The sequence below is a fragment of the Methylomonas rapida genome (genome assembly GCF_024360925.2).
Lineage (GTDB): Bacteria > Pseudomonadota > Gammaproteobacteria > Methylococcales > Methylomonadaceae > Methylomonas > Methylomonas rapida.
The window spans coordinates 3567613-3625283 of sequence record NZ_CP113517.1; the positions used below are offsets into that span (position 1 = coordinate 3567613).

Annotated in this window: 60 protein-coding genes and 1 tRNA gene (2 of these 61 only partly in view); 22 read left to right on the forward strand and 39 right to left on the reverse strand. The window is 53.4% G+C overall.

Going from position 1 to position 57671, the window contains the following annotated elements:
• From NM686_RS16755 to mltB, 6 genes are all read left to right on the forward strand, one after another.
• Positions 1–945: the 3' portion of a rod shape-determining protein gene (locus NM686_RS16755; RefSeq protein ID WP_255188995.1), read on the forward strand. 99 nt of this gene lie to the left of the window's left edge; only the last 945 of its 1044 coding nucleotides appear in the window; its start codon lies off the left edge, out of view; its stop codon occupies positions 943–945.
• 363 nt (positions 946–1308) lie between these two features.
• Positions 1309–2202, forward strand: a complete 894-nt coding sequence (mreC, locus tag NM686_RS16760; protein WP_255190441.1) for a rod shape-determining protein MreC — start codon at positions 1309–1311, stop codon at positions 2200–2202.
• Positions 2189–2680 carry a rod shape-determining protein MreD gene (gene mreD / locus NM686_RS16765; protein WP_255188996.1) on the forward strand — a complete coding sequence of 164 codons (492 nt, stop codon included), beginning with the start codon at positions 2189–2191 and terminating at the stop codon, positions 2678–2680. Before mreC ends, mreD begins: the two co-directional genes overlap by 14 nt.
• 2 nt (positions 2681–2682) lie before the next feature.
• Complete coding sequence (gene mrdA, locus NM686_RS16770) at positions 2683–4539, forward strand: penicillin-binding protein 2 (RefSeq protein WP_255188997.1); 1857 nt, start codon at positions 2683–2685, stop codon at positions 4537–4539.
• Positions 4529–5659, forward strand: a complete 1131-nt coding sequence (gene rodA, locus NM686_RS16775; RefSeq protein WP_255188998.1) for a rod shape-determining protein RodA — start codon at positions 4529–4531, stop codon at positions 5657–5659. The genes mrdA and rodA overlap by 11 nt, the downstream gene beginning before the upstream one ends.
• A 42-nt stretch (positions 5660–5701) precedes the next feature.
• Positions 5702–6679: a lytic murein transglycosylase B gene (mltB, locus tag NM686_RS16780; RefSeq protein WP_269021869.1), complete on the forward strand. Its 978-nt coding sequence runs from the start codon at positions 5702–5704 to the stop codon at positions 6677–6679.
• On the opposite strand, the gene thpR is transcribed toward mltB, so the two are convergent.
• From thpR to NM686_RS16850, 14 genes are all read right to left on the reverse strand, one after another.
• Positions 6637–7206 (reverse strand): RNA 2',3'-cyclic phosphodiesterase, encoded by a 570-nt coding sequence (gene thpR, locus NM686_RS16785; protein ID WP_255189000.1) that lies wholly within the window; start codon positions 7204–7206, stop codon positions 6637–6639. The genes mltB and thpR overlap by 43 nt on opposite strands.
• Positions 7207–7213: 7 nt before the next feature.
• Entirely contained in the window at positions 7214–7849 is a 636-nt protein-coding gene (locus NM686_RS16790; RefSeq protein WP_255189001.1) for a thioredoxin domain-containing protein, read from the reverse strand.
• A 31-nt stretch (positions 7850–7880) separates the two neighbouring features.
• Positions 7881–8798 carry a flagellar hook-associated protein FlgL gene (gene flgL / locus NM686_RS16795; protein WP_255189002.1) on the reverse strand — a complete coding sequence of 306 codons (918 nt, stop codon included), beginning with the start codon at positions 8796–8798 and terminating at the stop codon, positions 7881–7883.
• A gap of 11 nt (positions 8799–8809) precedes the next feature.
• Positions 8810–10456 carry a flagellar hook-associated protein FlgK gene (gene flgK, locus NM686_RS16800; RefSeq protein ID WP_255189003.1) on the reverse strand — a complete coding sequence of 549 codons (1647 nt, stop codon included), beginning with the start codon at positions 10454–10456 and terminating at the stop codon, positions 8810–8812.
• Positions 10457–10464: 8 nt separating this feature from the next.
• Positions 10465–11487 (reverse strand): flagellar assembly peptidoglycan hydrolase FlgJ, encoded by a 1023-nt coding sequence (gene flgJ / locus NM686_RS16805; RefSeq protein ID WP_255189004.1) that lies wholly within the window; start codon positions 11485–11487, stop codon positions 10465–10467.
• A gap of 45 nt (positions 11488–11532) precedes the next feature.
• Entirely contained in the window at positions 11533–12618 is a 1086-nt protein-coding gene (locus NM686_RS16810) for a flagellar basal body P-ring protein FlgI (protein WP_255189005.1), read from the reverse strand.
• Between the two features lie 49 nt (positions 12619–12667).
• Positions 12668–13348 (reverse strand): flagellar basal body L-ring protein FlgH, encoded by a 681-nt coding sequence (locus tag NM686_RS16815; protein WP_255189006.1) that lies wholly within the window; start codon positions 13346–13348, stop codon positions 12668–12670.
• A 15-nt stretch (positions 13349–13363) separates the two neighbouring features.
• Positions 13364–14152: a flagellar basal-body rod protein FlgG gene (flgG, locus tag NM686_RS16820; RefSeq protein ID WP_255189007.1), complete on the reverse strand. Its 789-nt coding sequence runs from the start codon at positions 14150–14152 to the stop codon at positions 13364–13366.
• Between the two features lie 50 nt (positions 14153–14202).
• Entirely contained in the window at positions 14203–14952 is a 750-nt protein-coding gene (flgF, locus tag NM686_RS16825) for a flagellar basal-body rod protein FlgF (RefSeq protein WP_255189008.1), read from the reverse strand.
• 16 nt (positions 14953–14968) lie between these two features.
• Complete coding sequence (gene flgE / locus NM686_RS16830) at positions 14969–16225, reverse strand: flagellar hook protein FlgE (protein ID WP_255189009.1); 1257 nt, start codon at positions 16223–16225, stop codon at positions 14969–14971.
• Positions 16226–16238: 13 nt separating this feature from the next.
• A complete protein-coding gene (locus NM686_RS16835) occupies positions 16239–16916 on the reverse strand; it encodes a flagellar hook assembly protein FlgD (protein ID WP_255189010.1) in 678 nt (225 codons plus the stop codon).
• A gap of 9 nt (positions 16917–16925) precedes the next feature.
• Positions 16926–17342, reverse strand: a complete 417-nt coding sequence (gene flgC / locus NM686_RS16840) for a flagellar basal body rod protein FlgC (RefSeq protein WP_255189011.1) — start codon at positions 17340–17342, stop codon at positions 16926–16928.
• Between the two features lie 2 nt (positions 17343–17344).
• A complete protein-coding gene (gene flgB / locus NM686_RS16845) occupies positions 17345–17737 on the reverse strand; it encodes a flagellar basal body rod protein FlgB (RefSeq protein WP_255189012.1) in 393 nt (130 codons plus the stop codon).
• A 727-nt stretch (positions 17738–18464) separates the two neighbouring features.
• Positions 18465–19394: a chemotaxis protein CheV gene (locus NM686_RS16850; RefSeq protein ID WP_255189013.1), complete on the reverse strand. Its 930-nt coding sequence runs from the start codon at positions 19392–19394 to the stop codon at positions 18465–18467.
• Positions 19395–19513: 119 nt separating this feature from the next.
• Between NM686_RS16850 and flgA the strand changes: the two genes are divergently transcribed.
• From flgA to NM686_RS16880, 6 genes are all read left to right on the forward strand, one after another.
• Entirely contained in the window at positions 19514–20203 is a 690-nt protein-coding gene (flgA, locus tag NM686_RS16855) for a flagellar basal body P-ring formation chaperone FlgA (protein WP_255189014.1), read from the forward strand.
• Positions 20204–20271: 68 nt separating this feature from the next.
• Complete coding sequence (flgM, locus tag NM686_RS16860) at positions 20272–20562, forward strand: flagellar biosynthesis anti-sigma factor FlgM (protein WP_255189015.1); 291 nt, start codon at positions 20272–20274, stop codon at positions 20560–20562.
• 4 nt (positions 20563–20566) lie between these two features.
• Positions 20567–21061, forward strand: a complete 495-nt coding sequence (locus NM686_RS16865; protein WP_255189016.1) for a flagella synthesis protein FlgN — start codon at positions 20567–20569, stop codon at positions 21059–21061.
• A gap of 12 nt (positions 21062–21073) precedes the next feature.
• Entirely contained in the window at positions 21074–21880 is an 807-nt protein-coding gene (locus NM686_RS16870; RefSeq protein WP_255189017.1) for a flagellar brake protein, read from the forward strand.
• A 32-nt stretch (positions 21881–21912) separates the two neighbouring features.
• Positions 21913–21989: transfer RNA gene (locus NM686_RS16875), tRNA-Arg, on the forward strand.
• A 460-nt stretch (positions 21990–22449) separates the two neighbouring features.
• On the forward strand, positions 22450–23556 hold the full coding sequence (locus NM686_RS16880; protein WP_255189018.1) for an ISAs1 family transposase: 1107 nt from the start codon (positions 22450–22452) through the stop codon (positions 23554–23556).
• Between the two features lie 55 nt (positions 23557–23611).
• On the opposite strand, the gene NM686_RS16885 is transcribed toward NM686_RS16880, so the two are convergent.
• From NM686_RS16885 to NM686_RS16940, 12 genes are all read right to left on the reverse strand, one after another.
• Positions 23612–23911, reverse strand: a complete 300-nt coding sequence (locus tag NM686_RS16885) for a hypothetical protein (protein WP_255189019.1) — start codon at positions 23909–23911, stop codon at positions 23612–23614.
• Complete coding sequence (locus NM686_RS16890) at positions 23908–24495, reverse strand: hypothetical protein (RefSeq protein WP_255189020.1); 588 nt, start codon at positions 24493–24495, stop codon at positions 23908–23910. The genes NM686_RS16885 and NM686_RS16890 overlap by 4 nt, the downstream gene beginning before the upstream one ends.
• 864 nt (positions 24496–25359) lie before the next feature.
• Positions 25360–25698, reverse strand: a complete 339-nt coding sequence (locus NM686_RS16895; RefSeq protein WP_255189021.1) for a hypothetical protein — start codon at positions 25696–25698, stop codon at positions 25360–25362.
• A gap of 123 nt (positions 25699–25821) precedes the next feature.
• A complete protein-coding gene (locus tag NM686_RS16900) occupies positions 25822–26160 on the reverse strand; it encodes a hypothetical protein (RefSeq protein WP_255189021.1) in 339 nt (112 codons plus the stop codon).
• A 107-nt stretch (positions 26161–26267) separates the two neighbouring features.
• Entirely contained in the window at positions 26268–26648 is a 381-nt protein-coding gene (locus tag NM686_RS16905; RefSeq protein WP_255189022.1) for an HNH endonuclease signature motif containing protein, read from the reverse strand.
• On the reverse strand, positions 26632–28830 hold the full coding sequence (locus NM686_RS16910; RefSeq protein WP_255189023.1) for a DUF3987 domain-containing protein: 2199 nt from the start codon (positions 28828–28830) through the stop codon (positions 26632–26634). Before NM686_RS16910 ends, NM686_RS16905 begins: the two co-directional genes overlap by 17 nt.
• Positions 28827–29567: a CHC2 zinc finger domain-containing protein gene (locus tag NM686_RS16915; RefSeq protein WP_269021870.1), complete on the reverse strand. Its 741-nt coding sequence runs from the start codon at positions 29565–29567 to the stop codon at positions 28827–28829. The genes NM686_RS16910 and NM686_RS16915 overlap by 4 nt, the downstream gene beginning before the upstream one ends.
• 100 nt (positions 29568–29667) lie before the next feature.
• On the reverse strand, positions 29668–30393 hold the full coding sequence (locus NM686_RS16920) for a hypothetical protein (protein WP_255189025.1): 726 nt from the start codon (positions 30391–30393) through the stop codon (positions 29668–29670).
• Between the two features lie 28 nt (positions 30394–30421).
• Complete coding sequence (locus NM686_RS16925; protein WP_255189026.1) at positions 30422–30688, reverse strand: type II toxin-antitoxin system RelE family toxin; 267 nt, start codon at positions 30686–30688, stop codon at positions 30422–30424.
• Entirely contained in the window at positions 30672–30896 is a 225-nt protein-coding gene (locus NM686_RS16930) for a DUF6290 family protein (RefSeq protein WP_255189027.1), read from the reverse strand. Before NM686_RS16930 ends, NM686_RS16925 begins: the two co-directional genes overlap by 17 nt.
• 40 nt (positions 30897–30936) lie before the next feature.
• Entirely contained in the window at positions 30937–32061 is a 1125-nt protein-coding gene (locus NM686_RS16935; RefSeq protein ID WP_255189028.1) for a site-specific integrase, read from the reverse strand.
• 461 nt (positions 32062–32522) lie between these two features.
• The gene (locus NM686_RS16940; RefSeq protein WP_255189029.1) at positions 32523–32738 is read right to left on the reverse strand and encodes a hypothetical protein; all 216 of its coding nucleotides are present in this window, start codon (positions 32736–32738) and stop codon (positions 32523–32525) included.
• 940 nt (positions 32739–33678) lie between these two features.
• On the opposite strand from NM686_RS16940, the gene NM686_RS16945 reads away from it, so the two are divergent.
• Both NM686_RS16945 and NM686_RS16950 read left to right on the forward strand, forming a co-directional pair.
• Positions 33679–34125, forward strand: coding sequence for a putative lipoprotein (locus tag NM686_RS16945; protein ID WP_255189030.1), 447 nt, complete (start codon positions 33679–33681; stop codon positions 34123–34125).
• Positions 34126–34139: 14 nt separating this feature from the next.
• Positions 34140–36074, forward strand: a complete 1935-nt coding sequence (locus NM686_RS16950) for a hypothetical protein (protein ID WP_255189031.1) — start codon at positions 34140–34142, stop codon at positions 36072–36074.
• 141 nt (positions 36075–36215) lie between these two features.
• Here the strand turns inward: NM686_RS16950 and NM686_RS16955 are convergent, their stop codons facing one another.
• The 10 genes from NM686_RS16955 to cutA form a co-directional block, all read right to left on the reverse strand.
• A complete protein-coding gene (locus tag NM686_RS16955) occupies positions 36216–36752 on the reverse strand; it encodes a hypothetical protein (RefSeq protein ID WP_255189032.1) in 537 nt (178 codons plus the stop codon).
• 195 nt (positions 36753–36947) lie between these two features.
• Positions 36948–38144 carry a class I SAM-dependent rRNA methyltransferase gene (locus NM686_RS16960; protein ID WP_255189034.1) on the reverse strand — a complete coding sequence of 399 codons (1197 nt, stop codon included), beginning with the start codon at positions 38142–38144 and terminating at the stop codon, positions 36948–36950.
• Between the two features lie 4 nt (positions 38145–38148).
• On the reverse strand, positions 38149–38787 hold the full coding sequence (locus NM686_RS16965) for a zinc-ribbon and DUF3426 domain-containing protein (protein ID WP_255189035.1): 639 nt from the start codon (positions 38785–38787) through the stop codon (positions 38149–38151).
• Positions 38788–38789: 2 nt separating this feature from the next.
• Positions 38790–39674: a 50S ribosomal protein L11 methyltransferase gene (gene prmA, locus NM686_RS16970; RefSeq protein ID WP_255189036.1), complete on the reverse strand. Its 885-nt coding sequence runs from the start codon at positions 39672–39674 to the stop codon at positions 38790–38792.
• A gap of 64 nt (positions 39675–39738) precedes the next feature.
• Entirely contained in the window at positions 39739–41082 is a 1344-nt protein-coding gene (gene accC, locus NM686_RS16975) for an acetyl-CoA carboxylase biotin carboxylase subunit (protein ID WP_255189037.1), read from the reverse strand.
• Between the two features lie 17 nt (positions 41083–41099).
• Positions 41100–41543 carry an acetyl-CoA carboxylase biotin carboxyl carrier protein gene (gene accB, locus NM686_RS16980; RefSeq protein ID WP_255189038.1) on the reverse strand — a complete coding sequence of 148 codons (444 nt, stop codon included), beginning with the start codon at positions 41541–41543 and terminating at the stop codon, positions 41100–41102.
• Positions 41533–41994, reverse strand: a complete 462-nt coding sequence (aroQ, locus tag NM686_RS16985) for a type II 3-dehydroquinate dehydratase (protein ID WP_255189039.1) — start codon at positions 41992–41994, stop codon at positions 41533–41535. Before aroQ ends, accB begins: the two co-directional genes overlap by 11 nt.
• Before the next feature lie 99 nt (positions 41995–42093).
• Positions 42094–42621, reverse strand: a complete 528-nt coding sequence (locus tag NM686_RS16990; protein ID WP_255189040.1) for a TlpA family protein disulfide reductase — start codon at positions 42619–42621, stop codon at positions 42094–42096.
• Positions 42618–44846: a protein-disulfide reductase DsbD gene (gene dsbD, locus NM686_RS16995; RefSeq protein ID WP_269021871.1), complete on the reverse strand. Its 2229-nt coding sequence runs from the start codon at positions 44844–44846 to the stop codon at positions 42618–42620. The genes NM686_RS16990 and dsbD overlap by 4 nt, the downstream gene beginning before the upstream one ends.
• Positions 44828–45145, reverse strand: coding sequence for a divalent-cation tolerance protein CutA (gene cutA / locus NM686_RS17000; protein ID WP_255189042.1), 318 nt, complete (start codon positions 45143–45145; stop codon positions 44828–44830). Before cutA ends, dsbD begins: the two co-directional genes overlap by 19 nt.
• 318 nt (positions 45146–45463) lie before the next feature.
• Between cutA and NM686_RS17005 the strand changes: the two genes are divergently transcribed.
• Entirely contained in the window at positions 45464–45925 is a 462-nt protein-coding gene (locus NM686_RS17005; RefSeq protein ID WP_255189043.1) for an FxsA family protein, read from the forward strand.
• A 39-nt stretch (positions 45926–45964) separates the two neighbouring features.
• Here the strand turns inward: NM686_RS17005 and NM686_RS17010 are convergent, their stop codons facing one another.
• Positions 45965–46240 carry a YgaP family membrane protein gene (locus tag NM686_RS17010; RefSeq protein ID WP_255189044.1) on the reverse strand — a complete coding sequence of 92 codons (276 nt, stop codon included), beginning with the start codon at positions 46238–46240 and terminating at the stop codon, positions 45965–45967.
• Between the two features lie 98 nt (positions 46241–46338).
• On the opposite strand from NM686_RS17010, the gene uvrD reads away from it, so the two are divergent.
• Positions 46339–48507: a DNA helicase II gene (gene uvrD, locus NM686_RS17015; RefSeq protein WP_255189045.1), complete on the forward strand. Its 2169-nt coding sequence runs from the start codon at positions 46339–46341 to the stop codon at positions 48505–48507.
• Between the two features lie 399 nt (positions 48508–48906).
• Here the strand turns inward: uvrD and pyk are convergent, their stop codons facing one another.
• Together pyk and gap are read right to left on the reverse strand one after the other, a co-directional pair.
• Positions 48907–50343 carry a pyruvate kinase gene (pyk, locus tag NM686_RS17020; protein WP_255189047.1) on the reverse strand — a complete coding sequence of 479 codons (1437 nt, stop codon included), beginning with the start codon at positions 50341–50343 and terminating at the stop codon, positions 48907–48909.
• A 9-nt stretch (positions 50344–50352) separates the two neighbouring features.
• A complete protein-coding gene (gene gap / locus NM686_RS17025) occupies positions 50353–51366 on the reverse strand; it encodes a type I glyceraldehyde-3-phosphate dehydrogenase (RefSeq protein WP_255189048.1) in 1014 nt (337 codons plus the stop codon).
• Between the two features lie 194 nt (positions 51367–51560).
• Between gap and def the strand changes: the two genes are divergently transcribed.
• The 6 genes in view from def to NM686_RS17055 are tightly spaced (at most 8 nt apart) and all read left to right on the forward strand, a layout consistent with a single transcriptional unit that may run on beyond the window.
• Entirely contained in the window at positions 51561–52067 is a 507-nt protein-coding gene (gene def / locus NM686_RS17030; protein ID WP_255189049.1) for a peptide deformylase, read from the forward strand.
• 8 nt (positions 52068–52075) lie between these two features.
• Positions 52076–53002, forward strand: coding sequence for a methionyl-tRNA formyltransferase (fmt, locus tag NM686_RS17035; RefSeq protein WP_255189050.1), 927 nt, complete (start codon positions 52076–52078; stop codon positions 53000–53002).
• Entirely contained in the window at positions 52999–54288 is a 1290-nt protein-coding gene (gene rsmB / locus NM686_RS17040; protein WP_255189051.1) for a 16S rRNA (cytosine(967)-C(5))-methyltransferase RsmB, read from the forward strand. Before fmt ends, rsmB begins: the two co-directional genes overlap by 4 nt.
• On the forward strand, positions 54263–54826 hold the full coding sequence (locus NM686_RS17045) for a DUF4390 domain-containing protein (RefSeq protein WP_255189052.1): 564 nt from the start codon (positions 54263–54265) through the stop codon (positions 54824–54826). Before rsmB ends, NM686_RS17045 begins: the two co-directional genes overlap by 26 nt.
• Positions 54808–56964 carry a sensor histidine kinase gene (locus NM686_RS17050; protein ID WP_255189053.1) on the forward strand — a complete coding sequence of 719 codons (2157 nt, stop codon included), beginning with the start codon at positions 54808–54810 and terminating at the stop codon, positions 56962–56964. The genes NM686_RS17045 and NM686_RS17050 overlap by 19 nt, the downstream gene beginning before the upstream one ends.
• Positions 56961–57671, forward strand: partial view of a sigma-54-dependent transcriptional regulator gene (locus tag NM686_RS17055; RefSeq protein ID WP_255189054.1) — the 5' portion only. 651 nt of this gene lie beyond the right edge of the window; only the first 711 of its 1362 coding nucleotides appear in the window; it begins with the start codon at positions 56961–56963; the stop codon falls past the right edge of the window. The genes NM686_RS17050 and NM686_RS17055 overlap by 4 nt, the downstream gene beginning before the upstream one ends.

Consider the following 57671-nt stretch of genomic DNA (forward strand, 5'->3'; position numbering starts at 1 on the left):
AACGAACCCTCCGTCGTCGCCATCAAGGAAGACAAAATTCGCGGCCAGAAAACCATCGCGGCCATCGGCGCGGACGCCAAAAGCATGCTGGGCCGCACGCCAGGCAACATCACTGCGATTCGCCCCCTGAAGGACGGCGTGATCGCCGATTTCGCCGTCACCGAACGCATGCTGCGGTTTTTTATCAAAAAAGTCCATGAAAACAAACTATTGCGCCCCAGTCCGCGCATTCTGATCTGCGTGCCCTGCGGCTCCACCCAGGTTGAACGTCGGGCGATTCGCGAATCCGCCGCCATGGCCGGCGCACGCGAAGTCTATTTGATCGAAGAACCCATGTCCGCTGCGGTCGGTGCCGGCCTGCCGGTCGATACGGCACATGGCTCGATGGTACTGGACATCGGCGGCGGCACATCAGAAGTGGCGGTGATTTCGTTGAACGGCATCGTCTATTCGGCGTCGGTCAGAATCGGCGGCGACCGTTTCGACGAATCCATCATCAGCTATGTGCGCCGCAATTACGGCACGCTGATCGGCGAAGCCACGGCCGAAAAAATCAAGCACGAAATCGGCGCCGCCTACCCCGGCAGCGAAGTGCGTGAAATGCAAGTGACCGGCCGCAACCTAGCCGAAGGTGTGCCGCGCAGTTTCTCGCTGAATAGCAACGAAATCCTGGAAGCCCTGCAGGAACCTTTGTCCGGCATCGTCAGCGCGGTCAAAGTCGCGCTGGAACAAACCCCGCCTGAATTGGGCGCGGACGTCGCCAGCCGCGGTATCGTATTGACGGGCGGCGGCGCATTGCTGAAAGACATCGACCGCTTGATCGCGGAAGAAACCGGTCTGCCGGTGTTCATCGCCGACGATCCATTGACCTGCGTGGCCAGAGGCGGCGGCATGGTATTGGAAATGCTGGACAAAAGAGGCGCCTCCGCGTTTTCTCTCGAATAAACCTTATAGGCTTTACTCTGAAAGCCAGTGTAGGAGCGACGAGGGCGTCGCTCCAAAAACTTTCATTTGCAGAGGTGATGTCGAGTATCTACATGGACATATTCACGGCATCCTGCCTGGCAAGCAACCGCCCCCTGAGATGCTGCTTTTATGGGTCAGGGCGAAGCAAAGGCTTCATGAGGGTTACGATCTAAAAGACTAAATCAGCCTTATCTCGAAGACAAACCAATGATTTGGATTGTCTTTTCCGCATGATTTTCCAAAATTGACCGCAGCATCTGCCGTATTCCTTGCTATGGTAATATTGCGCTTCTTTTTTCAAGACGCCACCAACGTCGATTCAATCTGATTAGAGGTTTTGCCATAAAACTTTTATTTGCCCAAGGTCCTTCGCTGAATACGCGTCTGTTGGTAGCGGTAATGGTTGCGATCGCTTTGTTGGTCACGGATTTCCGCACGCAGCAGCTAAACCCATTGCGCTCGCTGCTGTCCATGCTTACGTATCCGCTGCAAGTCATCGCCAGCATGCCGGTCGACACGGTCAAATCGATGTCCGAGACGGTAGTTTCTTATGTCGAGCTACAAAAAGAAAACCGGCGCCTGAAGGAAACCCAACTCATCAACGATGCCAGGCTGCTGAAACTGGCCGCCCTGGAAAAAGAAAATATTCGTTTGCGCATGTTGCTGGAAAACTCGTTTCAACTCGGCGAACAAGTTTTGATTGCCGAATTGTTATCGGTAAAACTGATGCCCTACGAACACACCGTGGTGGTGAACAAAGGCACGCGCTTTGGCGTGCATCCCGAGCAACCCGTGCTCGACGCCAACGGCGTCGTCGGACAAGTAGTGCGCGCCCTGCCCTCCAGCGCGGAAGTCATGCTGATCACCGATCCCGATCACGCCATTCCAGTGGAGGTCAATCGCAACGGTTTACGCACGATCGCTTTTGGCACAGGCCAGCCCAACCGGCTACAACTGCCTTTTTTAGCCAAAAACGCCGACATTGTGCCGGGCGACTTATTGGTCACATCTGGCCTGGGCGGCGTTTTTCCGGCCGGCTATCCGGTCGCGGTCGTCGATAAATTCGAGACCCGCCCGGACAAATCGTTTGCCAACATTTATGCCACACCCAAAGCCCAACTGGAAACCAGCCGGGAGTTTTTGATCGTTTGGAGCGACTCCACCCCGGTGGTGTTGGACGGTAAAAAGCCAGAGGCCGAATCCGAAACCAATCAAGACGCTAATGTCCAGCCATAGCCCATTTGCTCTCCCGTACTTCCTGTTCACCATGGCCGCTGCGATGGCCTTGAGAGTCATGTCGATATTTCCCGATATAGACTTATTCAATCCGGACTGGGTCGGGCTAGTATTGATTTACTGGTGTATCGCTTTGCCGCAACGTTTTGGCGTATTCACCGCGTTTTGGGTTGGTTTGCTGACCGACGTACTGACCGGCCACTTGCTGGGCCAATACGCACTGATTTATGCGTTGATTAGCTATCTGAGCATACGCGAACACAAACGCTTACGCCAATTCCCGCTGGTACAGCAATGTTTGTTCGTAATGTTTTGCCTGATGTGCTCCCAAAGCCTGCTATTTGGCATGGAGAGCATGCAAGCTGCCAATCGCCTGCCGTTGTCGTTCTGGTACCCCGTGCTTTCCGGTACATTTGCCTGGCCCTTCGTCTTTTGGGCTTTACGCACGATTCGGGTTCTAGCACGCATTAGCGAATAGACATGGATAGAAAATTCGCCATCAAAGACCCTCTGGCGGAAAACCGCGTATTTCTGAGCCGCATCGTAGCGGCTTTCATGCTGATCCTCTTGATGATCGCGGGCCTGATCATCAGATTGGTCTATTTGCAGATTGTTGGTCACGAACATTACGCCACCCTGTCCAAGGACAACCGGGTCAAGATTTCGCCATTGCCCCCCACCCGCGGCATCATCTACGACCGTCAGGGCCGCATGCTGGCGGAAAACGTGCCGACCTACAGCCTGGAACTCATCCCGGAGCAGATCAAGAACCTGGACGAAACCCTGGCCAAACTGCAAACGCTGCTGAACATTCCCGCCGAAAAGATCGAGCAGTTTCACAAGCAGCGCAAACGCAACAAATCGTTTACCACCACACCCTTATTGCAAAATCTGTCCGACGAGGAAGTCGCCAAATTCGCCGTTGTCCGCCCTTATTTTCCGGGGGTCGATGTCTATGCGCGCCTGGTGCGCCATTATCCCTACGGCGAACTGGCGGCTCACGTCGTGGGCTACGTCGGCCGCATCAACGAACAGGAACTCAAAACCCTGCCGACCGCCGAATACAGCGGCACCGACATCATCGGCAAAAACGGCATCGAAAAAGCCTACGAATCGCATCTGCTCGGCACTGCGGGTTATGAAGAAATCGAAACCAATGCCCAGGCACGCGCGGTCAACACGCTAGCCACCGTCGAATCCATTGCCGGCTCCAACATCTATCTGACCCTGGACATCGATTTACAGAAGATCGCTTACGATGCCTTAAGCGAATATAACGGCGCGGCGGTGGCCATAGACATCAAAACCGGCGGCGTGCTGGCATTCGCCAGCCGGCCAGGATTCGATCCCAACCCGTTCGTGACCGGGATTTCCAGCAAGGATTACAAAGCCCTGCAGGACTCGCCAGATCAACCGCTTTATAACCGGGCATTGCGCGGTTTATATCCGCCCGGCTCGACGGTCAAGCCCTTTTACGCCCTGGCCGGGCTGGAATACGGCGTCATCGATTTCGGCCATCGTCTGTATTGCCCCGGCTACTACCGCCTGCCCAACGTGGATCATAAATACCGCGACTGGAAAAAGTGGGGACACGGCATGGTCGACATGAACGAAGCCATTACCCAATCCTGCGACGTGTATTTTTATGATCTAGCGCTGGCTCTGGGCATAGACCGCATGTCGGACTTCATGCGTCAGTTCGGTTTCGGCGAAAAAACCGGCATCGATTTGGTCGGCGAAATCAGCGGCCTGATGCCGTCAAAAGACTGGAAAAAACGCCACCGCAACCGTCCCTGGTATCCTGGCGAAACCCTGATTACCGGCATTGGTCAGGGTTATATGCAAGTCACGCCGCTGCAACTGGCCCATGCCACCGCCACGCTGGCCAATTATGGCAAAGTGGTTACGCCACATCTGGTACAGGAAATCATCACGCCGGATTACGCGACACCGCCTGAACTGGCGCCCGAAACCAGAATTCCGCTGACCAAGAAATATGTGGACAACATCATCTACGCCATGACCAACGTGGTACACGGCAATCGCGGCACGGCTGGCCGCCTGGCCAAAGCCATCAATTATCAGATCGCCGGCAAGACCGGCACCGCGCAGGTCTTTACCGTCAAACAGGAAGAAAAATACAACGAAGACGCCATCGACTTCAAAATGCGCGACCATGCCTTGTTCATTGCCTTTGCCCCCGTCCACGATCCCAAAATTGCTGTCGCCGTGGTCGCCGAACATGGCGGTCATGGCGGCTCGGTGGCCGCGCCCATCGCCGGGGAAATCATCGATGCTTATCTGAATCCGAAAAAGGCTGCCACCCATGAAAAATGAAATGCGCATCGAGCAATTTCAGTCGCCGTCATTACTGGGCAATCTGCTGCGCAAGTTGCATATCGATATTCCGTTGTTTTTGACACTGCTTTTGATTTGTTCGCTGAGTTTCGTGATTTTGTATAGTGCCGGCGGCCAAAACATGGCCTTGTTGATGCGCCATGCCAGCCGCACGGGCTTGGCCATGCTGTTGATGATCGTTCTGGCGCACGTCAATCCGCGGCGGTTTCAAACTTTTTCCGTGGCTTTTTTCGTGGCTTGCGTGATGCTGTTACTGGCGGTTGCCGTCATGGGCCAAATCAGCATGGGCGCGCAACGCTGGCTGGATCTCGGATTTTTTCGCTTTCAACCGTCGGAATTCACCAAAATTGCCGCCCCGATGATGGTGGCGTGGTATTTATCCGAACATTCGCTGCCACCCAAGCCGAAGCAAGTGTTGGCGGCCGGCATATTATTGGCCATACCGGTATTATTGATCGCCAAACAACCGGATCTAGGCACCTCGTTGCTGGTTGCCAGCTCTGGCGCGGCCGTGCTGTTCTTTGCCGGCTTGTCCTGGTGGCTAATCCTGGGCATCATCTCGATTCTCGCGGCATTGACACCGGTGTTATGGCATTTCATGCGCGAATATCAACGCAACCGCGTGCTGACTTTCATCAATCCCGAAGCCGATCCGATGGGAACGGGCTACCACATCATTCAATCCAAGATTGCGATCGGTTCCGGCGGCATCAACGGCAAAGGCTGGCTGGGCAGCACGCAAGCCAAGCTGGACTTTTTACCAGAAAGCTCTACCGACTTCATTTTTGCGGTGTTCGCGGAAGAATTCGGCCTGTTCGGCTGCGTCGGCCTGTTGTTCCTGTACTTGCTGGTCATCAGCCGCTGTTTCTATATCGCCGTGCAAGCGCAAGATACCTATTGCCGCCTATTGGCCGGCAGCCTGGCCTTCACGTTTTTTGTCTATGTGTTCGTCAATATCGGCATGGTCATCGGAATTTTGCCGGTGGTTGGGGTGCCGTTGCCGCTGATCAGCTACGGCGGCACCTCGATGGTGACACTGATGGCGGGTTTTGGCATATTGATGTCGATACATACGCATCGGAAGCTGTTACCGGTTTGATCGACAAAAATTATCGTCTTTTATAAACTTTGAATTCTGCTTATGTCATTTCGCCTTTTACTCCTATTCATTTTGTCGTTATTTGTGCCAGCCGCATCGGCCGCGATTACCGAAACCGATTCGTTCAAGCGCTTCGTCGCCCAGATGGTCAAGCAACATCATTTCAACGAAACCGAACTACGCCATTTATTTCAAGCGGTCAACATCCAGCAGCCGATTCTGGATGCGATGGCCAAACCGGCGGAAGCCAAACCCTGGTATCAATACCGCGAGATATTCATGACCGAATCGCGCATAGCCGGCGGCGTGCAATTCTGGCGCGATAATGAAGCGGCCTTGAGAGCAGTCGAACAACAATACGGCGTGCCGGCCGAAATCGTCATTGCCATCATCGGCGTCGAAACCAAATACGGCGCCTTTACCGGCAAATACCGGGTCATCGATGCCTTGGCGACCCTGGGCTTTGCTTACCCATCCCGTAGCGAATTCTTCTTGAAAGAATTGGAAAACTTCCTGTTATTGAGCCGTGAAGAACATATCGACCCATTACAGCCTATGGGTTCCTATGCCGGCGCGATGGGGCTGTCTCAATTCATGCCCAGCAGCTACCGGGCCTATGCGAAAGACTTCGATCTGGACCATAAACGCGACATTTGGCAAAACAGCAGCGATGCGATCGCCAGCGTGGCAAATTACTTCGTAGCCAATGGCTGGCAACGCGGCGGCGCCATCGCTTTTCGGGTCAACGCTCGCAGCGATGCATACCGCAGCGCGTTGAGCAAAGGCGTCAAGCCCGATATGTCGATAGGACAATTGCGTAAACTTGGCATTACCACACCGTCACAACTTACCGATAGCGAAAATGCAAAATTACTGAGCTATCCCTTGCTAGATGGCGAAGAGCTTTGGCTGGGCTTGCATAATTTCTATGTCATCACCCGCTATAACCATAGTCCGCTTTATGCCATGGCGGTATTTCAATTGAGCCAGGCGATACGCGACAAAAAACTGCACGACTGATTGGCGTCAATCGTAATGGCTGGAGCGCTCTGCCAGCGCTTCAGCACCCTATATTCCACGCCAGCCGGCGTAGAACAGGATTCCACCAGACAAAATCCGTCGATTTGCCAGCCTATGGGTTCAAATGCAATTTCAGGTAGGAATTTGGCTTTACGCAACAAGGTCACATGTGGCGTGTAAGGCCGCCGGTCGACCTCGATTTCGTGTTGAATGGCAGCGGCGTTGAGTTGTTCGACCAAACTCGATACCGCCGTATCGAATTGCTCCGCGCACAAACAAACCACGGCGGGCTTTTTCCAATACTGGAGTCGGTCAAACATCAGACGCATCGGCTCGACGACTATATTGTCGGCAGCCTGCATCATGGCAGCTTGCTGTGCTTCGTCCAGGTTCCCCAAAAAAACCAGCGTGGCATGCACATTCATGGCTGAGACAGGCCTGCCATACCCTCTCAGACTGCGAACGATTTTTTGAAATCGCTGCCGGGTATCGTCATCCGGCCAAAGGGCAAAGAATAGCCGCTTCATGACCTCGTCACTCGGCAAGCAATTGCCTGATCAGGCTTTCCAATTCGGAAAATTCTCCAAACCGGCACGCGCGCAAAATACCCTGCTTATCGACCAGGATATGCGATGGCGTACCTTGCAACGCAAAACGCTCGAAGGTTTCGGCACGGTACTCCAAAGTTTGCAAATAATCCCTGATACGCAACCTGATCTGTTGGTAATCGGCCGACTGCCTGGAAATATCCGGCAATTTTTGTCGAATGAAATCGTCCACGGTTTGCTCGGTGACGGGTTCCTCTACTTTCAGCAAGCAGTCCATGGCTACCGGAAACGGGATGCGATACGGCCATAGTCCATTCCGCAATTGTCCATACTCCTGTAACGCCCGCCGTGTCTCGCCAACCACCTCGCATTTTTCCAACAGCAGTCGTAGATTAACCAAGTTGTTTTTATCAAAATCCTCGAAGGCGGTGGCAACGCCCAACACTGCCAGTCCTTGCTCGGCGTAACGCTGATGTAAATCGATGGCCTGCGGCAGAGAATACAAGAAACAACCTGGGCAATTGACTTGAAACACCTCGACCAGCACCACCTTTCCCCGCAATTGATCAAAGTTGGTAGCTTCTCCCTGCACCCATTGGGACACCGCTAGTGGTACGGTCATTTGACTCAATTGAGCTTTGATCATTTTTTAACTACATGTAATTAAACAACGATAGATTTTGCACTTTGACATAGGCTTGCTGGGCCGCCTGAAGTGCAATCTCTTGTAAATTGAATTTACTCAAGGCTTCGGCATAGTCCAGATCACCAATTTCAGATGCCGTGCTTTTGTTATCCAAGATGTAGTCGGCATTCCGGTTTTCCTGCACATCCAGCGCATTCATTCGGGCACCGACAGAAGCCCTAACAGTGGAAAAACGCTCTAAAGCCTTGCTTATATCGCCCAAGGAAGCTGGGTCTGGAGTATTGTTTTTCAGCCCGGCAGACAAGGTTTCGATGGCCTGGAACACATTCTCAATACTACCGAGAGTTAACGGGTCAGGGAGTATATTGCCAAAAACCTCGTTACCCGGATCACCATCGGCAACTTGCCGGTCAGGACCAATTTCTATTTTGCGCTGATTGGTATCGCCTTGATAGGTATAAACAGGAGGCACAGAATCATCGTGGGTAAAAGCCTTTTGATCCGTCTTGTAACCGGAAAAAATATACTCTCCGTTGGCATTTTTTGTATTGGCAATCCCCAATAACTGATCCTTTAATAGATCGATTTCCTCGGCAATTTGCTTTCTATTTTCTGGAGAAATAGAACCATTCAAGCCTCGTAGCGCCAAGTCTTGAATGCTTTGCAAAGCATCAGTGGCATTACTCAAACTAGATTCTTCCAAACCCAACCGCTGCCTCGCCGCACCGATATTCACTTGATATTGTTCACTTTCCTTAATATTTTGTTCCAGATCGATCAATGAGGTTGCTGCCACCGGATTTTCGGAGGGTGTCAGATATTTTTTATTGGATGACAATTTTAGCTGGGTTTCACTAAGCTTGGCCTGCTGATCCAGCATCGCGTTCACGGCTAGCTGATGACTCCATGAAGTAGAAATACGCATGACAACCTCCCCTAACGAACGGCACCGATCAGACTATCGAACAACGTATTGGCCACCGATATGGCCTGTGCCGCTGCCTGATAAGACTGTTGAAACTTGATTAAATTCGCGGCTTCTTCATCCAGATTGACGCCAGAAACCGATTCCCAGGAAGAGGTGGCCTGTTTCAACAACGTATCCTGTGCCGAACGACTCACTTGGGCGTTGCGCGTCTGCGTGCCCACTTTGGAAACTATTTGCCCATACGCATCGGAAAAAGTCGCCGTGCCGTTGAACATCAGACTGGCATTTTCCAGTTGCGCCAAGGCCAAGGCATTGCGGTTGTCGCCCGGCAAACCGGACACCGGCGGGCCATCAACACGACCTTGTGCCGCCGCTATTTGTTTAGGATCGGTAATGGCCAGTTTGATATTCTTGGCTGCATCATAAGCAGGCCTGATTAAAAAACTATCACCCACTGTTAGAGTTCCGCTCAAAGCCAGGTTGAATCCATCAGCGGGCGCCGTGACATTCGTATTATCACTCAACCGAGTCAACGTATAAGCCGGTGGAGGCCCTACTGCCGAAATGGTAAGCTGATAATCACTGGCTTTGAGGCCTGAGGCGGATGTCGCAAATGTAGCGGTCAAAGTGGCGGTTGGATCGGCTACCTTGGCCACCACCGGAATTTCCGGCGAGCCCAAATCAAAAAAACGCGCACCTGCCGACCCCTCCAGATCATATCCCGCCTGGTGAACGCGATTGAATTCCACAGCCATCCCTGTCGCCAACAAACCCAGTTGCTGCTGCGCAGGATCCAGTACCTCATCCCTGAAGCGCAGGCTTCCATACAAACTTCCACCGGACAGCTGATTGGATATGTTTTGTCCATTCATGAATATTTCTTTATGCGTCGGATCGCTATCCGAGCTTTGGACAGACAATACCGCGGCATAATCGCTCAACACCAAAGGTTGTCCCTTGCCGATGAACACGCTGATGGAACCATCCTTTTGATTGACCACGGATACGTCGACCAGTTTGGCCATGTCGTTCAACAACATGTCCCGTTGATCCAATAACTGATTGGGCAATTGCCCCCCTTTAGCCCGGCCAATGTCGGCGACAATTTTGTTATTCAGTTCGGCAATCTCCTTGGCATACGAATTGAGATCGCTGACCATGCCACCCAAGCCCACATTGACCTGATCCCTGATTTGCTCGAAACGGCCGTTCATGGTGCTGAAAGTTTGCGCCAGCGACTCTGCTTCCGACAGCATCACTTGCCGCGCGGGAATGGACGAGGGATCGTCGGCGACTTCGTGCACGGCATCGAAAAACGCTTTCATGGAAGGCGCCAAGCTGGTGCTATCGGCCGCAATGATGCTGTCGATTTGCGCTGCCAGGCTGTGATAGGTATCGACCTCGCCGAAGGCCGAGTTGCTGGAACGCACCTGCCCGGTAATGAATTGATCGTAACTCCGGGCGATATTGGCTACCGACACGCCGGTTCCGACGAAGTTACCGCCCAGGAACTGCTCGGGCCGGGTAGACAATTCAGCCCGCTGCCGGCTGTAGCCTTCCGTATTGACATTACTGATATTGTTGCTGGTCGTTTCCAGCGAGCGCTGAAAAGCCGCCAATCCAGATAATGCGGTATTCAAAAGACCGATTGACATAGCGCCTCCTAACCTGCGTCAGCGGGTACTTGACCGGCGATTTGATTGTTGTAAATGCTCATGATCTTTTCCGCATATCTAGGGTCGGTGGCATAACCCGCTTTTTGTAGTTCGCGTACATATTGCGCGGCGTTATCCGCTTTCTTCAAGGCTTCGCCATAACGAGGATTCGATTTGATGAAATTGACATAATCGTCAAAACTTTCTTTGTACGAATCATAAGATCTAAACCCGGCCATTTCCCTTTTCGCCACACCACCATCATATTCCAGCGTCGATACTCGCGTTTGCTTGCCTTGCCAACTTTTATCGGCCTTGATATTAAAAAGATTAAAACTACTTTCGCCTTGGGCATTTTTGATCACCGATTGTCCCCAGCCGGTTTCCAGGGCGGCCTGAGCCAGTAATACATTGACATCGACCCCCAGTTCCCTGGCTGCTTCTTGCGCGTGCGGCATCAACTGGCTCATGAAAATCTGTTTGTTGACAGCCCTTCCGCTTGCGCGCGAGCTTTGCTCCATGGCCTGCCATTTGGCCTCGAGCGCTTGCTGACTTTGTTCCATACGCTCCAAGGCGGCTTGCAAACTGGTCAAGCCAGACTCTTCCAGCGACTGTTCGGAATTTACCGCACTCATAGTCTTGTTCATTGGACGCGGGGCGGCTTGGCCATGCACGCCGAAAGCCCGATTCAGGTAATCACTGGCCTGCATTTTCTCGTCCTCGTCATTCTTCGGCTTGGGCGTCAATTGTTTGGCTATCAAATCGGCCAAGCCAACACCCGGTTTACCGGCCAACTCCACGGCCATTTGCTGGTCGTACATGTCCCGATAAAACTCGCTTTGCTTGCTATCCAGTATGCCTTCGCTCAATTTGGCCTGCCTCATGCTTTTCAAGACCATGGTCAAAAACACGGATTCGAATTGCTTGGCGACTTCCTTGATCGCCTCCGGCGATTGTTCGCGCGCACCTTGTTTCAGTTTGGCCAGACCATTGAAGTCTGTATAAACGGATACAGTATCGGTGTTTAACATGATAACCCCCCCCCTCTAAATCGGGAACGCACGGCGAATCAGTTACTAAATCACGATCAACTCGGCACGCAAGGCGCCTGCTGATTTCAAGGCTTCCAAAATCGCGACCAAATCACTTGGCGCGGCTCCAACACTATTGACGGCCTGCACGATTTCATCCAATGACACGCCTGGGTTGAATACGAACATGTGGTTGTTCTCTTCCTGAACCGAAATTTCAGACTTAGGCGTCACCACGGTCTCGCCTTGCGACAGGGCGCCCGGCTGACTGACTTGCGGGTTTTCCGAAATCGTCACGGTCAGACTGCCATGCGACACCGCCGAAGGTTGCACCCTGACCTTGCTGTTGATGATGACAGTGCCGGTCCTGGAGTTGACGATGACCTTAGCCGGGGCATCATCCGGCGCTATCTCGATATTCTCGACCATTGCGGTAAACTCGACCTTCTGAGCCGGATTGACCGGAGATCTCACGCTCACGGAAGTAGCATCGATAGCCCTGGCAGTATCCGCACCCAGCATTTTATTGATTGCCCCAACCATCCGATTGGCTGTCGTAAAATCTGGGGTGTTCAAATTGAACACCAAATCGCCGCCTTGCTCGAAACCAGTCGGCACGCTTCGCTCCACTGTAGCGCCATTCGGTATCCTCCCCACCAAGGGATTGTTGACGGTGATTTTTGAGCCATCCTGGCCGGATGCGCTCAAACCGCCCACCACCAGATTACCTTGCGCCACCGCATAGACATTGCCATCCGCGCCGCGCAACGGGCTCATTACCAACGAGCCACCACGCAAACTTTTGGCATCCCCCATCGAAGAAACCGTCACATCGATGGTTTGCCCTGGTTTGGCAAAGGGCGGCAATTCTGCATGTACACTAACCAAGGCTACGTTTTTGGATTTTGGATCGATGCCGGGCGGCAACGTCATGCCGAGTTTACCTACCATATTGCGCAAGGCTTGCCCGGTGAATCGGGTTTTATCGCCGGATTTATCCAAACCCGTGACCAAACCGTAGCCCACGAGTTGGTTGCTGCGCACACCGGCAACCGCGGCAATATCCTTGATCCGCTCGGCCTGCACGACATTCGCTATTAGCATCATGGCCAGCAAGATTATTGTTTTCATCGTCTTTCTCCGCTATCGGTGATCGTCAGAGACCAAGCCTGCTTACACGTTAAAAAGGAAACCAAGGGCTAGACAAGATTCGAGAGATCCAGCCTGGTTTCGACGCATCGGCCAACGCGCCATCGCCGGTATACATAATGGTGGCATCGGCCACCTTGGAAGACGGGATGGTATTGGCTACATTGATATCGATCGGGCGAACGATACCGGACAGTCGGATGTATTCATTGCCATCGTTCATGGCTACTCTTTTTTCGCCACGGACCCGCATATTGCCATTCGGCAGCAGTTCCACCACCGTTACACTGATGTCGCCCGTCAAATTACTGATTTGACGCGCATCACCCTTGCCTTCCGTGGCACGATCAACCGAATACTGCAGCGAAGAGGACAGATCGCTGCCCAATATATCCGACGTGGGTATGCCAAAAACCGCGGGGGCGCTACCCGAAATCTGCACGTCCGAGTTCTTGTCCGTCTTTGAGTTGGCCTGTTTTCTGGCGACGGTGTTTTCGTCGAAGGTCACCGTCAAAATATCGCCGACGCGGCGGGCGGCATGATCCTCGAACAGACGCATGTCGTACCCGCTTTGATAGATGGCGCCGTTGTTCTGCAGCGGCGGACGCAGATCGGCCGGTTGCACCGGGGCAAAATCCGGGTCGCGCGCCGGCAAAGTATTGCAGCCCAGTAGGAACGAACTGAAAAAACCGATTAAAACCAAGGCTTTCATGATGAATGTCCTAGATCAGAGTTGTTGGGTGACGAACGACAACATCTCATCCGTCGTCGATATGGCTTTGGAATTCATTTCATAGGCACGCTGAGTTTCGATCATGTTGACAAGTTCCTCCACCACATTGACGTTGGAAGTTTCCAACGAGCCTTGCAACACGATGCCCAGTTCTTCTTCGCCCGGCGTACCGACGATGGGGGGGCCGCTGGCTACGGACTCGCGGAACAAGTTTTCGCCCATGGGATCAAGCCCGGCGGGATTGATGAAATCGGCCAACTGAATCTGGCCCACATTGGTGGCCTCGGGACTGCCGGGCTGCACCACGTTAACGGTGCCGTCGCGACCGATACTGATACTGATGGCGTCTTGCGGAATGGTGATATTGGGTTCTAACGTCAAGCCGCCGGCGGTAACGATTTGCCCGGTCGAATCCAGCTTCAAGGAGCCATCGCGGGTGTAATTGATGTCGCCATTGGGCATCAGGATCTGGATATAACCGCGACCGCTGATCGCGATGTCCAGCGAATTTTCGGTTTGCTGAATGTTCCCCTGAGTATGCAGCTTTTCGGTCGCCACGGTTCTGACACCGGTACCGAGCTGCAAACCGGTAGGCAATTCGGTGTTTTGCGTGGTTTGCGAGCCGACCTGACGTATGTTTTGATAAATCAGGTCTTCGAATAAGGGACGGCCTTTTTTGAAGCCCGTGGTGTTGACGTTGGCCAAGTTGTTGGCAATCACCGCCATCCGGGTTTGCTGGGCATCGAGGCCGGTCTTGGCTACCCATAATGCACGTTCTGTCATGACAACCTCCTGAGTGACATTTTTTTGTCTTATCAGGAGTAAAGCAGTATTTATGCCATTTGCATCAGTTTGGCGGTAACACCTGCGTTGTCATCGACGTTTTTCATGACCTTGGTTTGCAATTCAAAGTTACGCGCCAACTCGATCATCTCGACCATGGCCGACATTGCATTGACGTTGCTGCCTTCCAGCATCCCCTGCATGACATTGACATTGGCATCGGCGGGTGGCGGCGCGGCTCCCGCCTGCTTGAGATGCATCAAGCCGTCATTGCCTTTTTCCAGATTGCCGTTACCCGGATTTACCAGCTTGATGCGGTCGAGCACGACCAACGTAGTCGCGTTGGAGCCTTGCGGGATGATGCTAATGGTCCCGTCCCGTCCGATCTCCACTTTTTGCGCCGGCGGTATCGCAATTGGCTGTCCCGCTTCGCCCAAAAACCTGAGACCCGCCCCATTCTCCAATAAGCCTTCCGGCGTAATGCGCAAATCGCCGGCTCGGGTATAAGCTTCACCACCGTCCTTGCCCTGCACGGCGAACCAGCCATCGCCATTGATGGCGATATCCAATTCTCTGCCGGTGGTTTGCAAACCGCCCGTGGACATATCCGTTCCCGGCCTTTCGGTCATCGCATAGACACGGGAAGGATAGCCAGGACCGAAGGCCGGCATCGCCCGGAATTGTTCGAAATCCGACTTGAATCCGGTGGTTTGCGTATTCGCCAGATTATTGGCATTCGCGCTTTGCGCCAGCAGGGTTTGCTTGGCGCCGTTCATCGCGATGTATAGGCTACGGTCCATGCCGGCTCCCCTTCATTTAGATGTTGAGTATCGCTTGCATGATGGTATTTTCGGTGGTGATGGTCTGCGCATTGGCCTGGTAATGCTGCTGCGCCACGATTAGATTGACCAGCTGCGCGGCCAAATCCACATTTGAACTTTCCAGCGCGCCAGACTGAATGCCGCCAAAATTATTCGACCCCGCCTCGCCGCGTATCGGTTCACCGGAGTCGGCGCCTTGCGCCCAAGCGGTATCACCCAACTTGGTCAAGCCATTCACATTAGGAAACCGAGTCAATGCAACCTTCCCAACGGTTTGTGATCCACCGTTGCTGAAACGGGCGAATATCACCCCTTCATCGTCAATATCGACACCGGTTAATTGCCCCGCGGGTAATCCATTTTGGGTCAATTCGTTGACGCTAAATTTCTGCTGAACCTGAGTTGAACCAGTATAATCCATGGAGTCGATAGTCACGGAGGCGGCGCCATTCGTCACAGGATAAGGATTCAGGGCGAATTTCCCGTCGGTCGGCACAGTCAGTTGACCACTGGAATTAAACTCCAAGGTTCCGGAATGAACTAGTGTTTTGACGTTCGCCGGAGCTCCTGGTTCGCTCATGTAGTGATAAACGTTCCAGGTGTTTGCCGTAGCACTCTTCGCATAATAAGCCGTCAGAATATGCGGCGAGCCTAATGAGTCGTAAACCGTCACCGACGTCTGACTGTTGTAGGTTTCGGGATCCGTAAAATCAAAAGGATCATCTGGTGTTTTATCATCAACATTGACGTTGATTGCGATTTTTACATTGTCGGTTGCCAACGGTGGCCCAGTCAGTGTTTTGATTTGCACCGGCTGAGTCACGCCGATGCTGAAACCATCGGTAACTTTGGTGCCATTCGGCTTATATACCAGCAAGGCATTGCCCTGGTTGTTGACTAAGTATCCCTCTTTATCAAGCTTGAACTCCCCACTTCGTGTATAGGACAAGTTGTTGACTTCGGTCGGACTTTTGGCCATCGTAAAAAAACCTTCGCCACTAATCGCCAAATCCAGATTATTTTCGGTGAAGGATAAAACCCCTTGATTGAATTGCTGGGCCACATTCGCCACTCTTACCCCGGCCCCCGGCTGTATGCGACTTACCCCTCCCACACTCGTCGCATAAACATCGGCGAATTCCGACCGCGAACGCTTGAAGCCCGTGGTGTTGGCGTTGGCGATATTGTTCCCCGTCACCGCCAGATTGTTGGATGCGGCGTTCAAACCGCTTAATGCTGTCGTAAAGGCCATGGCGCCCTCCTATCTATAAAATTTGTTTGAGCTGATTGAATTTCACAGAGCCGACACCCGCCAAATTGACTTGCAATCCCGTACTGCCGCTGCCCATCGTCACACTCTGCACCTTGGATTTGATATTGGTTGCCAGTTGCGTGTTTTTGCCGTCGATACTGGCCTGGGCTTCTATCTTGTAAACCCCGGGATTGGCGAATTGACCGTTCTGGTCCATGCCGTCCCATTCGAACGCCACGGTACCCGCTGACTGCGAGTCCAAATCCAGGGTTCTGATAACTTCGCCGGTTTTCGGATTGACGATTCGAACGCTGACGTCGTTAGAGCTCACCGGCAATTCAAAATCCCCCGCTACGCTTCCGCCGGCCGACAGCAAGGCCTCCTGACTGGGCGCCGAGACATAGCGCCCCACCAGACTCGCCGCCTGCAAGGCCTGGTCGGAACTGATCGAATTGGCAAAATCCTTGAACGAGGCCTGCAAATCCTGGATGCCGGACACGGTGCTGAATTGCGCCATCTGCCCCAAAAACTCGCCATTCTCCATCGGTTTCATGGGGTCTTGATGGGTCAATTGCGTGGTGAGCAATTTCAAAAACTGCTCTTGGCCCAAAGTCTGCTTTTGCTGGGCTGGTTTATCGCTGGCGGTCGCCAAGCCCAGGTTTTTAAAAGTGTCTATCGCGCTGGTGCTCATGGCTTATCCTCACTGTCCCATTTTCAAAGTCTGCAGAATCAGGTTCTTGGCGGTATTCAGCACTTCGACGTTGTTTTCGTAAGCGCGCGAGGCCGACATCATGTTCGCCATTTCCTCGACGGTATTGACGTTGGGCTTATAGATGTAACCCAACTCATCCGCCATCGGATGGTTCGGCGCGTATTCCATGACGGGCGGGGCCTGGCTTTCGACGACACCCAGCACGTTGACGCCACCGGCTGCATGATTTTTATCCATGATGTTTTTCAATTCGGCCGCAAATACGGGTTGCCGGGATTTGTAAACCTCATCGATGCTGCTGCTAATGCTATTGGCATTGGAAATGTTACTGGCGACCAGATTGAGCCTGAGGTTTTCCGCATTCATGCCGCTGCCGGCAATATTGAATATATTCATCGAAGGCATGGTTATTCTCCGCGCAAGGCCGTCATCAGCCCCGAAAACTTGCTATTGATGAAACGCAAACTAGCCTGATACTGCACGGCGTTTTCCGCGTATTTGGCCTGTTCGATATGCGCTTCGACCGTATTGCCGTCCAGAGAAGGCTGCTGCGGATTGCGGTAGAGCAAATCCGCGCCCAGCACGGTGCTTTGGCCTCCGATATGGCCCGCCTGGGTACGTTCCAAACGGGTATTTGACGCCAGGGTTTGAGACAAAACCGCTTTGAAATCCAAATCGCGAGCCTTGTAATCTGGTGTATCGACGTTCGCCAAATTAGCCGCCAGTGTTTCGGCGCGTTTTTCCCGCAACGCGAGTGCTTGTGGATGTATGCCTAAAGCGTTATCGAAATTAATTGCCATGATTGCGCCCTCCTGTTTTCCACAATAAAGCAGCACTCATGCCAATACAATTTATTATTGAAATATCATAAGGATGGGGATTTTGAATTGCCGCGCCAGTGTCAAAAACGCGCGTTTACGGCAAGGCGGCAAAAAATTTCCGCCCAAGGGTGATGTCGTAAAAGACAAAACACCCCCTTATCCCGCAGGGAGAGCGGACTTTTACGACTCCCTCTTAAGGAAATCGTCAAATTTCTGACGAAGCGAAAGATGAAGGCAGTCGAACAATGACTTTGCCCGGCTATTACTCTGAAAGTAGCAAAATGTGAGGGTGCGGTTGCTTGTTGGACAGGCGTCGGCGGCAAGGATGCCGCCGTCGAGCCAACATGGATGTATTCACGGCGGCCTGTCCGGCAAGCAACCTTACCCTGAAGACTATTTTCATTTGCCGGGGTGATGCCCAGCCTTCATGAGCGTTACTCTGAAAGTCATTGTAGGAGCGACGCCGAGCCTTCATCAGCGTTAGTGTGAAAATACAATGGCCGCTGGTTTATTCGGCAATGGTAGGTACGAATTCATTCGCACTGTGCGGATAAATCCGCACCTACACCGAATACTTGAATAGGTTATTTCATGTTTATTCCTAACACCATTGCACGCTTGAAGACGACAGGAATGAAAACGCTTTAACTTTTTTCAACAAGGAATGACATCCCCGAGCGGGCAACAATCATTGGCTTGGCGCCAATCAATTAAAGCCATGATGCTGCTTGAGCTGTTTCTGGATGGCCGTCAGTAATGAATCAGGATCAAACTTTGCCAGAAATTCATTCGCCCCCACTTTTTGCACCATGGCGGTATTAAATACACCGCTCAACGAAGTATGCAAAATCAGGTAAATATCGCGCATCGCCGGATCGGATTTGATTTTGGTGGCCAAGGTGTACCCATCCATGCGCGGCATTTCCACATCGGAAATGATCATCGCGTAGCGATCCTGAATTCTGACACCGTCCGCAACCAATTGCGACAAATGTTCCCAGGCTTCCAAGCCGTCCTTTAATACCGTGCAATCAAGCCCGATTTGCTCGCACACCCTTTTGATTTGATTGCGCGCAACTGACGAATCGTCCACGATCAAGACATGATCATTCATGCCGGAAACTTCCTGATCGATGGTTTCTGCCGCCGCCTCTTCCCGTCCACCGATGACTTCCTTCATGACCTTTTCTACATCGATCACCTCGATCAATTCGCCATCGACATCGGTCACAGCAGTCAAGTAACTCTCCCTGCCGGCCCCCGTGGGCGGTGCCTTGACCTGCTCCCAGCCAATGTTGATGATGCGATCGACCGACGCCACCAGGAATCCTTGAATGGAACGATTATATTCGGTCACAATGACATACCCACCCTCTTCGCTGGACAAGGGCCGCATGCCAATCGCCATCGACAAATCCAGCACTGGAATGGTTTTACCGCGCAAATGGGCCACACCGCGTATGACATAGTGTGAATTGGGAATTTGGGTCAAGGGAGGACACTGAATCACTTCCTGCACTTTAAAAACGTTGATCCCGAAGCGTTGCCTGCGGCCGAGTTTGAATAGCAATAATTCAAAGCGATTGTGGCCGGCCAACTTGGTACGCTGATCAACCCCGTCTAAGACTCCACCCATACGTCTCCCCTGTAAAAAATGCACGAACGATTATAGCGGCTTTGCCCCAACATACTTGAGTAATTTTCTGGCACGCGTCCTGCTTTAAAGCAGTCAGAGTCAACGAATCGACACCTGCCATGAAAACAACCAACTTCCTCTGTTTATTACTGATGACGAGTCAATTAAGCTGGGCTGCTTCGACCCAGTCCTTGCAGCTCGTTCAAGACGGCGTGAACAGTTTTGTGCAGTCATCGCTGGAACCCAGTGGACAGTATCAGATCAGCAGCGCGCAGATCGACGATCGCTTGCAACTGCCGGAATGCGATCAAGACCTGGAGTTCTTCGCCCAATCGAGCGAGATAAAACCGGGGCGAAACACGGTCGGCATTCGCTGCAACGGCACGAACAGCTGGACCATCTACAGCACGGTATTGGTCAAATCATTCAAGGATGTACTAGTACTGGCCAAACAACTGAACAGGGGCGAGCGTATAACGCCGGCACACCTGAAAACCGAAAGACGGGACATAGCGACCCTGCAACAAGGCTACATCGTCAATCCAGACGACGTACTCGACAAACAAGCCACGCGCTTTACTCCGACAGGCAGCGTGCTCAATCGCATGCATTATTCAGAACCAACCCTGGTAAAACGCGGTGAACGCGTCAATATTCAATCAGGCAAGGCGGGGTTATTGATTAGCACGATGGGAGTGGCCATGATGGATGGCATTAAAGGACAGCAAATCAGTGTAAAAAACGCCACGTCCCAGCGGGTGATTCAGGCAACGGTGCTGAATCCGGGCGTGGTAACCGTCAATTTCTAACGCGAATTAAAGGATCAGATCATGCTGCCGCTATCAATCATACGAAAAATCTTCACAGGAAGCCCGTCATGGCCATTCAATCCGTTAACACAGGCAATGTTACCAGCGCTGTTGCACAGCCCAAAGTCGCCAGCAAAAGCACGATCGATAACCAAAATCAGCCGAGCCACACTGTTTCGAGCGATGACACCGTTAATCTGAAGACCATCGAACGCACCGCCTCATCCACCCCTATCGTGGATGAAGCCAAAGTGAACGAGATCAAAGTAGCGCTGAGTTCTGGCAGCTATGCGATAAATCCGGAGCGAATCGCAAGCAAGATGATGCAATTGGATTTTAATTTACCGAATACGACATAATCCCATGATAGAAAAAACGTATCCCATTACCGAAAAACTACTGGCGAGCGGCCTTAAGTCGACGCAACAGTTGTTTCAATTGCTGAACAGCGAATACGAGCAACTGAAACAAAAAACCGACCCGACCGCCCTGTCTACTTTGGCCGCCAATAAAAGAGAAGTGGTAGCGCAACTAGAGCAGTTTTCCAAACAGCTGGGACAGGTTCTTGCAACCGAAAAACTCCTGACTAGCCAGGAAGGCGTCATGAGCTACCTGGCTAAAGCCAAGGCCGCCGACATCAATATCGCAAGCTCATTACAATGCTGGCTGGACATTGAAGCCCTATGTAAAAAATGCCGCGCATTGAACGAGCAAAATGGCGCCAGTATCGATTTACTCAGCCGCCATACCCAGCGCTGCCTGCAGGTATTGAGAGGCAAATCCCAACTGACCGCCACCTATGGCCCGGATGGTACAACTCGCAGCGTACTGTTTTCCCACACCCTGATTTCGGTGTAGACTGAATAACGTGTGAAACAGTTTATCCGGCCCGAGATGTTCGATAAATTCAAGCGTTTTTTCAATCGAGAAGAAACAAACCAAGCTGAAGAAGGCAAGGATGAGCTATCCATCTTTGAAAACCCCAACTTCATTACCGACTCCGATAAGATCATTGGCTTATTATCGGAAATAGAAGTCAGCTCCCCCCTTTGCACGATCCAAATCGATGGCGCGCCGGAAGAATACAATTCATCGGTTTTAGGCATCAAACCCGATAAAAATCTCATCATCCTGGATGAATTAACCCCCATTGAAGGCAATGCCCACCTGCAAAACGTCAAGTCCTTAAAATTATCGACCTTTCACAAAGGCATTCATTTAACCTTCAATCTAACCGAAATTGAAGTAGGCTACTCACGAGGCATCACTTACTACAAAGCCGCGCTTCCTCAGCGCGTTTTTTATCCGCAACGTAGACGCTCGCCCCGCATAGAAATCAGCTCGATCGACATCGCCTTCAGCGGGGTTTCCGAACGCACCGGTATTTCGGTCAACGGTTATTTATTCGACCTGTCCCGAGGCGGCGCCGGAATTGACCTGCCGGTAAACCGGGCACGTATTCAGCGCGGCGATCGCATTAAAAACTGCCAAATCAGCTTTGACGAATATCTGATGAATTTTGACCTGTCAGTTCGCTTTGTAAAGCAACCCTCATTAAATTCGTCGAAAGTCCAAATCGGCGGTTTTTTCGAAAACCTCTCGAACAAGAGCCAAACTAAACTTTCCTATTTCATTACCTCGCTAGAAAGGGTCGAAATCAGAAAACAAAAGGCTTAGCCCATGCATGTGTTAAAATTCGGCACCACAAAGTCCCGGTAGCTCAGCAGGATAGAGCAGCCCCCTCCTAAGGGGCAGGTCGGACGTTCGAATCGTCTCCGGGACGCCATGAAAATCAATGACTTAATGTGATTTTAGATTTAGCAAGCTTTGGCAATGTCGCAATTTTGTCGCACTTCAAAATAACCCCCCCCCCAACAAACAGCAACAAAAAAGCCGGCAAACCATCAAGGCAGCCGGCTTTTTATATTTTTATGGTTTTTTTACTGTCGAGTTTTACCGAGAAAAACCGACGTTTTTTATATCAATGCATCAAATTGCATCAGATTTAATGTTTCACGCTCCGCAGTGCTTGATTTTATTGGCCTGCAGAATTCAAGACGCGGGATTAGTAATCCCGCACCATGTTTTTTTTGCAAAATGTTCCACGCTAAAAACACCCGCTTAGATTACCCCATACTCAGAGAACGAATAAGGCAAGCCATCGCCTAATAAAGCCAGGGCAATCGCGCTTTGTAGCACTTGCACGGGCAAGGGGTTTAGTATAGCGATTTTGCCTAATATCCCAGATGCTCCCAGATCCAACCCCCTATTTTGCTGACCTCACAGACCCGCGGCGAGAGGGCAAAAACAAACTCCACAAACTCACGGATATCGTGATGATCGTCTTATGCGCAGTATTGAGCGGCATCGAGGATTGGGTCGGCATGGAAGAGTTTGCCGAAGAAAAAGAAGATTGGCTGCGGACCTTTTTGGAATTACCGAATGGAATTCCCTCGCACGATACCCTGAGTAATGTCTTGGGCCGCCTGAATCCCCAAGCGTTTGCCGAGACCTTTCAACGTTGGGTGCAGGCGGCATTGCCAAGCCTTTCAGGACAGCAAGTCTGTTTGGACGGCAAGACCTTGCGCGGCAGCCGCGAAGGGGATAAGGCCGTGCATTTGATGAGCGCCTTTGCGGCTGAAGCGCGTTGGGTGTTGGCGCAACAGGCGGTGGATGAGAAGACTAACGAAATCACGGCGATCCCCGATTTATTGTCGATGTTGGACATCAAAGGAGCCCTGATCTCGATCGATGCCATGGGGTGTCAAAAAGCCATTGCGGAAACCATCGTTACGGCGCAAGCGGATTACGTGTTGGCACTGAAGGATAATCATCCGAACCTTTGCGAGGATGTCAAGTTGTGGCTGGATACTGAAAATGCCAACGGCCGCTTACCTGTCTACGAAACCATCGACAAAGATCACGGTCGCCTGGAAATACGCCGTTACAGTTTGAGTAGCGAGATTGCGTGGTTGACGCAAAAACCTGACTGGGCCGGGCTACAAGCCATTGGTCGGGTTGAATCGATTCGCACCCTCGGTGACAAGACCTCGGTTGAGTGTCGCTACTATTTGTGTTCGTTTACGGATTTGCAGCGCTTTGCCGAAGGGGTACGGCAGCATTGGGCGATAGAAAATTCCCAGCACTGGGTGCTGGATGTGCAGTTTGGCGAAGATGCGAATCGCGCCAGAACAGATCATTCCGCCGAAAACTTGGCGTTGATGCGACGGATGGCACTCAATTTACTACGAAATAACGGACCTACTAAAGACAGCTTGAAGCGCCGCAAGTTGCGAGCATGTTTGAACGATAACTATCGCTTTAAATTACTCTTCGGAACATCTGCAACATAGCGCGATTGCCCTGCTAATAAAGCCGGTGTTACCCTGCTTTTTTGATTTGCTTTATCTATTTCGGTTCTTCCTTGCGCTCTTCGGCCATCTCCTTGGCCTCGATACCGATTTGCACCAATGAGGCAATGGTTCCGGCCTTGTACGCCATGCCATTCAAAATACCCCGTATTTCATCGCTCGTTGTCGAGTTGTGGGCATCAGCGCGTGCCAAGACTAATAGCGTGTCGGCAAGGCTTTGGGCTTCTTCGTCGGCATGTAAAAGCAGGTTCCCAAAGAAGTTTAGTTGTTTGCTTGTTAGGTTGTGTTTTGCGGTATTGAATAACTCGATCAATGCTGTTTGAGTTGAGCAAATCACTTCGCACCTCCTACCAGCAAAGCACCTTGGATACTCATCATGTCCTTCAAACTTTGTTCGTTCTGTACCACCTGCTTGCTTTGGTGTTCGATCTCTAAATAACGATTTAAAAAGGCTGTGGCGTCGTCCAGCTCCAATCTAATAGCTTGCCCGGCACCGCGTAATATTTCCATCATACAATCCGCGCTCCTGGTTTCGGCTGCTATTTCCAATAATTCCACAATTGCTTTGGCTCGATTTATTGGGGGAATAACGGTATCAATCAAGCTTCCGCGCGGTTCGCCCCCTTCAATCGTCCAGGGTATCCGGTGCTTTAACAAATCAATGGTTTGATGTTGCTCGATTTGAGCGGGGGTTGATGCGATTGTCATGGTGTCCTCCGATACTTGCATGAGTAAACCGCCTGCAACACTTTCCACGGTGATGGAGGCGGGATTGCATGGGGTGGAAATACCGCGCATCGGTGCGGCCAGCCTTTCGACTGCCCAAACAATCCCGCCATAATGAACAGCACAGCCTTTGCCGTGCTGAATGATGGGCATAAAAAAGCCACTGGCTAAAAGTGGCGATTTTCGCCGATGCATAAACGGGTTTCCACGCCCGGCCTATTGTCAGATAGGCGTATTTATTGTGCAGTGTATGAGTTGATTCTGTCAAGGCTGGCTTTGTTCGGTATCGCCAGGCTATCGACCACAAGCCCATATCAATAAGCCATCTATCCAGGCAATCAGGCTTTTGTCGGTTTAGTCAGTTTTGTCGGTAGGGGGTGCCCCCCCGTTTTTAATGGGTATCGATCCCGAAGCCAGCGCCTACCGGATAACCCCGGCCATCCGGCTATCTATCCAGGCAATCAGGCTTTTGTCGGTTTAGTCAGTTTTGTCGGTAGGGGGTGCCCCCCGTTTTTAATGGGTATCGATCCCGAAGCCAGCGCCTACCGGATAACCCCGGCCATCCGGCTATCTATCCAGGCAAGAGCCAATCAATACAGGCGCGTTTTGATTGCCTTGCCTTGGTTGTAGGGTATTGGCAAGGCTTAAGGCCGGGGGAGTGTCAAAAGTCCAAGGGTTGCCGCCCGCTTTGCATCGCCCCAATCTTGCTTATGCCTTTATGTAATTAAATAGAAAAAACCCATAAAGCATTATTATTAAATATATATAATATTATTCTAATATAGTATTTATACAGAGAACCGACAGAACCGGCTAAAGGGGTGGGTTGTGTCAAAAGTAAAGGGCTTGCGGGTCGCTTTGCCTCGCCCCAGCTAAATTTTCGCCAGCTCATTTTTGGAAATGCAAAAAGCCACCTTGCCGCCTGGTTGTTGCATGGGCAGTACCCGCCAACGGCCCGGCATCGATCACGGCCCGCCGTGGCGGTCGGCAGGCTCGGGCATTCGTGCGAAAACACGGCCCCCCCCCCTACCGACAAAACTGACTAAACCGACAAAACCCCTATGGCCTACCATTGCACCCGCGCCGATCCGGTGGCAGGCTTGGCAATGGCCCGACGGCTTTGTCCACGGCCCAAGGCATCGCCGCCTCGGTGTTGGTGCATGGGAAGTATCCGCCAACGTCCCGGCATCGATCACGGCCCGCCGTGGCGGTCGGTAGGCTCGGGCATTCGTGCGAAAACACGGGCCACCCCCTGCCGACAAAACTGACTAAACCGACAAAACGCCCCTTGCCACCTTCGGCACCTCTACCAGCGCCCGCCGATCCCGTGGCAGGCTTGAACATGGCCCGCCGACTTTGCTCAAGGCCCAAGGCATCGCCGCCCGGTTGTTGTTGCATGGACAGTACCCGCCAACGGCCCGGCATCGATCACGGCCTGCCGTGGCGGTCGGCAGGCTCGGGCATTCGTGCGAAAACACGGCCCCCCCCCTACCGACAAAACTGACTAAACCGACAAAACCCCTATGGCCTACCATTGCACCCGCGCCGATCCGGTGGCAGGCTTGGCAATGGCCCGACGGCTTTGTCCACGGCCCAAGGCATCGCCGCCTCGGTGTTGGTGCATGGGAAGTATCCGCCAACGTCCCGGCATCGATCACGGCCCGCCGTGGCGGTCGGTAGGCTCGGGCATTCGTGCGAAAACACGGGCCACCCCCTGCCGACAAAACTGACTAAACCGACAAAACGCCCCTTGCCACCTTCGGCACCTCTACCAGCGCCCGCCGATCCCGTGGCAGGCTTGAACATGGCCCGCCGACTTTGCTCAAGGCCCAAGGCATCGCCGCCCGGTTGTTGTTGCATGGACAGTACCCGCCAACGGCCCGGCATCGATCACGGCCTGCCGTGGCGGTCGGCAGGTACAAAAAAAACCGGCCTAAGCCGGTTCGTTTCGATGTTGGCCGCCAGGGTCAATTCCCGCGGCGACGGTTGGTGTCGCTTCGGGTCTTGGCATTGTGGCAAGGCTTGCAAAGGGTTTGCAGGTTGCCCGCGTCCAGTGCCAGCGGGTCGGCTGGCGATTGAAAGGGGCGGATATGGTCCACCACTTCGCCTACCACCAATCGCCCGGCCTTTCGGCATTCCCGGCAAAGCGGCTCAAGGCTTAGGTGTTGCTCTCGTAATCGCTTCCAGGCGGCACGCTGGTAAAAACGGTTTCGCTCTTGATAGGCGTGGCCGGCTGTTTGTTTCTGCGCTCGGTAGGTTTGGCGCTGATGCGCCGGGCAAAAGCCCGGCTTATCCACCAATGCCCGGCACCCGATATGCCGGCAAGGGGTTTTAGCGGATCTCGGCATTATTGCCACCCCCTAAAACCAGCGGGTTAATGTGAAAGCTCGGCAAAGGTCGCCGGCCTACTGCTTGCGGCTCGGGCGGTTGCTCTACAATCCACCCCTCATAGGTCAGGATTTCCAGCGCCTCTTTCACGGGTGCGCCCTTGCCTAAACCGTGCCAGCCTTTGCGGTCAATATCGCGGGTGGTAAACGGGTTCGGCAGGTTGCCGGCTTTTATCTTGCCCGCCAGCCTTACCGCCGCCTCTTGTTCCGGGCTTTCGGCCATTGCATAAATGCGCCGCGCGTGGCTTTCCAGATAATCGCACCACGCCACCGCCAGCCGTGCCGCCGATTCCGTGACCGGCCCGCCCGGTGTGCCGTTGGCAATGTCGATCAGGTGGAAAATTAGCGCCAAGCTGGGCATCAATGACCGAAACTTGCCGAAGTGCTCCACCATAAGCGGGTTTTCCTCGCGCGGTATCTTCACGGTTTGTAATTGGGTCAGCCACTCAAAAAACACCGCTTGCCCGGCTTCGTCGAAACGGTAATAAGGCCGGTCGTCGTGGTCTGGGTCATAGCTGGCCCCGTGTTCGGCAAAGTCCATTTCCGCCAGCTTTTGTAGAATCACAAAAGCCCGCTGTTTGTGTTCTTTGTTGGGGGCTGTGTCGATCAGTTGCCAGTTTTTCGGTTCATCCGGCCACACGGCAAGCTGTAGGCGTTGAATCATGCCATCGTTGCCGCCGCTTTGGGCTTGATGGAGGTAGGCTTTCAGCTTGTCGGGCTGGATACCCCCCAATAGGCTGATACAGATTGATTTTGCCTCGGTAACGCCTCGGGCAATCTTCACATCAACATAAGCGCCGTTTCCGTTCCAGCCTTCCAAAAAATACGCGCGTTCGTCGGCCCCGTCTTCCCGATCCCATTTAACCAGCAGGCCGGTTAATTCATCCCTAAACACCAGCAAGCCGCGCGGGTTCTGGCTTTGTAAAAGCGTCATGCTTTGAATGGTGGTTTCGTTGGTTTTGAATAAGCGCCGCGCCGGTTGCTCTTGGCTGGCTTCCAGGGCTTCCAGATATTCCGCCCGCATTAAGTCAAGCTCGCGGCTGTCCATTGTGTCTTTTTTGGCCTCTTTATCCAGCCGGCTTTTCAGGTCTTTTTGTACCGCGCCGGCCACCATACCTTCAAAATCCGCGCATCGTTTTTCGCGCTCGAACATTTCACCATAGACAAATTGCAGCCGGTCTAAAATGCCTAGTGCCTCTTTCATGCTGGGCGATTTCAGACAGACCGAAGGCCGCCCGATACATGCGCCCCATAAATTCGGTATTACCTCCCAGCCGTCGCGCTGCTTTGGCCGAATACCGCATCCAGCACCGATCACACTGGAAAAAATCACGATGGTTGAAATTACCGGAAAATCCGCCGGGGTTTGCATCCGGTGGGAAACATCCGCCAACCAATCGCGGAAAGGCTCGGGGATTAGTTCCGGGGTCATCGGAAAAACGGGCGGGATTTTGGGGCGGATTTCGCCAGGGTTGGCCCATGTGCCACGGGTGGCCGTGGCTTTGTTGTCTGTGTCCGCTGGCGTGGCTTGGCTGGCGTGTGCGATTTCGGCCCGCAATTGCTCGCGCAAGGCTTCGCGCTCGCATTCGGCAATGGGGCTAAATCGATCCCAGCCAGTTACCCAGCCTTCCAACCAGTCCACGGCATCGCCGCCTTTTTCCAGGCCCGGCAAGCGAACAATTTTAACCTTGGGCGGTTGCGGCAAAGCCGCCAGGCATGCGGCCACCTCCGCCGCGTATTTCTCGCCCGGTTCGTCAATGTCTGGCAGGATATAGGCCGCGCCGAAGCCGTTTAGCGGTATCCAGTCGGCCTTTTTCGCTGCTTGCGCTCCGCCTAGACTGGTAACGGCACAAAGGCCGATAGATTGCAGCGCCGCCGCGCAGGGTTCGCCCTCGACAATAAAAACGGCCTTGGTTTTCTCATGCGCCGCCAGTCGATCTAGGCCGAACAATGGCCGGGGGTCGGCATCGATCCCAGGTATCCAATCGGCACCGTGCCGCTTGAAAAACGGCACCACGTCTTTTTTCCCACCTTCGGCTTGATACCGGCCCACCGCGCCCAACGGTTGGCCGCTGGCGTCGTGATATGTCCAGCTAAAAACCAAGGGCTTGTTGTTGTAGTTTTTGGGTAGTTGAATGGTCATTCTAGCCCCCACTCCTTCGCCAGCTTTTCCAGGGCTTGCGGAAAGGTCAGGCCGTGCCGCTTTTGCTCGAACGCGATCACATCGCCGCCCGCCGCGCCGCAAGCAAAGCACTTAAAGCCGCCGGTTTGGGTGTTCACGCGAAAAGAGCCGCGCTCGTTGTCGGTGTGAAACGGGCAAAGGCCGCCATCGTTCCAGCCGATCCGCTTTAGCGGTATTTCAGGCAAGGCCACACGATAATAATCAGCCGGGCTTATCGCACGTTTGACGGTTTCGGATTTTATCGGCATGGCTCGGCCTCCCTCTTTTGGTAGGCTTCGGCAATTTTGCCGGCTTTGTCGAAATAGTCGCAGTCTGGGCAAAGCTCGCGCTCTGTCAATTCCTCGCGGTCGGTATGTGCGCCGCATGATTTGCAATTTTTTATGATGCGTGGTTGTTGAAAAAATCTTGATAAATCGGGCTTCATTACGCAGCCCCTTTGCGTTTTGTGCTTCCAGCCATTCAAAATATTTAGGCTCGTTAATCAATACGCGCCGCCCATTGCGAACGATTGCGCCGGATTTTTTTAAGCCGTTGGTTTCTTCATTGAATATCTGGTGGCGCAAGGTGCCTACCGGAAAGGCTGGGTATTTTTGATTGAATTGCTGAACAGTGGAATAAAGCCATGCCGCTTGCATGGCTTCGGGTTGATGTGCCGTAGCGTTTGCCGTGGCGGTTTCGGTTTGGTTGTTTGGTGTCATGTTCACCCCTGATTGTTATGGTTTAACAGGTTTCGCCGCGTCTTACCGACGCCGCTTAGGGTGAATTGTGATTTTTTGAAATTGGTAAGCCCTAGGCTGCTTACCAACTAATACGGTGGCGGATTGTTTCTATTGAATCGGTCAGTTTAAGCCGTTGTTTTACCAGTCTGGCTAAGTCTGATTTAGATTTAATATGGCTTTTTTCGGCTTTTATTATGTCGGCGCATTCTTGCCATTTTTCCCATTTTTGGCTTCGTTCCTCGGTTTGCTGTTTGCCTCGTTTTTGTGCAAACGCTTGTTGATTTTTTCGCGTTGATTTTCCTAGCTCGGCATCTGGCTTAATTTCGTCGAATCTATTACTTAAATCTGTCGTTAATTTCCCTAACTTTGTTGTTAATTCGTCTTTGCGTTGATCTAAATGCAAAAGGCTACAGGCCAGCATGTTAGCCATTGAAATAACCGCCTTTTCCATCTGCCCAAACTCAATGTAATCCCTAAGTCTTGAGGCTTCCAGAATCGTAATGGCCGCCGCGTCTATTTCTGGGTCTGGGTGTCCCTCTGCGTGGCCCGCCTCATTAACCCATTCCATGCTTTCAAACTCTAGCCGCATTTTTCTATTTTCTGCGGGGGTTAGTTCTGGGTCATCTGCAATATAGCCAAATTCCTCAAAATGCGGGTGGTATCCTTCGCGGGTTAAAACCTTTCTTGCCGATTCTTCGGCGGCACTGGTTATTGATTGAATGGTTTCGCTGTCGTTCCATCCGCCGCTTTCAAGATTTTTTATGGCGTAAATCAGCTCAACAGGGCTTAATAAGTCCCGTTCCATCGCTATGAGCTGCTCAAAATCTTAGCGTTCATCGATAAACCTCCCGCCGGTGGCCTATCTCGATAACCAACACAATCAGCTCGTCATCTTCAATCCGGCACAACAGCCGATAATCGCCCACGCGGTAACGCCATAGGCCGGACAAATTGCCTTGCAAGGCTTTTCCAGTGTTGCGCGGGTTGTCGGCGGGCAGGATTCGATCTTGCAGAAAGGCGACGATGCGCTTTTGAACTGACTTATCCAGCTTTTGCAAATCCCGCTTGGCGTCGTCGGATAACTTAACTGTCCAGGTCAAAGGCTTTCACCACGTCTTGTATGCTATGGGAAACCTTGCCGCCGTCCAAATAGCTTTGATAGGCGGCTTCGGCGCGTTTGGCGTCTTGGCAATCTTCCAGGTATTCGATCAGGGCGGTTTTGACCAGTTGCGCGGGGCTAAGGTGTTGTTGCGTTGCCAGCTCGTTCAGTACGCCGGCGGTTTCGTCGTCGAGTTCTAAGGTCATCATGGTTTGATCCCGTGTGGTGATGAAGAAAATTGGCGGCTTGTTAATGGCCGCTGCCTAAAATTTTGGCGTTCATGCTGGCAAGCACGTTGCTTACATGGCTATCTGATAAATGCGAATAGCGCCGCACCATTTGCAAGGTTTTATGCCCGAGAATTTCGGCGATTTCTGCAAGGCTTGCGCCGTTCATAGCCAAATAGCTTGCGGTCGTGTGGCGTATGTCGTGCCATCGAAAATCAATCACATCGGCCCGTTTTAATGCCGTAGCCCATGCTTTCTTAAGCTCGATAGGTTTATCCGGGCAATCTGGATCAGCCGACGGGAAAACCAGTGCAGTATCAAGCCGCCGCACTTTGGACAGTTCCCGCACCGTTTGCAGGGCTACCCCCACCAATGGCACCCGCCGCCGTTCGCCGTTTTTGGTGCTGTGCAATACAATCGCGGTTTGATCCAGGTGAACCACGCCCCACGCGGTTTCGGTCGGTGGATTGGCTGGAGCTTTCCAATACAGGTTCATGAGTTCGCCTTGCCTCATGCCGGTAGACAAAGCAAGGATAAAAGCGGGGTAGAGTAGGGGGTTAGCGGATTCCTTACAGGCCGCCGTCAATCGTTCCCGTTCTTGATCGTCTAAGAATCGCACCCTGCCCGCTGGTAACTCTGGCATTTCTACGCGCCGATCCCGTAGCGGCGATACTTCCAGCCAATGCCATTCATTAACCGAATACTTCAAAACATTCTGGATAACGCCAAAGTATTTTTTAATCGAATCCGCCGAAAACGGCTTGCCGCTTTTGTTGGTTTTCTTTAGCAGCTTATCCCGTGCTTGTGCAAATAGCGGGCTTTCAAGGTCGGCCATGACATGCGCCCCAAGTTCATCACGCCACCAGGCCAAAATAGGCCGCCGGTTGCGTTGTTCCTTGCTGGTAAATTTGACGGGTAGCACGTCGCTTAAGTAGCGGTCGATTGCATCCGCGAACGTGTGTTTTTTGGCTTGGGTGGTTTTGAAGTGTTTGCCGTTCCTAATGGCCGACTCGGTGTCTTGAATCCATTTTTTAGCATCGGTCAGCCGTTGAAAGGTTGCCGTTTGTCGTTCGTAACCTTTAAGCCGAATTTCCGCCGTGTAGCGCGGTTTGCCGTCTTTAGCAAGACGCTTTTTGATGGTTGCCATATAAACCCCTTGGGACAATGGCGGTATAATTTGCGGCAGCCATTGCTTACCCTGCTTGTAAGTAATCGGTTAGGGCTTGTTGGTGTTGGTAGCACTATCAAGCCCGCGTTGTTTCTGGGGTTTGATTATAATTCTTTGTCGCAATTTTGTCGCACTTGGCTATAAAAAACATCGTTTATTCTCGGTAAAGCTCAACAATAAAATAGGCATAACCTATTGATTCATATTGTTGTTATTTGTCGAGACTTGCCGACGCTTTTTATAAATATCGCCCTCCTAAGGGGCAGGTCGGACGTTCGAATCGTCTCCGGGACGCCATGAAATCAATGAGTTAGGCGATTATTGATTATCTGCTTTTTCTCCGTGGGGCACTCATGGGGCACTTCAAAATAAATCACCACAAAAACAGGCAATAAAAAAGCCGGTGTTACCCGGCCTTGTTTCTTTGATTTTCCAAACGGCTACCTGTCATAAACCTGCCAACTTTCACATTCAGACTTAACAGCGCCTAAGTTTTTCAGGGCATTGCATAGCAGCATCGAAGCCTCGGCCAACAACTCAAGCGCCGTTTGTCGTCGTCTATCTGCGGGCGATTCAACTGCCAGCCACGCCATTAAAAGCCTGTCGCTTAATTTATAAAGGCCGTGCAATTCTGATTCAACACAAATTTTTGTCATTGGTTCACCATCGTTTATAGGGTCACACCCCAAATATGACGCTCACTAAAAGCGAACTCGGAGTTCGTTTTACCCAAATTTCACACTGCCCAAAACGCAACTCGGAGTGGCGATTTACCCAACCTTCCACTGGTTATTCATCGATCAAATCAAGTACCCAAGAGTCAGGTATATCCACGCAGTATCAACGTCCCAAAACCAGCAAGAAAAACGTGTCGACTCAAAAGATATGCACATAACAGAAATTCTGCTTGCTAGAAAAAATCGCTTGACACGGCAAATCATTGAAACGACTCTAAGTTTTATAAGTTATTGATTTTTATTAACTATACTACTGATCAATAATTGTTCAATCTAAGCCTAGCCCCTTAAAATTCCGCACTTTGCGAGGGTTGATAGCAACATATCCCCAGAGTTATCCACAGATTTTGTGAATAAGTCTGTTTTGTCCCTGCATCACAGGCACTTAGTCAAAAAAACTCTAAATTATTCAATGTTTAGCGCCCAAATTGATGTTTACCGTCTTTCGCCTGCGCCAAGCTCATTCGGAGTCTCCATCGGCAATTTTTTCCTCAATGCTTGCTGCGCGTGATCCTCACCTCGAGGCTTGCGCATTCGGGACGACGAAACCAGCAAATGGCTATGGTAGCCCTGGTAAAACTGACGTATGATGCCACAGCAAAATAGTATGCACTTCGGGCCAACCTAAAAACATCAGTAGCCCACGAAATACACGAAATAAATCATTGCGTTATGAACGCTTATCGATTCACCTGTTCGGCGCAGTTCTTCAGGATGATAACTGATTGCACCTTTTCGTGATTTTCGTGCGTTTCGTGGACCAAATGATTTTTCTAGGGTCAATGAGCCGCGCCTAGCTCATCATGACGACCCGATTGTTCCGAGTTTATCCTCTTTCCAGACTGATATAAGCCAAACCATGAACCCAATCAATCATCGAACATTATTTTTGCCTGCATTGTTGACCGTCGGGATGTTGCTAAGCGCCTGCTCGTTTTCCAAAAGCTCCGAAAGCTCGTCCGACAGCTCCAAAAGCGTTTTCGACATGGCTTCCAGCCCACTGTCGGCCAGCTCCGATTCGTCAGCCGACAAGCAAGAGCAATACGAAAACGACGTGGCTGATTACACTACCGAGTTCGTCGGCTCAAAAACTGGCACTTTGGAACAATTTCGCCAACACGTGAGCGAACTGGCGCAAGATTATGGTGTCACCAATTGGGAAAGCGATCTCAAAACTTACGTCGGCATAGGTCGTGGCTTGAAAAAAGCCAAACTGGGCGGACCACAAACTTCCGCCTTTACCGAAAGCCTGAGCGGCAACGACCCGATGAAAAAACAAGCGATTGAAGAAGGGCTGAAAAAATAGGTTCAGCGCAAACGATGCTTACTCGCCGGCTGACGCGGCTGATTCTGGCAGGGTTGGCCTTGTGCTGCCCCTGGCTGGGTCAGGCGCGCGACTTTGAATTTTTGTATGTCGACGCCAACGAAGGCCAGGCCAGCGGAGGGCACTCCGCCATCAAGTTCGCCGACGCGGTGTTTCATTTCCAGCATGTGGAACCGGGATTGTTAAGGCTCTTCCGCAGTGACTTTTCGGCTTTTCGCTTTGCCTATGGCTACCAGGAAAACCGGACCATAGCCGGACATCGCATCACCGTCGACGAGGCTGTTTTCGACAGCTTGCACGACGCCTTCAAACGCCGGCTGCTACTGCAAAACCAACAATTCGCCTGGCTGAAAGCCTTGCAGGACGACTATCGCCTGTTAAGCGATCTCAATCAGCCTGCACAAAAACACGTAGCCCTGAAAGCCTTGGGCTATTTCGTCGAAGATTATCGGCTGGGCCAGGAAAAACCTGTTCAAACCGGTCAAAGCCTTGAACTTGCAGCACTAAAACGAAACATACTTGCCGAGTATGGCGATAATTTCTTGCAACAGAAACGGCAACGAGTTCTCGCGCAATTAATCGCCTTGAAACCATCGGCTTCGGACACGGCGCCAGCCATCGACGAGGATAGGTTCGGGCCTGACGGCTATTCCTTCGCACAGCATTATAAAAACCAGCTATTGAATCTGGCTGCGCTGGACATCCTGGAATGGAGTCTATCGCCTCGCGCAGGTACATTGTTGACCACGCCGATAGCGGAATTGCGTTTGCATGAGCCCGCCATCATTGCCCTGACCGGTTTCAAACAGACACTGGCTATGGATTTGCTGAAATTGATACAAAGCGAGCGCGAAGACTGGGGCTATCCACTGTTGGTCGGCATGGCTCGCCTGCACGCCTTGCAGCAATCGATAGACAGCGGCCAGTGGGTGATATTGGATCGCTTTGTGAATGACCCGCACGACGACAGGACCGTGCGCATCGATGCGGACACCCTGCCATCAATGCGCCAATACGCGAGCAACAATCTGATCCGTGCGAGCGAAGCGCTCGCCACGACCAATACACTTGCTGAACGTGACTATAACGACTTGGAAATCAAAGCCGGCATCGCCGTGAAAATGGCGAATGCCGGCAACGAACAAACCCTGCTATTGCCTCCCATCGACGAAACGCCATCGCTAGAGGCGCATGCGGATTTGGTCGCGTTGCCGCTATCCGGCAATGAATTGGAAAGTCATCAACGCTCATCCGACACCCGTTTCGTAGCTTATAAGGCCCAATTGCAGTCCATGTATGCTTACCAATTGCTGCGACGCAATTGCGTGACCGAGATATTTCGCGTCATCCACGCCAGCCTGGACAAAAACTTCGCCCTCCCCTCCGCTAGCGGACCAGTGGAATCAACGGCACAAATCTCCAAACGCTTGCTGGGCGGATATATCGACGCGGAGGCGCTGACCGTCATCCCCTTTGCCGCCTTCGATCGAGTCGGCAGCCAATACCGCGTGCAGAACAGCTATCGCCTGCCGAGCTATCGAGAACTGGCCATCGAACATCGCTATCAAACAGAGGCCGACATGCTGGTGGATTTGAGCGAATCCAATGTAATGACTTCTTCTATCTACCGCGGGAACAAGAACGATGCGGCCTTTTTGTTTTTCACTCAAGATGCGGTTTGGCCCCGCCCTTTGCTGGGCACTGTGAATTTAAGCGTCGCCCTTGGGCAAACGCTGTATGGCCTGCTGGCTCTGCCTTGGGACTCCGGCCAGAATTTGCAGCAAAGCCTGAAAGGCATAGTTGTCAGCGTGCCCGAGCTGTTTTTTTTCAATATCCGGAAAGGTTCGTTTCCGCGGCTGTTACCAACTGATGCGAGCAGGGACGGGGTGATAGGCACTTCTCAGGCCCAAAGCCTTGCGGGAAAAAACTGAAGCTTTTTCATCCCAACAGCAGATCGGGAGTGCAATAGCTTTAGCTATTGCCAAATAACACCGGGTTGTTTGGCATTTGCAAGAGCCCTCCCGCGAGGTGAGAGGGCTTTCAAGACCAGCTCCCAAAGGGAAGCAAGAGTCTTAGTCTTGCGGTTTTTCCGCGTCGACGGTGAAAATCGGATTGTTTCTGTCCTCTTCGCACAACTTGGCTTTTTCTTCGGGGAAGATGTGCCAGAAAGATTGGTCTATCGCGCCATTGGCGTAATTTTGCTTGTGCGCGTGACCGAACGGGCACCACCAGTTTTCCACAACTTTGACCATATACGCGTGCCATTCGAACAAGGCCACGCTGTAAGGGCAATACCAGGTGCAATTCAAGATCCAGAACAGTTTCAATTGCGACAGATTGTAACGGGTGGAGGGATTCATGACGATCTGGGTTTTCAAATCATAACGGTGACTGGCGCGGTCGGGAATGAAATCGCTATAGCGCTTGACGTTTTCCGCGCCGCAGAACTTCAGGCTGTAATAGGTCAGATAAGCACTGATGATTACGAACGGCAGGGTCAGTATCGGCAAGTAAATAAATACCAGTCCTATCGCGCGCGAAAGGACGGACATTTGTTTATGATGGCAACCGATATTGACGCGATCGGCGCAGGATTCGCAGGCTTTCATGAAATGTTCTCCACTGAAGAAGGTTTTGGTTTTGGGTTAGATGGTTTTGGCTCGGGATTGAGCAATTGAAAAATACTTAAACAACCGGCGCAGCAAAACTCCTTGACGCCATCACTGCTCTGCAAGCCAAACCCCGGCACTTTTACCGGTTGACCGCACAATTCGCAAGGAGAATTTTTATTTTCCGACATAGGCTTACATGCGGCCCGACACCGCGCAAAAAAACGTTTTCAGATATTCAGTTTCCGGCATCGCGGGTAACACAGGATGATCCGGTCCCTGCCCGCCCGTGGCAAAAAACACCACATGCCGGTCGATATGCCGGCCCGATGCACGCAAAATCTCGTGCAAGTCTTCCCGGCTCAAATGATGCGAGCACGACGCCGACACCAGCACCCCCTCGTTCGCCAGGATTTGCAGCGCCTGATGATTCAGCCGGCGATAAGCCTCATAGCCGGCTTTGTAATCTTTCTTGCGTTTGATCAGCGCGGGCGGGTCGAGTACGATCGCATCGAAATGCAGGTTTTGTTCTCTGGCTTGCTTCAGATAATCGAACACATCGCTACGCACGAATTGCATCTTATCCTGCACACCGTTCAACGCCGCGCTTTCTGCAGCCAAAGCCAGCGCGCTTTCCGAGCTGTCCACGCAGGTCACTTCCGCCGCGCCAGCCACTGCCGCCGTGATGCCCCATGCGCCGGCATAGCTGAACAAATCCAACACTTTCAGGCCGCTCGACCAATTGGCAAACTGGGCCCGGCTACAGCGATGATCGTAAAACCAGCCGGTTTTCTGGCCTTCGGCTACGTTGATCAGAAACCGCGCGCCGTTTTCTTCGATCAACAACCGTTCCGGCAATTCGCCGTAAGCCAGTTCAGGCTCCAGCGGCAAATTTTCCAGTTGCCGCTGACTGTTGTCGTTTTTCAAAAGAATGGCACTCGGTTGCAATAATTCCAGCAGTGCCTTGACCAGCAACGGTTTTTGCACTTCCATGCCGGCCGTGGTGATCTGTACCGACAACACCGTATCGTAACGATCGATGACCAAGCCCGGCAGGCCGTCGCTTTCACCGAACACTAAGCGATAATACGGTTTGTCGAACAAACGCTCGCGCAAGGCCAAGGCTTGACTCAGACGGATCTTGAAAAACTTTTCGCCGATGCTGCTATTGGGTTTTCGCGTCAACAGGCGGGCGCAAATCAGCGCGTGCGGATTGACGTAAGCCACACCCAGGGCCTTGCCTGCGCTGTCGTTGACGATGACCAGATCACCGGCGGCGAACTGCTCCAACGGACTGCGTTTGCCATCGACTTCGTTGCTGAAAACCCATAAATGCCCTTGGCGCAGACGCTTGTCTTCGTGTTTTTTTAAATACAGCTCGGGATAATGCATGGAATCAAATCAAGGTAAGCGTAAAACCGCCAAATTCGGCGGGTATGATGAGCGGCAAACGAATGTGCATCGTCTGGTTTGCCGCCAACTGCGCGGTATGCGTGTACTGTTGGGGCGCAAACAAGCGTTGTTCCAACGGTTGGCCGTTAAAATCCGTTAACGTGAGTTGTAGGCTGGGAAAACCCTGGGCCACATCAGCCTGATTGGTCAACGCGGCGGTCAATAAATGAGTCTGCTGCAAATAGGGTTGTAATTGGCTATGCGATACCGACCAGTCAGTGGTATTTGCCGTATCGATCAGCCGACAATCCATCGCCGCGCAAACCTTAGCTAAAGCCGGCCGAAGCAATGGATATCGATATAATCTTTGACCTTCGAAATAAGCCAGTTGCACCATCAACAGCAAAAGCATCGCTAGGCTAGCCCCGCGCCAAAGCCAGAGCGATTCTGTTTTGACGTTTTTTTCAAACGCAGGCCCGATGCCATGGCCCGGTTCGATCATCTCATCCGGCCGTTCGGATAATGTCGGCAATGCATCGAATGTCTGCCTGCAGGCCTTGCATTTCAACAAGCCGCGACTGTCACGCAATTGTTGTGTCGTCACTTCCTGTAGCACATCGCACTGCGGGCAACGGCTGAACATGCTTACGCGGGCCTCTCGGCATCCAGACGGCACCAATCTTCCTGACTCACCGGCTCGGCCACCCGCAAGCCTTGCGCGCGGTAGGCGTCAGCGACGGCTTGCGCCTGTTCGTTCAAGATACCGGACAAAATCAACTGCCCGCCGGGCCTGACCAGCGAGGCTATCGTTGCCGAAAGTTCTATCAACGGTTTGGCGAGAATATTGGCGACCACGACGTCGGCGTCTGCCACCCTAAACTGCTCCGGCAGACAATAACTGATACGCCCTAGCACCTGATTTTTTTCGGCGTTGTATTGGGTCGCGGTCAAAGCCTGGGGATCGATATCGACGCCGTGTGCATGTTCGGCGCCCAACAGCAATGCCGCCACCGCCAGTATGCCGGAGCCGCAGCCATAATCGATCATGACCTTTCCTGTTAAATCATGCCCGGCCAGCCACTCCAGACACAAGGCCGTGGTCGGATGAGTGCCGGTACCGAAGGCCAACCCCGGGTCCAGCGTCATGCAAACCTGACCGGACTCATGAACTTCTTGCCCACTCGGGCAAACCCACAACTTGCCGGCGAATTGCATTGGCTGAAAATGCTCCATCCAGGCGCGCTCCCAGGCTTGATCCTGAATCACTTCCACCTGCCACTGCCGCAAGGGCTGGCCGATGAATTGGTTGGCCACCAGGGTTTGCACGACATCGGGATCGGCATCCAGCTCAAACAAGGCCGTGACACGGGTGTTGCTCCAGATCTGGGTTTGGTCGATCGCCGGCTCGTAAACCGGTTCGTCTTCGGCATCGCTGTAAGTCACGGATACCGCGCCCAATTCACTGAAAAAATCCGATAACTCCGGAGCGGTTTGCTCGTCAGTCACCACTGAAAGCTGATGCCATGCCATAGTTCGAATTTAATAAAGATAAAAGAAGGCCGGCACCTTAGCCGACGCCAGCCTTCTCTAAGGTTCAATGAATACCCAGTTTCTTTTCCAGGTAATGGATGTTTTGACCGCCGGTCACAAAGGCCAAGTCGGCCATGATGCTTTGTTGCAAGGGAATGTTGGTCTTGATGCCGTCGATCACCATTTCGCTGAGAGCGGTTCGCATGCGGGCGATGGCACTGTCGCGGTCTTCGCCGTGGGCGATCAATTTTCCTATCATCGAATCATAGTAAGGTGGCACTTTGTAACCGTTGTAGATATGCGTTTCGCAACGGATACCGGGACCACCCGGCATGTGAAACTGCTCGATGGTGCCGGGGCTGGGCATGAAGGTGTTGGGGTCTTCCGCGTTCAGACGGCATTCGATCGCGTGCCCAGTGAAACGCACCTGCTCCTGCGTGAGCGACAACGGCAGGCCGGCTGCGATGCGCAACTGTTCCTTGACGATGTCGAAGCCGGTGATCATCTCTGTCACGGGATGCTCGACCTGTACCCGCGTATTCATCTCGATGAAATAGAACTGACCTTTTTCATACAAAAACTCGAAGGTACCGGCGCCCAAATAGCCGATTTCCTTGCAGGCCTGTGCGCAACGCTCGCCCATTTGCTTGCGCTGTTCTTCGCTGATGCCGGGTGCCGGCGCTTCCTCGACGACTTTCTGATGCCGGCGCTGCATCGAACAATCACGCTCGCCCAAGTGAATCGCGTTGCCGTGCGAGTCGGCCAGCACTTGAAATTCGATGTGGCGCGGATCTTCCAGGAATTTTTCCATGTACACCGTGGCATTGCCGAAGGCGGCGCCGGCTTCGCCCTTGGTCAATTCTATCGAACTGAGCAAGGCCGCTTCGGTATGCACGACGCGCATGCCGCGTCCGCCACCGCCACCGGCGGCCTTGATGATGACGGGATAACCGATTTCCCGCCCCAACTTCAGATTGGCTTGATCGTCGTCCCCCAACGGCTCGCCATTACCCGGCACACAGGGAATGCCGGCGGCAATCATGGCTTTTTTCGCCGCGATCTTGTCGCCCATCATGCGTATGGTTTCGGGTTTCGGGCCGATGAACACGAAACCGCTTTGACTGACTTTCTCGGAGAAATCCGCGTTCTCGGACAAAAAGCCGTACCCCGGATGGATGGCTTGCGCATCGGTCACTTCGGCGGCACTGATGATCGCAGGGATATTCAAATAACTCTGCGCGGAGGGCGCCGGACCTATGCAAACGGCCTCGTCGGCCAGACGCACATGCTTCAGGTCGCGATCGGCTTCCGAAAACACCGCGACGGTTTTAATGCCCAGTTCGCGGCAGGCTCGCAACACGCGCAAGGCGATCTCGCCCCGGTTGGCAATGACAATTTTTTCGAACATAGTCGTCACCTTGCCGCTTATTCAATGATGAATAAAGGCTGACCGTATTCCACCGGATGGGCGTTCTCGACCAGAATTTGCTTGATCTTGCCGCTTTTATCGGACTCGATTTGGTTGAGAATTTTCATCGCCTCGATGATGCACAGCGTCTGACCGGCGGAAACCGATTGGCCGACTTCGACGAACGGCGCCGAACCGGGTGAAGCCGAACGATAGAAAGTACCAACCATCGGCGACTTGATCACATGGCCGCTGATTTTCTCTTCGGCGGGCGCAGCGGGGGCCGCGGCCGGAGCTTGAGCCGGCGCGGCGACGGCAACGGGCGCCGCGTATTGCACGGGAGCGGCCGAAGAGCTGTAACGGCTGATTCTGACCGACTCCTCGCCTTCTGAAATTTCTATCTCAGCAATATCGGATTCCTCGATGAGATCGATGAGTTTTTTTATTTTTCTAATATCCATTGTTCTGAGTTCTCTCTTGTAATATCTGATGAGCGGCTTGTAAGGCCAGTTCGTAACCGCGCGCGCCCAAACCACAGATAACGCCGTCGGCTATATCTGAAAAATAGGAATGTCGTCTGAACGCCTCGCGGGCATGCACATTGGACAGATGTACTTCAATGAATGCAATCTTGGTCGCCAGCAAGGCATCGCGAATCGCCACACTGGTATGGGTAAATGCCGCCGGATTGATGATGATGAAATCCACGCCTTGGGCATAAGCCTGGTGGATTTGCTCGATGATCGCATGCTCGGCATTACTCTGAAAAAAGTGCAATCGATGGCCGAGTTGGCCAGCCTGTTGCTCTAAACTGTCCTGAATATCTTGCAAGGTTTTACTGCCATACAAACCCGGCTCCCGCACACCTAAGAGATTCAAATTGGGGCCGTTCAGAACGGTGATAGTCGCCATGCAGATGCTAAACAGTCAAGGTTTTTGAAGGTGGGAATTCTGCCTAATTTGTAGGTTTTTGTCCAGATAATCCAGCTTTTTAACTGATTTATCCGCCATTTAGTCATTCGCCGCCAATAACGGCCGCACCACCCGCAAGAACTCTTCCCGCCGCATTTCGCCGGGTTGCCGGTGAACGATTTGTCCGCGTGAATCAATGATTACCGTAAAAGGTACGGCATTGATGATGTTGCCCAGCTGCCGCGCCAACACACTGCCTGCATCGCCGGCCACCAGCATGGGATAATTGACCGGCGATTCTTGCAGATAATCCGCAACGGCTTGTTGCTCGTCGAGGGCGATGCCGACGAATTGCACGCCTTTGGCGGCGAATTCCTGTTGCCACTGCATGAACTCGGGAATTTCCTTCAAACACGGCGGACACCAGGTTGCCCAAAAATTGAGCACCAGGATCTTGCCTCGCCATTGCGACACGGATTGCGGTTGACCTTTCACATCCGGAAACCTGAACTGCAGCTCCGCTGACAAAGTAGCCGGCTGCTCAAGCCTTGCCTGCTGCATCCGCACGGCCACGCCAGCCAGCAACGCCAAAACGGCCGCCAAGACGATCAATAAGCGGGTTTTCATAATTGTTTCAAGGATTGCAAAAAGGTGGCCGCGTCCTGATAACCGATCACGCGCTGCCGGGCGCGTTCCTGTCCTTGCGGATCAAAGAAGATGATACCGGGCGGCCCGACCAGATTGAAGCGTTGCAACAAGGCTTTGTCGTCGTCGTTATTCGCCGTGACGTCCGCCTGAATCAACATAAAATCTTTCAGCTGCTGTTTCACCTGGGCATCGGCAAAGGTATAAGCCTCCATTTCCTTGCAGGACACGCACCAGTCGGCGTAAAAATCCAGCATCACCCATTGTCCATTGGCTTGCGCTTGTTGTAATTTTTGCTCCAATTCGGCGACCGTGCGTATGCGTTGAAACGGAATACCCGCTTCGACCGGCTTGCTTCCGGCCTGCGCCAAACCGGCCAAAGGCTGTAACGGATTGGTATTGCCGGCGCTGAGGCCGATCAACTGCATCACGCCAAACACCAGCATCATCAGCCCCAGCCCTTTCCATAATTTTTTCCAGCCAGAGGCCGGCTGCGGCAAGGGTTCGATCGCGTTCAAATAAATGGCCGGAACGATCAACAACATCGCGCTCAGCAGCATCGTGACGGTCGGTGGCAGGATACGCGACAGCATCCATAGCGCCACCGCCAACATGATCACACCGAACACGGCCTTGGTGGCGTTCATCCAGGCACCGGCCTTGGGCAGCAATTTACCCGCGGAAGCCCCCACCAACAGCAAGGGCACGCCCATGCCCAAACCCATCACGAACAGGGCCGAGCCACCCAGCAGCACGTCGCCGGTCTGGCCGATGTAGATCAAGGCCGCCGCCAACGGCGCCGCCACGCAGGGACCGACGATCAAGGACGACAAAGCCCCCATGATCCCGGCCCCCAAATACGAGCCATCCCGATGCTGGTCGCTGGACCGATGCAAGCGCGATTGCAGCGCCGAAGGCAATTGCAACTCGTAAAAGCCGAACATCGACAAAGACAACAGCACGAACAAGCCGGCAAAGGTGGCGATCACCCAAGGCTCTTGAAAGGTCGCTTGCAAATTACTGCCAAACAGCGCCGCCAACACCCCAAAGGCCGTGTACATCAAGGCCGACGCAAACACGAAGCTGGCCGACAGCAAAAATGCCTTGCGCGTACCGACCTGATGGCCATGTCCGACGATGATGCCGGATAAAATCGGGATCATCGGAAACACGCAGGGCGTGTGCGCCAGCAACAGGCCAAAGCCGAAGAAGCTCAGCAGCGTCAACGCCAAGCTATCCTGTTTCAAGGCATCGACGATACGGTCCTGCTCCGATACCGCCGCTACCTCGGATTGCGTGGTTGGCGCTGATTTTGACTCAAGCGGAGTAGCTTGCGGCAACGACAAGGCTACTTTGCTGGTCATCGGTGGGTAACAAACGCCGCGATCGGCGCACCCCTGGAACTTGGCGGTCAATTCCACGGCTTCAGCGGCCAGATTTTCGCGTAGCAACGGCACATCCAGACTCACTTCATGCCGGTAAATTTCGACTTGTCCAAACTCCTCGTCCAAATGACTTTCACCCTTCGGCAAAGGCAGGGCCGACAAACGAGTTTGCGTCTTGTCATCCAGATTCAGGGCCAATTTGTTTTTGTACAGATAATACCCGTCCGCGATCAGCCAGCTGACATGCAAGGTATGCGGGTCCTTGAGCGTGGCGAAGAATTGAAACGCCTGCTCCGGTGGTAAGAGTTCGTCCTGGAACAAACTCGGTGTCAATTTTTTCAGGCCACCAAAAAACTGATTGATGGAACTCGCCTGGTTTACCCCTAATGCTTCAGGCAGATTCACATCGAGCGCAATCTTCTGCGGCGGGTAACAAACACCGACATCGGCACAACCCTGATATTTGGTGAAAATCTTCACGGTGGCCTGATTGTCTGGATTGGTCAACGGCACGCTGACCCTCAATGAACCGCGATAGACGCTGGTTTCACCGAAAACCGGGTCGTGTTCCACCGCGCCATCGGGCAATTCGAACGCACCCAGTTGGACGCCGTCGGTTTGCGACTCGATCCTGGTTTTATCGCGGTATAAGTGGTACCCCTCCGCGATCTGCCATACCAGATCGACCTGCTGGCGCGACTGCCCGGTAACCGTCAATTTGAAAGCCTGCTCGGCCGGCAATATATCGGCGCTGGTCAACGCCCATGCTGGCTGAAACAAAACGCTAAATAGGCAAAATAAAATCAGTGGGTAGACAGGCATGAGTCGATCCATTGCAAATAGTCTGCGGAGCCGCTATCAATCGCGACCGCGATGATTTCCGGGATTTGATAAGGGTGCATGGCCTTGATCGCCGTTTCGATGGCGGCAAAGCGGGCCTGTTGACTTTTGATCATCAACAAATGTTCCTGGGCCGTCTCGATTTGTCCTTGCCATTCGTAAACAGACGACACGCCGGGCACGATGTTCACGCATGCGGCCAACTTGTCGCCCACCAACTGGCGCGCGATCCGTTCTGCGGTTTCCAGGTTCGGGCAAGTGCAATAAATCAGATGATGCATGGTGGACATTATCCTGCATATTCGGTGGAAGATGTTTCGACGACTTACGCTCATTCTGGCAAAGTAACGCTCATGAAGGCTGTGCGTCGCCCCGGCAAATGAAAATAGTCTTCAGGGTAAGGTTGCTTGCCGGACAGGCCGCCGTGAATACATCCATGTAGGCTCGACGGCGGCATCCTTGCCGCCGACGCCTGTCCAACAAGCAACCGCACCCCCACATTTTGCTACTTTCAGAGTAACGTGCTTTCTTGGCGTTATTGGCTCTTCAAATCGGGTAAACTGATCTTTCATTCGATTTCTACCTTTTTCGAGCTCGCCATGAAAGCCATTCAAATGCTGTTTTTGTTCGTCCTGATCGTCCCTTTCGTGGAAATTTACCTGCTGATGCAAGTCGGCGGCCTGATCGGTACTTTTCCGACCATATTACTGGTCGTCTTTACTGCCGCATTGGGCGCCTGGCTGTTGCGCCGACAAGGTTTTGCCACCTGGCAGCGCTTCCAGGCCAGCCTCGCGCAAGGCACCATTCCCGCGTATGAAATGATCGAAGGACCGATATTGCTGATGGGCGGCGCCTTGTTGTTGACGCCGGGATTTTTCACCGACGCCATGGGTTTTGCTTGCCTGATTCCGGCTTTGCGCCGCAACATGGCCCGGTACATCATCGAAAATCACTTGATAGCCAGTGCACAGGGCAGCGGATTCAGGCAATCACCCACTCAAAACAGCCATGTCATCGATGGCGAATACAGCAAGAAAGATAGCGATGTTGACACCATCTGAATCCTTAGTCCCGCCCGGATCCAGATGGCCGGGACGGCTTTATTGGCCGTCCGTATCGGAGTCGGTTTCGGTCGCCGCGTCAGCAATCGCTGCCTCGGCATCGGGCTCTAATGTGCTTTTGCCGAAGCCGGAATAAGCCGGGCACCAGCCAAAATAACTGGTTCCCACTAACCCCAAGCCAACCAGCAATAACAATACTTTCGCGGTAAACAAGGATACAGCCAGCAGTACGACGCCGGATACCATGCGGACTTTTTTGTCCTTGGCACCCAAGTTGTATTCAAATTTGACCATGCGTTTATAATCGAAGCTCATTTCCAACCCTCTATGTGTAATATTTTATTATCCTGACGTAAGGCTTTCCCTTAAAAGGGATGCAAATATACACAGCTCATTGAAATCTGCAAATAAAAATGGATGTCTCAACCATCATCGCCCCTTTGAACGATGCCCAGCGCCTGGCCGTTTCCGCGCCCAATCAAGCCATGCTGGTTTTGGCCGGCGCCGGCAGCGGCAAAACCCGTGTATTGGTGCACCGCATCGCCTGGCATATCAAGATCAATCAAATTTCGCCCTTCCACATTCTGGCGGTCACGTTCACCAACAAGGCTGCCAACGAAATGCGCGAACGCATCGAAAACATGCTGGAAATTTCGGCCCGCGCGATGTGGATAGGCACCTTCCACGGCCTGGCCCACCGCTTGCTGCGCCAGCATGTCGAGCAAGCCAAACTGCCGGCCAATTTTCAGGTCATGGACAGCGACGACCAGCTCCGCCTGATCAAGCGCCTGCTGAAAAACCTGAACATCGATGAAACCAAATGGCCGCCCAAGCAGGTGCAATGGTTCATCAACGCACAAAAGGAAGAAGGCATCCGCGCCCGCCACATGCACGAAAGCGGCGATTTTTACCAACGCCAGATGCTGACGGTTTACAAGGCCTATGAGGATCTTTGCGACCGCTCAGGTCTAGTCGATTTTGCCGAACTGCTGCTGCGCGCCCATGAACTGCTGCGCGACAACGAGGATTTGCTGCATTTTTATCGACAGCGCTTCCAGCAAGTACATGTCGACGAATTCCAGGACACCAATACCATACAATATGCCTGGCTCAGGCTCCTGACCGAAGGCAACGACAACCTGTTCGTGGTCGGCGACGACGACCAATCGATTTACGGCTGGCGCGGCGCCAAGATAGAAAACATCTTCAACTTCCAGAAACACTATCCCAACCACCAAGTGGTGCGGCTGGAACAAAACTACCGCTCCACCGGGCACATCTTGAAAGCCGCCAACACGCTGATCGCCAACAACGAAGCCCGCATGGGCAAGGAATTGTGGACCGATGCCGGCGAGGGCCTGCCGATTTCGTTGTACTCGGCCTTCAACGAACAGGACGAAGCCTATTTCGTGGTCGAGAAAATCAAGCAATGGGTCAACGACGGCGGTCTGCGCCGCGACGTAGCAATCCTGTATCGTTCCAACGCCCAATCCCGCCAGTTCGAGGAACGCCTGATGACCACCGGCACGCCTTACCGGGTCTATGGCGGCTTGCGCTTCTTCGAGCGCATGGAAATCAAGAACGCCCTGGCCTATTTGCGGCTGGCCAATCACCATGACGATGATGCCTCGTTCGAGCGCATCGTCAACACGCCGACGCGCGGCATCGGCGCCAAAACCCTGGACGACATGCGCATTCTGGCCCGTGAGCAAAACTTGTCGCTGTGGCAGGCGTCCGTGCGCATGCTCGACGAAAACCGCCTGCCGCCACGCGCCGGCAATGCTTTAAAAGGTTTTTTGAACCTGATCCTGCAATTGGGCGGCGAAACCCTGGAATTGCCCTTGCACGAAACCGTCAAGCTCGTCGTCGAAAAAAGCGGCCTGATCGAGCTGTATAAAAAGGAGAAGCAGGATAAAGGCGAAGCGCGGGTGGAAAACCTGGAAGAACTGGTCAACGCCGCCCGTTTGTTCGATGCCGACAGCCTGAACGAGGAAAACCTCAGCGAGGTCGATTTGTTCTTGACCCACGCCGCGCTGGAAGCCGGCGAAATGCAAGGCGAAGTCGACGAAGACTGCGTGCAGTTGATGACCTTGCATTCGGCCAAGGGACTGGAATTCAAGCTGGTGTTCATGGTCGGCATGGAAGAAGGCCTGTTCCCATCGCAACAAGCCACCGACGATCCAGGCCGCCTGCAGGAAGAACGCCGGCTTTGCTACGTCGGCATCACCCGCGCGATGGAACAGCTTTATCTGACTCACGCCGAATCTCGCAGGCTATACGGCAAGGACAACTACCCGAGGCCGTCAAGATTCCTGCGCGAAATACCACCCGAATCGATACAGGAAATCCGCCTGCGCGCGCAAGTCACCCGCCCCGCCGCCACCTTCAACAGCACGCTGGGCAATAGCACCCAAACCGCCGGCCGCTACCGCATGGGGCAAAGCGTCAGGCACGAAAAATTCGGCGAAGGCGTGGTGCTGCAAACCGAAGGCGAAGGCGACCAGAAAAAAGTGCAAATCAATTTCCGCAACGCCGGCATCAAATGGTTGATGTTGGCTTATGCGAAGCTGGAAACGCTATAGGCAAGGCTCATCTTGCCTTGATCGTGCAATAGCTGAAGCTATTGCACGCCATATCCAAAAGATGCATGGAGAAAAAAGCTTCAGCTTTTTTGTGGGGATACGTCAAACGCAACGATCAAGCTCCAATGGCCATCAATTTCATCAACCAGGCTGCAATCAGCGTGGTTGCCACTGCGGCTTTATGCTGCTTGGATGTCATTTTTACTCTGAAGGTCACCGTGGTGAGCTACGCACAGTCGCGATGCGAAGTCTATTGTCGCGACGAGGCGGCGCTCCTACAGAAAACGTTTCGACCGCGCTCAGGACAGATTTTGTGCCTTTCGTAGACCAAAGTTTTTTCTGGAATAAAAAAAGGCGCCGTTAGCACGACGCCTTTTTCAGTTCAAGGACACGGAAAAATCAATCTTCCATGACGTTGATGACTTTCAGCGAGTTGGTACCGCCACTGGCGCCGGCCAGGTCTCCCTTGGTCCGGATCAAGGCATCGCCCGGCTTCACGACACCGCGTTTTTTCAAGGCATTGATCAGGCTTTGCGTGACGCTTGGAGACTCCATCTTCTCTTTGGAAAATGGAATCGGGAAAACGCCTTTATACAGGGTCACCCGGCCCAAAGTGCGTTCATTGTTACTGAAAGCAAAGATCGGTAGTTCCGAGTTGATCCGAGACATCCACAGCGGAGTAGAACCCGATTCCGTCAACGAGGCGACGCCGGCAATTTCGGTATGGTTCGCCATATACATGGCCGCCATCGCGATCGCTTCGTCGATACGATTGAACTTATCGGTCATCCGGTGCATGGACTTCGTCACGCTCGGCTGCTTTTCGGTTTCCAGACAGATCCGCACCATGGCTTGCACGGTTTTGACCGGATGCTTGCCGGATGCGGTTTCCGCGGACAACATGATCGCATCGGTACCATCGACGATCGCGTTGGCGACGTCGAACACTTCCGCACGGGTCGGAATCGGGTTTTCGATCATCGACTCCATCATCTGCGTCGCGGTAATCACGGCCCGGTTCAACTCGCGCGAACGGTTGATCAGGTGTTTTTGCGCCGCCGGCAGATTGGCGTCGCCGATTTCCACACCCAAGTCACCGCGCGCGACCATGATCGCGTCGGAGGCCAGGATGATCTCGTCGATGACCTCCATCGCTTCGGCACGCTCGACTTTGGCCACGAGGCCGGCATAACAACCTTGCGCTTCCAGCAGACTGCGCGCCTCGTGCATGTCTTCGGCGGTACGCGGGAAGGAAATCGCCACATAGTCGGCATCGATCACCGCAATGGTTTTGATGTCCTCCTTGTCCTTGTCGGTCAGAGCCGCTGCCGACAAACCGCCACCCAACAGGTTGATACCCTTGTTGTTGGACAAATCCCCGCCCACCACGACAGTGGTGTTGACGCGGGTATTGTTTTCGACATTGACCACGTCCAGCACGACACGGCCGTCGTCGAGCAACAGGCGAGTACCCGGCTTGACTTCGCGCGCCAACGGTTCATAGCTGATGCCGACTTGCGTGTTGTCGCCGTCCAATTTGCCCAGATTGATGTCCAACGCAAAGGCCTGGCCTTCTTCCAGCCAGACTTTGTTTTCCTTGAAACGCTCGATGCGGATCTTCGGGCCTTGCAGGTCGGCCAGAATGCCGACCCGGCGACCGGTTTTCTTGCTCAATTCCCGAACCCGGTTGGCGCGATCGATATGATCCTGCGCCGAACCGTGCGAGAAATTCAACCTGACCACGTCGATACCGGCCTCGAACAAAGCTTCGAGCACGCCCGGCTTGTCCGTGGCAGGCCCCAGCGTGGCCAGGATTTTGGTTCTTCTTAACAGCATGTATATCCCTTATTTGGCGTTATGCAAAGCAACGGTGGTGTCCAGCATACGGTTTGAGAAACCCCACTCGTTGTCGTACCAAGATAAGACTTTGACGAAGTTGCCCGCGGTCACTTTGGTCAATGAAGACTCATAAATGGAAGAATGCGGATTGTGGTTGAAGTCCATGGACACCAGTGGCTCGTCGTTGACGGCCAGAATGCCTTTCAGAGAACCCGCGGCCGCTTCTTTCAAGATGCTGTCGATTTCTTCCTTGCTGGTGTTGCGCGAAGCCTGGAAGCACAGGTCAACCACGGATACGTTGATGGTCGGCACGCGCATCGCGAAACCGTCCAGTTTGCCCACCATTTCCGGCAATACCAAACCTACTGCGGCTGCGGCGCCGGTTTTGGTCGGAATCATCGATTGAGTCGCTGAACGGGCACGGCGCAAGTCGCTGTGATAAACGTCGGTCAGCACTTGGTCGTTGGTGTAAGCGTGAATGGTGGTCATCAAACCGTGATCCACGCCAATAGTGTCCATCAAAGGTTTGACCAGTGGCGCCAAGCAGTTGGTGGTGCAAGAGGCGTTGGAAATAACGGTGTCTGACGCTTTCAAGGTGTTGTGGTTGACGCCGTAAACGATGGTCGCGTCGACATCGTTGCCACCTGGCGCGGAAATGATGACTTTTTTGGCGCCGGCTTGAATGTGCGCGGAAGCCTTGGCTTTGCTGGTAAAGAAACCGGTGCATTCATGCACCACGTCGACCCCCAATTCGCCCCAAGGCAGTTTCGCAGGATCGCGTTCCGCGAAAACGCGGATTTTGTCGCCGTTGATCACGATATAGTCGCCATCAACCGATACGTCGAACGGGAATTTGCCGTGAACGGTGTCGTATTTGGTCAAATGCGCGTTGGTTTTGGAGTCGCCCAGATCATTGATGGCCACGACTTGAATTTCATTGGTTCTGCCTGATTCGTACAACGCGCGCATCACATTGCGTCCGATACGACCGTAACCGTTAATTGCAACTTTAATTGCCATAGAGTGTTCTCCGGGATGAGAGTGAAAGACTGGGGTGAATAAATTGACACCAGGAGCGCCAAAAATAGCCTGGATTGTAGCAAATAGCGGTTCAAAACGTCCAGACAAGCCGTGTGATAATTTCCCTCGCTGGTTTCGGATTTGGGCAAAACCGGATAAAATCGCACCATTGCATTCAGTTAGCGGAGTAATAGGTGAGCATTTTAACGATTCTGGAATTTCCTGATAAACGGTTGCGCACGGTAGCCAAGGAAGTCCCTCAAGTCGATGCCGAAATCAAGACCTTGGTCGATGACATGCTGGAAACCATGTATGCCGCCAAAGGCGTAGGCCTGGCGGCAACCCAGGTCAATGTGCACAAACGCGTGATCGTCATGGACGTCAGCGAAGACAAAAACGAGCCCATCTGCCTGATCAATCCGCAAATCATCGAAAAGGACGGCGTGGAGGAATCCGAGGAAGGCTGCCTGTCGGTGCCGGGTTTCTTCGAAAAAGTCAGCCGGGCCGAACACATCAAAGTCAAAGCCTTGAACCGCGACGGCGAAAGCTTTGAAATGGAAGCCCGCGATTTGCTGGCGGTTTGCATCCAGCACGAAATGGATCACCTGGAAGGTAAATTGTTTGTCGATTACCTGTCGGCATTCAAACGCAACCGCATCAAAAACAAGCTGGAAAAAATCCACCACCAACAAGGCCGCTAGGAAAGCCCATGAAAATCGTTTTTGCAGGTACGCCGGAATTTGCGGTACCCACGTTGCAAGCCTTGCTGGACTCGCCATTCGAAGTCTGCGCCGTCTATACCCAGCCCGACCGTCCTGCCGGCCGTGGCCGCAAACTCGCGGCCAGCCCCGTCAAGCAATTGGCTCAGACGCATGAGATTCCGGTTTATCAGCCGGAGAACTTCAAACAAACCGAATCCCTGACGGACTTGGCGACGCTGAACCCCGATTTACTGGTGGTCGTGGCCTATGGCCTGATCTTGCCGCAAAGCGTGCTGGATATCCCCCGCCTCGGCTGCATCAACGTGCACGGCTCATTACTGCCCCGCTGGCGCGGTGCGGCGCCAATCCACCGCGCCCTGATGGCCGGCGACGAAAAAACCGGCATCACCATCATGAAAGTGGTGAAAAAACTCGATGCCGGCGACATGCTATTGAAAATGGAATGTCCGATCGAGGCCAGCGACACGTCGAGCAGTCTGCACGACCGCCTGGCGCAAATGGGCGCCGAAGGCTTGCTCAAAGTCGTCGAACAATACCAGCATGGCAACGTCCACGCCGAGCCACAAGACGAATCCCAAGTGACTTACGCACACAAGCTGGAAAAACACGAATCCGAATTGGACTGGAGCCAATCCGCCGCAGAACTGGACCGCAAGATTCGCGGCCTGAACGCCTGGCCCGTCGCGCAAACCCGATTCAAGGGCGATGTGTTGAGGGTCTGGAACAGCGCGCTGGTCAGCCGCTCGATTTCAGGCGAGGCCGGCACGATCGATTGCGCGGAACACGCATTGGACGTGATCACCGGCAATGGCGTGATTCGCTTATTGGAAGTGCAGCTTCCCGGCGGCAAACGCATAGCCGGCAAGGACTTTTTGAATGCCCATCCGGCCGCCGGCGTGAAGTTGGGCTTATGAATCTACGCGGTTGCGCCGCCAAAATCCTGGCCCACGTCATCAGCGACGGTCAATCGCTGACGGCAGCACTCGATAACCATCTCGGCAAAATTCATAATCCGCAGGACAGAGCTTTCGTGCAGGCGGCCTGCTATGGCGTGATTCGGCATTATTTCACGCTGGACCATGAACTGAATCAGCTGCTCGGCAAACCGCTGAAGCAAAAGGATGGCGACATCAAAGCTTTGCTATTGATAGGCCTTTACCAATTGCAGTATATGCGGGTCAAACCGCACGCCGCCGTTTCCGAAACCGTAGCCGCCACCAAACACAAGCCTTGGGCCAAATCGCTGGTCAACGCCATCCTCAGAAACTATCTGCGCGCCGCCGAAACCCTGCAAACAGCTTGCCAATCCAGCCCCGAGGCCCGCTTGAATCATCCGGACTGGCTGATTCGCCAGGTCGAGCAATGCTGGCCAGACCAGGCTAACGCCATCCTGAACGCCAACGATCAAGCGCCGCCGATGGCCTTGCGCGTCAATCGGCTGCAAGGTAGCCGGGACGATTATCTGGCTACGCTCAATCAGCATGGCATAGGCGCACAAACCGTCAATTTTTGCGACTCCGCGCTGATCCTCGATCAACCCTTGAGCGTCGAACAACTGCCCGGCTTTCGCGAAGGCCGGGTTTCGGTACAGGATGTGGCCGCGCAACTGGCGGCCGAATTACTCGATGTACAACCTGGGCAAAGTGTTCTGGACCTGTGCGCCGCTCCCGGCGGAAAAACGGCCGCCATACTGGAACGCCAACCCGAGTTAAAATCCCTGCTGGCCATCGATGTAGACGACAAACGCCTGCAACGCGTGACGGACAATTTGCAGCGCTTGCGCTTGAAGGCCGAAATCCTGGCCGCCGACGCCAGTCAAGACTGGGCCGGCGACCGTCGCTTCGACCGCATTCTGCTCGACGCCCCCTGCTCCGGGTTTGGCGTCATACGCCGCCATCCCGACATTAAATTGCTGCGCCGCGACAGCGACATCGCCACGCTACAAACCCTGCAAGCCAAAATCCTCGACGCCGCCTGGCGTTTGCTGGCGCCGGGCGGGATATTGCTGTACGCCACCTGCTCGATACTGAAGCAGGAAAACGAGCAACAGATCGGCCAGTTCCTGAAAAATCATGCCGATGCCATGGAGCTGCCCATCGCCGCCGCATGGGGCCAGGCCCGCCCTCACGGCCGGCAAATTCTGACGGGCAGCTGGCAGATGGATGGATTCTACTATGCCAAGATCGGCAAGCGCCTTTAGCACTGGACTTTTCGTCTGTCTGGCGTTTTTGCCGCTGTTGGCCCATGCGGACACGCCTTCCATCCGCATCCGCCAGGCCAGCCTGATCGAAGCCGGGGAAAATTTGGCGGTTCAGGCAGACATCCATTACCAGCTCAGCAATACCGCCAAGGATGCCCTGCACAAGGGCCTGCCGCTGACCTGGCGCGTGTTGATCGAAATTCGCGAAACCGGAAGCCTCCGGGATCGCACCGTTCACAGGCAAGAACTCCCCTACCGTTTGCGCTTTCACGCCTTGCTGAATCAATACGAGGTTTCGACGCTGGTGGAACGTAGCGAAATGTTTTTAACCCTCAATGCAGCCTTGAGCTACATGTCCGGCCTGCACGATGCCCAGCCGATTGCCCCCGCCTTGCTTCAAGCCGGCCGGCATTACCTCCTGGCCATCAAGTCCCGCTTCGACCGCGAATCATTGCCGGTGCCGCTGCGCCCTTTCGCCTACCTGGACTCTCAATGGTTTCTTTCCAGTGATTGGTATCTATGGCCCATTCCAAGATAAAACTGCCGGCTAGCGCCTCCATTCTGATTTTGTTCGGCTTCATCCTGCTGTCGCTGCAATTGATGAGCAGCTCGACGCAGGAATCGTCAGAACTCAGCGAGATGCATTCCTGGTTGCTGGTCATCAACACCCTGGGCTCCATCACGCTGCTGGTGCTGGTAGTGGTCAACGCCTGGTCGCTGGTGCGCGAGCTGAAAAAAAAGGAAGCCGGCTCGCGCCTGACCACGCGCATGATCTCGTTGTTCGTGCTGCTGGCCCTGGCGCCGGCCGCGATCGTGTTTTATTTTTCCGTGCAATTCCTGCATCAAGGCATAGACAGCTGGTTCAACGTCGAAATCGACCGGGCGATGGACGACGCGCTGGAGCTCAGTCAATCGGCGCTAGCGCAACGCATGACCTGGCACATCAAGCAAACCCAGCAAATCGCCGAGCAGTTGAAAGACAAATCCGACACCTTCATTGCGCTGGAGATCGGCTCGTTATGGGCCGAATCCGGCGCGATGGAAATCGCGGCCTTCTCCAGCCAGGGCCGCATCCTGGCCTCCAGCAGCGCCAATCCCAGCGAAATTCTGCCGCATCTGCCCGACGAGCAAATCTGGCTGCAACTGAAGCAAAACAAGGAATATTTCGCCTTCGACCCCGGCGAAAACGACGAAATGATGGTGCGCATCATTCTGCCGATAGACCGCGATCAAAGCCGCTTTCTGCAAGTGCTCTACCCCATTCCGATACGCGTGACCGACCTGGCCGATTCGATCGAGTTCGCCTTCATCCGCTATCAGGAAATGACCTTCCTGCGCAATTCCCTGAAAACCAGCTTTTCGCTGATCCTGTTACTTGTGCTATTGCTGAGTTTGCTGGCGGCCATCTGGGTGGCCTTCATCAGCATTCGCAACATCGTCGCGCCGGTCAAGGAACTGGTCAAGGGCACCCAAGCCGTGGCCGACGGCGACTACAAGCGCCAACTGCCGGTCATGAGCCAGGACGACCTGGGTTTTCTGGTGGAGTCCTTCAACCAGATGACCAAGCGCATAGCCCGCTCCAGCGAAGAAACCCGCGCCGCCGGCCTGGAAGTGGAAAATCAGCGCGCCTATCTGGAAACCATCCTGGCCAACCTGACCGCCGGCGTCATCAGTTTCGACGCCTCGTTCCACATCCGTACCGCCAATCAGGCGGCCTACCGGATTTTGCACATCCCGGTCAGCCATTTCGTCAACCAAACCCTGCCGCAACTCGCCAGTCAGCATAGCGAACTGGCCGACGTGTTAAGCGCAATCCAGCATCTGCTGGAAAATGCCGACGACATCTGGGAGCAGCGCATCGTATTTCTCGGCCCCAACGGCCGCCAGGAACTCTTGTGCCGCGGCACCCCGCTGTTTCAACAAAACGGCAGCCGCATGGGCGCGGTGGTGGTGTTCGACGACGTCACCGACCTGATACAGGCGCAGAAAAACGCGGCCTGGGGCGAAGTGGCGCGCAGACTGGCGCACGAAATCAAAAATCCGTTGACGCCGATTCAACTGTCCGCAGAACGCCTGCAACACAAGCTATCCAAGGAACTGGAAGACGGCCCGGCGGAATTCCTGCAACGCGGCACCCGCACCATCGTGCAACAAGTGGAAGCCATGAAACGCATGGTCGACGATTTTGCCGAGTATGCCCGCCCCTCCAAGAAGCAGGTGGAAAAAATCAACCTGATCGATTTGATTCAGGAAGTCGTGGCCCTGTACCAGCCGGCCGGCATCGTGTTCAGTTCTTCCTTCGCCACCCGCCGCGTGATCGCCGAAGTCGATCCGGTCAGCATTCGCCAGGTCTTGCACAATCTGATCAAAAACGCGCAAGAAGCCACGCCCGGCCAATGTCATATCGATATCAGAATCAGTAAAGTCGTGCGCAACAACACCGAATACGCGGAATTCGGCATTTACGACAACGGCAGCGGCCTGAATGCCGATCAAATCGAAATCATTTTTGAACCCTATGTCACCAGCAAGGCCAAAGGCACGGGCCTGGGCCTCGCGATCGTCAAAAAGATCATCGAAGAACATGGCGGCGTGATTTGGGTGGATACGTCTTATAATGCCGGTGCTGGCTTTATCATCCAGCTGCCGGTCTTTGAATTTGGAAACAATGCATGAACAAACAAGCGCCTTACATACTGGTCGTCGACGACGAACAAGACATTCGCCAGTTGGTTTCGGAAATTCTCGAGGATGAAGGTTACGAAGTGGCCATGGCGGAAAATGCCGCCGAAGCCCGTAAACTGAAAAGCCAGCGGCAACCGCATCTGATTCTATTGGACATCTGGATGCCCGATTGCGACGGCATCACCTTGTTGCGGGAATGGGTCGCCGAAGACGAAGCTCTGTGCCCGGTGATCATGATGTCCGGCCATGGCTCGGTGGAATCGGCCGTGGAAGCCACCCGCCTGGGCGCCTACGACTTCCTGGAAAAACCCTTGTCGCTGGCCAAACTGCTGTTGATCGTCGAACGCGCCCTGGAAACCAGCTCGCTGCAACGCGAAAACGCCGGCCTGAAGCAGCAGCTGATGATAGGGGTCGATCCGGTCGGCAAGAGCGCGGTTATCGAGCGCACCAAGGACAAGGTCAAGCGCCTGGCCCAGCACGATACCCGCGTGCTGTTCGTCGGCGAAGCCGGCGTCGGCAAGGAAATGTTCGCCCGTTATCTGCACAACAACAGTCCGCGCCGGGATGGCCCGTTTGTCGACGTTTCGGTCGGCAGCATCTCGCCGGAAAATGCAGCGGTGGAATTTTTCGGCCGCGAAGATAATGGCCGCATCTATCGCGGCCTGCTGGAACAAGCGCACCGCGGCACCTTGTTTCTA

Coding starts and splice junctions, on each gene's coding strand:
- mreD (WP_255188996.1), top strand. CDS start 2,189: ATGTCCAGCCATAGCCCATTTGCTCTCCCGTACTTCCTGTTCACCATG.
- mrdA (WP_255188997.1), top strand. CDS start 2,683: ATGGATAGAAAATTCGCCATCAAAGACCCTCTGGCGGAAAACCGCGTA.
- rodA (WP_255188998.1), top strand. CDS start 4,529: ATGAAAAATGAAATGCGCATCGAGCAATTTCAGTCGCCGTCATTACTG.
- mltB (WP_269021869.1), top strand. CDS start 5,702: ATGTCATTTCGCCTTTTACTCCTATTCATTTTGTCGTTATTTGTGCCA.
- thpR (WP_255189000.1), bottom strand. CDS start 7,206: ATGAAGCGGCTATTCTTTGCCCTTTGGCCGGATGACGATACCCGGCAG.
- NM686_RS16790 (WP_255189001.1), bottom strand. CDS start 7,849: ATGACCGTACCACTAGCGGTGTCCCAATGGGTGCAGGGAGAAGCTACC.
- flgL (WP_255189002.1), bottom strand. CDS start 8,798: ATGCGTATTTCTACTTCATGGAGTCATCAGCTAGCCGTGAACGCGATG.
- flgK (WP_255189003.1), bottom strand. CDS start 10,456: ATGTCAATCGGTCTTTTGAATACCGCATTATCTGGATTGGCGGCTTTT.
- flgJ (WP_255189004.1), bottom strand. CDS start 11,487: ATGTTAAACACCGATACTGTATCCGTTTATACAGACTTCAATGGTCTG.
- NM686_RS16810 (WP_255189005.1), bottom strand. CDS start 12,618: ATGAAAACAATAATCTTGCTGGCCATGATGCTAATAGCGAATGTCGTG.
- NM686_RS16815 (WP_255189006.1), bottom strand. CDS start 13,348: ATGAAAGCCTTGGTTTTAATCGGTTTTTTCAGTTCGTTCCTACTGGGC.
- flgG (WP_255189007.1), bottom strand. CDS start 14,152: ATGACAGAACGTGCATTATGGGTAGCCAAGACCGGCCTCGATGCCCAG.
- flgF (WP_255189008.1), bottom strand. CDS start 14,952: ATGGACCGTAGCCTATACATCGCGATGAACGGCGCCAAGCAAACCCTG.
- flgE (WP_255189009.1), bottom strand. CDS start 16,225: ATGGCCTTTACGACAGCATTAAGCGGTTTGAACGCCGCATCCAACAAT.
- NM686_RS16835 (WP_255189010.1), bottom strand. CDS start 16,916: ATGAGCACCAGCGCGATAGACACTTTTAAAAACCTGGGCTTGGCGACC.
- flgC (WP_255189011.1), bottom strand. CDS start 17,342: ATGCCTTCGATGAATATATTCAATATTGCCGGCAGCGGCATGAATGCG.
- flgB (WP_255189012.1), bottom strand. CDS start 17,737: ATGGCAATTAATTTCGATAACGCTTTAGGCATACATCCACAAGCACTC.
- NM686_RS16850 (WP_255189013.1), bottom strand. CDS start 19,394: ATGGGTGGAGTCTTAGACGGGGTTGATCAGCGTACCAAGTTGGCCGGC.
- flgA (WP_255189014.1), top strand. CDS start 19,514: ATGAAAACAACCAACTTCCTCTGTTTATTACTGATGACGAGTCAATTA.
- flgM (WP_255189015.1), top strand. CDS start 20,272: ATGGCCATTCAATCCGTTAACACAGGCAATGTTACCAGCGCTGTTGCA.
- NM686_RS16865 (WP_255189016.1), top strand. CDS start 20,567: ATGATAGAAAAAACGTATCCCATTACCGAAAAACTACTGGCGAGCGGC.
- NM686_RS16880 (WP_255189018.1), top strand. CDS start 22,450: ATGCTCCCAGATCCAACCCCCTATTTTGCTGACCTCACAGACCCGCGG.
- NM686_RS16890 (WP_255189020.1), bottom strand. CDS start 24,495: ATGCATCGGCGAAAATCGCCACTTTTAGCCAGTGGCTTTTTTATGCCC.
- NM686_RS16895 (WP_255189021.1), bottom strand. CDS start 25,698: ATGCAACAACAACCGGGCGGCGATGCCTTGGGCCTTGAGCAAAGTCGG.
- NM686_RS16900 (WP_255189021.1), bottom strand. CDS start 26,160: ATGCAACAACAACCGGGCGGCGATGCCTTGGGCCTTGAGCAAAGTCGG.
- NM686_RS16905 (WP_255189022.1), bottom strand. CDS start 26,648: ATGCCGAGATCCGCTAAAACCCCTTGCCGGCATATCGGGTGCCGGGCA.
- NM686_RS16910 (WP_255189023.1), bottom strand. CDS start 28,830: ATGACCATTCAACTACCCAAAAACTACAACAACAAGCCCTTGGTTTTT.
- NM686_RS16915 (WP_269021870.1), bottom strand. CDS start 29,567: ATGACACCAAACAACCAAACCGAAACCGCCACGGCAAACGCTACGGCA.
- NM686_RS16920 (WP_255189025.1), bottom strand. CDS start 30,393: ATGGAACGGGACTTATTAAGCCCTGTTGAGCTGATTTACGCCATAAAA.
- NM686_RS16930 (WP_255189027.1), bottom strand. CDS start 30,896: ATGATGACCTTAGAACTCGACGACGAAACCGCCGGCGTACTGAACGAG.
- NM686_RS16935 (WP_255189028.1), bottom strand. CDS start 32,061: ATGGCAACCATCAAAAAGCGTCTTGCTAAAGACGGCAAACCGCGCTAC.
- NM686_RS16940 (WP_255189029.1), bottom strand. CDS start 32,738: ATGACAAAAATTTGTGTTGAATCAGAATTGCACGGCCTTTATAAATTA.
- NM686_RS16945 (WP_255189030.1), top strand. CDS start 33,679: ATGAACCCAATCAATCATCGAACATTATTTTTGCCTGCATTGTTGACC.
- NM686_RS16950 (WP_255189031.1), top strand. CDS start 34,140: ATGCTTACTCGCCGGCTGACGCGGCTGATTCTGGCAGGGTTGGCCTTG.
- NM686_RS16955 (WP_255189032.1), bottom strand. CDS start 36,752: ATGAAAGCCTGCGAATCCTGCGCCGATCGCGTCAATATCGGTTGCCAT.
- NM686_RS16960 (WP_255189034.1), bottom strand. CDS start 38,144: ATGCATTATCCCGAGCTGTATTTAAAAAAACACGAAGACAAGCGTCTG.
- NM686_RS16965 (WP_255189035.1), bottom strand. CDS start 38,787: ATGTTCAGCCGTTGCCCGCAGTGCGATGTGCTACAGGAAGTGACGACA.
- prmA (WP_255189036.1), bottom strand. CDS start 39,674: ATGGCATGGCATCAGCTTTCAGTGGTGACTGACGAGCAAACCGCTCCG.
- accC (WP_255189037.1), bottom strand. CDS start 41,082: ATGTTCGAAAAAATTGTCATTGCCAACCGGGGCGAGATCGCCTTGCGC.
- accB (WP_255189038.1), bottom strand. CDS start 41,543: ATGGATATTAGAAAAATAAAAAAACTCATCGATCTCATCGAGGAATCC.
- aroQ (WP_255189039.1), bottom strand. CDS start 41,994: ATGGCGACTATCACCGTTCTGAACGGCCCCAATTTGAATCTCTTAGGT.
- NM686_RS16990 (WP_255189040.1), bottom strand. CDS start 42,621: ATGAAAACCCGCTTATTGATCGTCTTGGCGGCCGTTTTGGCGTTGCTG.
- dsbD (WP_269021871.1), bottom strand. CDS start 44,846: ATGCCTGTCTACCCACTGATTTTATTTTGCCTATTTAGCGTTTTGTTT.
- cutA (WP_255189042.1), bottom strand. CDS start 45,145: ATGCATCATCTGATTTATTGCACTTGCCCGAACCTGGAAACCGCAGAA.
- NM686_RS17005 (WP_255189043.1), top strand. CDS start 45,464: ATGAAAGCCATTCAAATGCTGTTTTTGTTCGTCCTGATCGTCCCTTTC.
- NM686_RS17010 (WP_255189044.1), bottom strand. CDS start 46,240: ATGAGCTTCGATTATAAACGCATGGTCAAATTTGAATACAACTTGGGT.
- uvrD (WP_255189045.1), top strand. CDS start 46,339: ATGGATGTCTCAACCATCATCGCCCCTTTGAACGATGCCCAGCGCCTG.
- pyk (WP_255189047.1), bottom strand. CDS start 50,343: ATGCTGTTAAGAAGAACCAAAATCCTGGCCACGCTGGGGCCTGCCACG.
- gap (WP_255189048.1), bottom strand. CDS start 51,366: ATGGCAATTAAAGTTGCAATTAACGGTTACGGTCGTATCGGACGCAAT.
- fmt (WP_255189050.1), top strand. CDS start 52,076: ATGAAAATCGTTTTTGCAGGTACGCCGGAATTTGCGGTACCCACGTTG.
- rsmB (WP_255189051.1), top strand. CDS start 52,999: ATGAATCTACGCGGTTGCGCCGCCAAAATCCTGGCCCACGTCATCAGC.
- NM686_RS17045 (WP_255189052.1), top strand. CDS start 54,263: ATGCCAAGATCGGCAAGCGCCTTTAGCACTGGACTTTTCGTCTGTCTG.
- NM686_RS17050 (WP_255189053.1), top strand. CDS start 54,808: ATGGCCCATTCCAAGATAAAACTGCCGGCTAGCGCCTCCATTCTGATT.